The organism is Marinimicrobium sp. (genome assembly GCF_002695945.1).
GTDB lineage: Bacteria > Pseudomonadota > Gammaproteobacteria > Pseudomonadales > Cellvibrionaceae > Marinimicrobium > Marinimicrobium koreense.
Map to the genome: position 1 here is coordinate 1 of NZ_NZQP01000045.1, position 43,161 is coordinate 43,161.

General features: G+C 59.5%; 40 protein-coding genes and 6 tRNA genes. 16 read left to right on the forward strand and 30 right to left on the reverse strand.

Annotation, left to right across the window (positions count from 1 at the left end):
• Positions 1-75: 75 nt before the first annotated feature.
• From dapC to CMG77_RS16205, 5 genes are all read left to right on the forward strand, one after another.
• On the forward strand, positions 76-1,275 hold the full coding sequence (gene dapC, locus CMG77_RS10215; RefSeq protein WP_286805176.1) for a succinyldiaminopimelate transaminase: 1,200 nt from the start codon (positions 76-78) through the stop codon (positions 1,273-1,275).
• A 384-nt stretch (positions 1,276-1,659) separates the two neighbouring features.
• The gene (gene nth, locus CMG77_RS10220; RefSeq protein ID WP_286804424.1) at positions 1,660-2,331 is read left to right on the forward strand and encodes an endonuclease III; all 672 of its coding nucleotides are present in this window, start codon (positions 1,660-1,662) and stop codon (positions 2,329-2,331) included.
• A 38-nt stretch (positions 2,332-2,369) separates the two neighbouring features.
• Complete coding sequence (locus CMG77_RS10225; protein WP_286904342.1) at positions 2,370-2,759, forward strand: SirB2 family protein; 390 nt, start codon at positions 2,370-2,372, stop codon at positions 2,757-2,759.
• Positions 2,760-2,826: 67 nt separating this feature from the next.
• Positions 2,827-3,825, forward strand: a complete 999-nt coding sequence (locus tag CMG77_RS10230; protein WP_286904380.1) for a lysylphosphatidylglycerol synthase transmembrane domain-containing protein — start codon at positions 2,827-2,829, stop codon at positions 3,823-3,825.
• A 1,058-nt stretch (positions 3,826-4,883) separates the two neighbouring features.
• A complete protein-coding gene (locus tag CMG77_RS16205; RefSeq protein WP_502691851.1) occupies positions 4,884-6,056 on the forward strand; it encodes a glycosyltransferase in 1,173 nt (390 codons plus the stop codon).
• Positions 6,057-7,122: 1,066 nt separating this feature from the next.
• On the opposite strand, the gene trhO is transcribed toward CMG77_RS16205, so the two are convergent.
• From trhO to CMG77_RS10260, 4 genes are all read right to left on the reverse strand, one after another.
• A complete protein-coding gene (gene trhO, locus CMG77_RS10245; RefSeq protein ID WP_286904346.1) occupies positions 7,123-8,070 on the reverse strand; it encodes an oxygen-dependent tRNA uridine(34) hydroxylase TrhO in 948 nt (315 codons plus the stop codon).
• 107 nt (positions 8,071-8,177) lie between these two features.
• On the reverse strand, positions 8,178-8,495 hold the full coding sequence (locus CMG77_RS10250) for a BolA/IbaG family iron-sulfur metabolism protein (protein WP_286904348.1): 318 nt from the start codon (positions 8,493-8,495) through the stop codon (positions 8,178-8,180).
• A gap of 110 nt (positions 8,496-8,605) precedes the next feature.
• Positions 8,606-9,145, reverse strand: a complete 540-nt coding sequence (locus CMG77_RS16210) for a hypothetical protein (protein ID WP_502691841.1) — start codon at positions 9,143-9,145, stop codon at positions 8,606-8,608.
• 2,092 nt (positions 9,146-11,237) lie between these two features.
• A complete protein-coding gene (locus CMG77_RS10260; protein ID WP_024460614.1) occupies positions 11,238-11,609 on the reverse strand; it encodes a diacylglycerol kinase in 372 nt (123 codons plus the stop codon).
• Between the two features lie 162 nt (positions 11,610-11,771).
• On the opposite strand from CMG77_RS10260, the gene CMG77_RS10265 reads away from it, so the two are divergent.
• Positions 11,772-12,323, forward strand: a complete 552-nt coding sequence (locus CMG77_RS10265) for a phosphatase PAP2 family protein (RefSeq protein WP_286804414.1) — start codon at positions 11,772-11,774, stop codon at positions 12,321-12,323.
• Entirely contained in the window at positions 12,320-13,393 is a 1,074-nt protein-coding gene (locus CMG77_RS10270) for an MJ1255/VC2487 family glycosyltransferase (protein WP_286904351.1), read from the forward strand. The genes CMG77_RS10265 and CMG77_RS10270 overlap by 4 nt, the downstream gene beginning before the upstream one ends.
• 41 nt (positions 13,394-13,434) lie before the next feature.
• Here the strand turns inward: CMG77_RS10270 and arfB are convergent, their stop codons facing one another.
• From arfB to rpoE, 5 genes are all read right to left on the reverse strand, one after another.
• Positions 13,435-13,824, reverse strand: a complete 390-nt coding sequence (arfB, locus tag CMG77_RS10275) for an alternative ribosome rescue aminoacyl-tRNA hydrolase ArfB (RefSeq protein WP_286804427.1) — start codon at positions 13,822-13,824, stop codon at positions 13,435-13,437.
• 45 nt (positions 13,825-13,869) lie between these two features.
• Positions 13,870-14,331, reverse strand: a complete 462-nt coding sequence (locus tag CMG77_RS10280; protein WP_286904353.1) for a SoxR reducing system RseC family protein — start codon at positions 14,329-14,331, stop codon at positions 13,870-13,872.
• Complete coding sequence (locus tag CMG77_RS10285) at positions 14,328-15,275, reverse strand: MucB/RseB C-terminal domain-containing protein (protein ID WP_286904381.1); 948 nt, start codon at positions 15,273-15,275, stop codon at positions 14,328-14,330. The genes CMG77_RS10280 and CMG77_RS10285 overlap by 4 nt, the downstream gene beginning before the upstream one ends.
• 9 nt (positions 15,276-15,284) lie before the next feature.
• Positions 15,285-16,046: a sigma-E factor negative regulatory protein gene (locus CMG77_RS10290; RefSeq protein WP_502691843.1), complete on the reverse strand. Its 762-nt coding sequence runs from the start codon at positions 16,044-16,046 to the stop codon at positions 15,285-15,287.
• A 62-nt stretch (positions 16,047-16,108) separates the two neighbouring features.
• On the reverse strand, positions 16,109-16,699 hold the full coding sequence (gene rpoE, locus CMG77_RS10295) for an RNA polymerase sigma factor RpoE (protein WP_286904356.1): 591 nt from the start codon (positions 16,697-16,699) through the stop codon (positions 16,109-16,111).
• A 385-nt stretch (positions 16,700-17,084) separates the two neighbouring features.
• Here rpoE and nadB point away from each other — a divergent pair, with 385 nt between their 5' ends.
• Positions 17,085-18,707: an L-aspartate oxidase gene (gene nadB, locus CMG77_RS10300; protein ID WP_286904357.1), complete on the forward strand. Its 1,623-nt coding sequence runs from the start codon at positions 17,085-17,087 to the stop codon at positions 18,705-18,707.
• 30 nt (positions 18,708-18,737) lie between these two features.
• Here nadB and CMG77_RS10305 read toward each other — a convergent pair whose 3' ends face one another.
• On the reverse strand, positions 18,738-19,208 hold the full coding sequence (locus CMG77_RS10305) for a protein YgfX (RefSeq protein ID WP_286904358.1): 471 nt from the start codon (positions 19,206-19,208) through the stop codon (positions 18,738-18,740).
• Positions 19,174-19,422 carry an FAD assembly factor SdhE gene (locus CMG77_RS10310; protein WP_439510206.1) on the reverse strand — a complete coding sequence of 83 codons (249 nt, stop codon included), beginning with the start codon at positions 19,420-19,422 and terminating at the stop codon, positions 19,174-19,176. Before CMG77_RS10310 ends, CMG77_RS10305 begins: the two co-directional genes overlap by 35 nt.
• A gap of 239 nt (positions 19,423-19,661) precedes the next feature.
• Between CMG77_RS10310 and ygfZ the strand changes: the two genes are divergently transcribed.
• Both ygfZ and CMG77_RS10320 read left to right on the forward strand, forming a co-directional pair.
• Complete coding sequence (gene ygfZ, locus CMG77_RS10315; protein WP_286804408.1) at positions 19,662-20,588, forward strand: CAF17-like 4Fe-4S cluster assembly/insertion protein YgfZ; 927 nt, start codon at positions 19,662-19,664, stop codon at positions 20,586-20,588.
• Between the two features lie 71 nt (positions 20,589-20,659).
• The gene (locus CMG77_RS10320) at positions 20,660-21,496 is read left to right on the forward strand and encodes an HDOD domain-containing protein (protein ID WP_286904360.1); all 837 of its coding nucleotides are present in this window, start codon (positions 20,660-20,662) and stop codon (positions 21,494-21,496) included.
• A gap of 8 nt (positions 21,497-21,504) precedes the next feature.
• Here CMG77_RS10320 and CMG77_RS10325 read toward each other — a convergent pair whose 3' ends face one another.
• Entirely contained in the window at positions 21,505-22,857 is a 1,353-nt protein-coding gene (locus CMG77_RS10325; RefSeq protein ID WP_502691845.1) for a valine--pyruvate transaminase, read from the reverse strand.
• The gene (locus tag CMG77_RS10330) at positions 22,772-24,085 is read right to left on the reverse strand and encodes a YihY family inner membrane protein (RefSeq protein WP_286904363.1); all 1,314 of its coding nucleotides are present in this window, start codon (positions 24,083-24,085) and stop codon (positions 22,772-22,774) included. The genes CMG77_RS10325 and CMG77_RS10330 overlap by 86 nt, the downstream gene beginning before the upstream one ends.
• Positions 24,086-24,200: 115 nt before the next feature.
• Here CMG77_RS10330 and wrbA point away from each other — a divergent pair, with 115 nt between their 5' ends.
• The 3 genes from wrbA to sppA all read left to right on the forward strand — a co-directional run bounded on the left by wrbA (position 24,201) and on the right by sppA (position 27,171).
• Positions 24,201-24,824: an NAD(P)H:quinone oxidoreductase gene (gene wrbA, locus CMG77_RS10335; protein WP_286904364.1), complete on the forward strand. Its 624-nt coding sequence runs from the start codon at positions 24,201-24,203 to the stop codon at positions 24,822-24,824.
• A 10-nt stretch (positions 24,825-24,834) separates the two neighbouring features.
• On the forward strand, positions 24,835-25,233 hold the full coding sequence (locus CMG77_RS10340; RefSeq protein WP_502691853.1) for a DUF2069 domain-containing protein: 399 nt from the start codon (positions 24,835-24,837) through the stop codon (positions 25,231-25,233).
• A gap of 339 nt (positions 25,234-25,572) precedes the next feature.
• Positions 25,573-27,171, forward strand: a complete 1,599-nt coding sequence (gene sppA / locus CMG77_RS10345; protein WP_502691854.1) for a signal peptide peptidase SppA — start codon at positions 25,573-25,575, stop codon at positions 27,169-27,171.
• A gap of 170 nt (positions 27,172-27,341) precedes the next feature.
• On the opposite strand, the gene CMG77_RS10350 is transcribed toward sppA, so the two are convergent.
• From CMG77_RS10350 to CMG77_RS10375, 6 genes are all read right to left on the reverse strand, one after another.
• Positions 27,342-28,052 (reverse strand): UbiA family prenyltransferase, encoded by a 711-nt coding sequence (locus tag CMG77_RS10350; protein ID WP_286904369.1) that lies wholly within the window; start codon positions 28,050-28,052, stop codon positions 27,342-27,344.
• Between the two features lie 196 nt (positions 28,053-28,248).
• The gene (locus CMG77_RS10355) at positions 28,249-29,613 is read right to left on the reverse strand and encodes an alkaline phosphatase family protein (protein ID WP_286804401.1); all 1,365 of its coding nucleotides are present in this window, start codon (positions 29,611-29,613) and stop codon (positions 28,249-28,251) included.
• Positions 29,614-29,817: 204 nt separating this feature from the next.
• Entirely contained in the window at positions 29,818-30,948 is a 1,131-nt protein-coding gene (eboE, locus tag CMG77_RS10360; protein WP_286904371.1) for a metabolite traffic protein EboE, read from the reverse strand.
• Positions 30,936-32,081 carry a 3-dehydroquinate synthase gene (locus CMG77_RS10365; RefSeq protein ID WP_286904373.1) on the reverse strand — a complete coding sequence of 382 codons (1,146 nt, stop codon included), beginning with the start codon at positions 32,079-32,081 and terminating at the stop codon, positions 30,936-30,938. Before CMG77_RS10365 ends, eboE begins: the two co-directional genes overlap by 13 nt.
• A 24-nt stretch (positions 32,082-32,105) precedes the next feature.
• Positions 32,106-33,002 (reverse strand): TatD family hydrolase, encoded by an 897-nt coding sequence (locus CMG77_RS10370; protein ID WP_024460636.1) that lies wholly within the window; start codon positions 33,000-33,002, stop codon positions 32,106-32,108.
• A gap of 33 nt (positions 33,003-33,035) precedes the next feature.
• Positions 33,036-33,947, reverse strand: coding sequence for an EboA domain-containing protein (locus CMG77_RS10375; RefSeq protein WP_286904374.1), 912 nt, complete (start codon positions 33,945-33,947; stop codon positions 33,036-33,038).
• A gap of 207 nt (positions 33,948-34,154) precedes the next feature.
• On the opposite strand from CMG77_RS10375, the gene CMG77_RS10380 reads away from it, so the two are divergent.
• Positions 34,155-34,583, forward strand: a complete 429-nt coding sequence (locus CMG77_RS10380; RefSeq protein WP_286904375.1) for an FKBP-type peptidyl-prolyl cis-trans isomerase — start codon at positions 34,155-34,157, stop codon at positions 34,581-34,583.
• 44 nt (positions 34,584-34,627) lie between these two features.
• Here CMG77_RS10380 and CMG77_RS10385 read toward each other — a convergent pair whose 3' ends face one another.
• The 4 genes from CMG77_RS10385 to CMG77_RS10400 form a co-directional block, all read right to left on the reverse strand.
• On the reverse strand, positions 34,628-36,070 hold the full coding sequence (locus tag CMG77_RS10385) for a glycoside hydrolase family 28 protein (protein WP_286904377.1): 1,443 nt from the start codon (positions 36,068-36,070) through the stop codon (positions 34,628-34,630).
• 236 nt (positions 36,071-36,306) lie between these two features.
• Positions 36,307-36,383: transfer RNA gene (locus CMG77_RS10390), tRNA-Arg, on the reverse strand.
• Positions 36,384-36,770: 387 nt separating this feature from the next.
• Positions 36,771-36,858: transfer RNA gene (locus CMG77_RS10395), tRNA-Ser, on the reverse strand.
• Positions 36,859-36,928: 70 nt separating this feature from the next.
• Complete coding sequence (locus CMG77_RS10400; protein ID WP_286904379.1) at positions 36,929-37,492, reverse strand: nitroreductase family protein; 564 nt, start codon at positions 37,490-37,492, stop codon at positions 36,929-36,931.
• Between the two features lie 261 nt (positions 37,493-37,753).
• Here CMG77_RS10400 and CMG77_RS10405 point away from each other — a divergent pair, with 261 nt between their 5' ends.
• Positions 37,754-39,145, forward strand: coding sequence for an adenylate/guanylate cyclase domain-containing protein (locus tag CMG77_RS10405; RefSeq protein WP_024460641.1), 1,392 nt, complete (start codon positions 37,754-37,756; stop codon positions 39,143-39,145).
• Between the two features lie 41 nt (positions 39,146-39,186).
• Here CMG77_RS10405 and queF read toward each other — a convergent pair whose 3' ends face one another.
• The 3 genes from queF to CMG77_RS10420 are packed head-to-tail and all read right to left on the reverse strand — an operon-like array spanning position 39,187 to position 41,796.
• Positions 39,187-40,017, reverse strand: coding sequence for an NADPH-dependent 7-cyano-7-deazaguanine reductase QueF (queF, locus tag CMG77_RS10410; protein ID WP_286807202.1), 831 nt, complete (start codon positions 40,015-40,017; stop codon positions 39,187-39,189).
• Between the two features lie 20 nt (positions 40,018-40,037).
• A complete protein-coding gene (locus CMG77_RS10415; protein WP_024460643.1) occupies positions 40,038-40,811 on the reverse strand; it encodes an ABC transporter permease in 774 nt (257 codons plus the stop codon).
• Positions 40,801-41,796: an ABC transporter ATP-binding protein gene (locus tag CMG77_RS10420; RefSeq protein ID WP_123637748.1), complete on the reverse strand. Its 996-nt coding sequence runs from the start codon at positions 41,794-41,796 to the stop codon at positions 40,801-40,803. The genes CMG77_RS10415 and CMG77_RS10420 overlap by 11 nt, the downstream gene beginning before the upstream one ends.
• A 63-nt stretch (positions 41,797-41,859) precedes the next feature.
• Between CMG77_RS10420 and CMG77_RS10425 the strand changes: the two genes are divergently transcribed.
• Positions 41,860-42,276 (forward strand): PA2817 family protein, encoded by a 417-nt coding sequence (locus tag CMG77_RS10425; protein ID WP_024460645.1) that lies wholly within the window; start codon positions 41,860-41,862, stop codon positions 42,274-42,276.
• Between the two features lie 522 nt (positions 42,277-42,798).
• On the opposite strand, the gene CMG77_RS10430 is transcribed toward CMG77_RS10425, so the two are convergent.
• The 4 genes from CMG77_RS10430 to CMG77_RS10445 all read right to left on the reverse strand — a co-directional run bounded on the left by CMG77_RS10430 (position 42,799) and on the right by CMG77_RS10445 (position 43,160).
• Positions 42,799-42,874, reverse strand: a tRNA-Gly gene (locus tag CMG77_RS10430).
• Between the two features lie 14 nt (positions 42,875-42,888).
• Positions 42,889-42,964, reverse strand: a tRNA-Glu gene (locus tag CMG77_RS10435).
• A 50-nt stretch (positions 42,965-43,014) separates the two neighbouring features.
• Positions 43,015-43,090, reverse strand: a tRNA-Gly gene (locus CMG77_RS10440).
• 2 nt (positions 43,091-43,092) lie between these two features.
• Positions 43,093-43,160, reverse strand: a tRNA-Glu gene (locus tag CMG77_RS10445).
• Position 43,161: the final 1 nt, after the last annotated feature.

Sequence of the window (43,161 nt, forward strand, 5' to 3'; positions counted from 1 at the left end):
AACGGTAAACCCCGCAAACGCCGGAACCACATTGAGGCACTCAGCCTTGCAAAAGCTTAACGTGAAGATAAACCAATGAACCCAGACCTGAATCACCTGCACCCTTATCCGTTTGAAAAGCTCGCCAAGCTTAAAGCGGGCGTGGAGCCGCCGGAACATCTATCCCATATTGCACTATCCATTGGTGAGCCCAAACACCAGCCGCCGGCATTCGTGCTCGACACCCTGAGCCAGAACCTCAACCGCGTCGCCAACTACCCCGCGACCAAGGGCCTGCCGGAATTGCGTCAGTCTATTGCCCAATGGGCCGAAAAGCGCTTTGCACTGAGCACGGGGCAACTCGACCCCGAGGCGCAGGTCCTCCCCGTAAACGGCACCCGCGAAGCCCTGTTCGCTTTCGCCCAGGCCGTGGTGGACCGCACCGCCGAACAACCATTGGTGGTCAGCCCCAACCCGTTTTATCAGATCTACGAAGGCGCCGCCCTGCTTGCCGGAGCGCAACCGGCGTTTCTGAACTGTACCGCTGACAACCACTATATTCCCGACTTTGCCGCCGTCGACCCGAACATCTGGAAACACTGCCAACTCCTGTACCTCTGCTCACCGGGCAACCCGACCGGAGCGGTACTCACGCTCGAGCACTGGCGCACCCTGTTGGCACTGGCCGACGAGTATGATTTTGTAATTGCCTCGGATGAGTGTTACTCCGAACTCTACTTCGACGAACAGGCACCCCCGCTTGGATTGTTGCAGGCCTGCACAGAGCTCGGCAGTGAAGACTTCAGCCGCTGTGTGGTCTTTCACAGCCTATCCAAACGCTCCAACCTGCCGGGCTTGCGCTCTGGGTTTGTGGCCGGTGATGCGTCGATTCTCGCGGAGTTTTTGCGTTACCGGACCTACCACGGTTGCGCCATGCCGGTACCCTCACAACTGGCGAGCATCGCGGCCTGGGAAGACGAGGCGCATGTGCGGGCGAACCGAGATCTGTATCGCCAGAAGTTCGCGGCGGTGCTGGACATCCTGGACGGCTGCCTGGATGTTGCCAAACCTGAAGCGGGCTTCTATCTCTGGCCGCGCACGCCGGTGGACAGTGAGACGTTCGCCCGGGAGTTGTTTGCCCAACAGAACATTACCGTCCTCCCCGGCAATTACCTGGCCCGCGACACCAAAACCGGCAATCCGGGCGACCACTATGTCCGAATGGCATTGGTGGCATCCCTGGACGAATGCGTCGAAGCGGCACACCGGATTCGCGAGTTCATGAAACAGTACTGAGGGTCTTCGTAGGAAGTGCTGCGGGATGTCGCAGTACTAGGCTGGAACTTCGAATGGAGTGCTGCGGGAGGGGGTTCCCCTTTGGGGCACGCTGTGAATACATCCCTGTACGCTCTGCACCGGCCGTCCAGGCCGGTGACGGCCCCAAAGGGGAACCCCCTCCCTCCGCGGTGCCACCCAGATAGTTTCGGGAACTAGATAGCTCTGCAAAAATCTCTGAGTGGCAATGAGGAGGATGCGCGGGAAGCCAGTTGAAGACTCTCGGAGGCAGGGAGCCGACGAGAAGCCCCCAGGGATGGGTTCACGGCGGGTCTTCAACTGGCTTCCCGTGCAGCCTCCGGACCTCACGCTGGCAACTCACTTTTAACGAGTCCCAAATAGACCATGGATATTACAAAGAACCTGAAAAAACCCGAACGAGTCGAGTTCATTTTGAATCGGCTCCAGGAACTGTATCCCGAGCCGCCGATACCGCTCGATCACAAAGACCCCTACACCCTACTGGTCGCTGTACTGTTGTCCGCCCAATGCACCGACGAGCGGGTCAACCAGGTCACCCCACATTTGTGGCAACTCGCCGACAACCCCGCGGACATGGCCAAAATACCCGTCGAAGACATCCAGGCCGTCATCCGCCCCTGCGGACTCTCGCCTCAGAAAGCCAAAGCCATCTCCAAACTGTCCCAGATACTCATCGACGAACACAACGGCGAAGTCCCCGATGACATAGACGCCCTGGAAAAACTGCCCGGCGTCGGCCACAAAACCGCCAGCGTCGTCATGAGCCAGGTTTTTGGCGTGCCCGCATTTCCGGTCGACACCCACATCCACCGGCTCGCACAACGCTGGGGACTGACCAACGGCAAAAATGTCACCCAAACCGAAAAAGACCTAAAACGCCTGTTCCCCAAAGACCGCTGGAACGCCCTGCACCTGCAGATCATCTATTATGGACGCGAGTACTGTTCCGCGCGGCGCTGTGATGGTACGGTGTGCGAGATTTGCCGGACCTGCTATCCAGCACGTAAACATCCCAAAAAAGTACACAAACCCTGAACCACCGGCACCCAATTCCAGACTGAAGGACACACAGGATGACCGCTCTACTCAAACACCTGCACCTGCTCTTTGTGTTGCTCTCTTTTATCGGTTTCTTTATCCGCGGCATCTGGATGATGCAGGGCTCTGGCTTGCTAAAACGCAAGTGGGCTCGAGTGCTGCCCCATATCAATGACACCCTGCTACTGGTGAGCGCCGTTGCCCTGGCTGTTGTCATGGGTTACTCGCCGGGCGATCATCCCTGGCTGATGACCAAAATCATCGCTCTGTTTGTCTACATCGGTGTGGGCGTGCTGGCCTTCCGGCACCCNAAAAANNCNGTNCGGGTCGCCGCCTGGCTGATCGCGCTCGGGATTTTCCTCTACATTGTCAGCGTNGCCCTGTTCAANCACCCGCTGGGCTTTATGTTGACCCTGGGCGCCTAAGTCACCNNCCGTGGCCNACTACGCGCCCACNTCCTGGCGNCGNCTGGCACTGTTCGCCCTNCTGTTTGTGCTGCTGACCGCTGCGGGGCTNTATTCCGTNTGGGGTCAGTTTGCCGGGCGGGAACTGACCTTCGATACCCGTCTGCTGCAGCCCTGGGTGCTACTATCGCTGTTGGCATTGCTGGCCGTTTATTACCTCAGTGATGCACTGCGATTGGGGTACACCCTGCAGGCGCTGGGACACCGGGTCCCATTNCGGAGCCTTCTGTCACTCGTTTTTATCAANCTGTTTTTTTCCAATATCACACCNATGGCCACCGGAGGCGGTTTTGCGCAGATCTGGTATCTGCGCCGCGAAGGTGTNCCNNTTGGCCACGCGACCGCNGCCACGACNTTNCGCACCCTNCTGGCGGTGGCGTTTATTTTTACCCTGGCGCCCCTGTGCCTGCTGACCCTGGACGTATTCAGCGAAGGCACCCTTGGAAAAAACATAGGGTGGGCGCTGGCGGGCTTTGTGGTGTTGTACCTGGGCTTTTTTGCCCTGGTACTGTTNCGCACCCNCTGGCTGATTGGNCTGGTGAGNGTTCTGNTGCAACAGCTTCGCCGCTGGCATGGACTCAGTGATCGCCGCCACCGCCGCTGGCAGTTCCACCTGCGCCGGGAGATGTTGCGATTCGCGCGCGCGTTTCGCGAGTATGGTTCCGGTAACCACTGGGCGGTGTTCGCCTCCATCCTGTTTACGGCACTATTCCTGTTGAGCCTGTTCAGCTTTCCCGCGCTGCTTCTTTGGGGGCTGGACTACTCGGTCAGCTACGTGAACATCCTGGGGTTGCTGCTGGTGACGACCTTTATCATGTATTTTTCGCCGACCCCTGGCGCCTCAGGTATTTCTGAGGGAGTATTTGGTCACTTCTTTCGGTCCTTGATTGGTGGCCCCCACTTATTGCTGGTGACCCTTGCCTGGCGAGCACTGACCATCTACCTGGGGATGACCATCGGGCTGGTGCTGTTCAAGCGAACCCTGGCAAAAAATCTTTTACGCGACGCCCAACGGAATAAACGGTAATGAAAGCGCCACGCCTGATGAAATGGCTGTTCTATCTGAATTTGACGATCGTCGGCTTCCTGATCGGCTACAAGCTCTACCTCAACCTGGACCGCCCCGAGTACAACAGCCTGCACACGGAACAGCTACGCCTACTCAAAGATAACCTCGAATCCCGGGATGACTACCAGTTCGCGGTGGTAGGGAACATCAACAACTCGGTGGGCGTGTTTGAAAAGCGCATAANTCCCACGCTGAACCAGTCCGGCGTGAATTTCATGGTCTCCGCCGGCAATGCNGTCAGTGGCGGCGGTGAAGACAAATACCGCGCGCTCCACGGCACCCTGAGCCACCTGGACATTCCCTACCTGCTGACGTTCGGGNAANAGGAGCACGAGGACTTCGGCAGCTTCCGTTTTTACGAGCATTTCGGACCCTATTTCTANAACTTCAAGCTGGGCAACAGTCAGTTCATTTTTCTGGACAGCACCGGAAAAACCCCCTGGCGCTGGCAGATCGAGTGGCTCAAGGGGTTGCTNGGCGACGCNCAGTCAGGCCCGGTGTTCCTCTTCCTTGGGCATCCCCTCTANCCGGTCGAGCACGAGCTGCTGTTCGAGCGGGNAGACCAATACCTGCAGGACCCCACATTCAAGGATGCACTGCTTGGCCTCATTCACCAGCATGATGTCACGGCGGTGTTTTCGGCCAACCTNCCGCTCTATTCCAGNCAAACCCATCAGGACACNCACTTCATTACCACGGGCGGTGGCGGCGGNCTGGTACTGAACGATGACGTNAGCTTTTATCACTACGTCAAGGTCGCCGTNTCGGGTCGCNATGTGGANATCACCATGGANCGCCTNGATGTNGGCCANCACCCGCTGCTCTCCACGCTGGAGAGCTTATGGTTTTTCATCTACTCCCTGTTCTATGTCGGGTACGTCAACTTCATCCTCCTGGTCAGCGCTTTCACGGTAATCGCCATCAAGCTCTACCAGCGTATTGTGGTCGGTCAGGACTACTACCCGGACTTTGATCTGGACCCCACCCCTTGGCAGAANGCCCCCCTGCGGGTGGCCATGTTCACCAACAACTATCTACCGTTTATTGGCGGGGTGCCGCTGTCGATTGAACGGCTGCGCCGCGGGCTGANTGCCCTGGGAAATTCCGTACTGGTGGTGGCACCGCGGTATCGACGTCAGGACCCCGAGGAATCCGGTGTGGTTCGCGCCCACTCACTGCTGACGCTCGGTGTTCGGGGNGAGTTCAGGCTCCCCAATATTTTCCTGAANCGGATTCGCCGNGCGGTGCGGGAATTCAAGCCGGACCTCATTCATGTCCATCATCCGATATGGATGGGCTCTCTNGGGCTGTGGCTGGCCCGNCGTCTGGACATNCCTTCNGTCTACACNTANCACACNCGGCTCGAGCACTACGCCCANTTCGTNCCNCTCCCNGGNGCACTGTTCCGCAACCTGATCTCNCACGGATTGATCAANCGCTTTGCNAATCGATGCAGCGGGGTCATCGTACCCACNAACTCCGCCGAGGATTACCTGCGTATGATCGGGGTGAAAACCCCNATCTTTGTNCANCCCACCGGNATTGACTATGACCGTTTTCAGACGGTNGACGATGNGGCCTTGGCNCGNCTTCGCCAGNANTACNCTCTGGAAGGAAAGCGGGTTCTGATCAGCGTGTCCCGNNTGTCGACGGAAAAGAACATCGATTTTCTGCTGGATGCGGTGGCNCGGCTCAAAGACCAGACCNNNACGCCCTTTCANTTANTGATGATCGGCGACGGNCATGANCGNCACCGCCTGCAACAGCGAATCGAACANGANGCACTGNCNGANCATNTCACGCTGGTGGGCGCGATCGCCCCGGAGGACATGGCCACTTACTACCGCCTGGGCGATCTCTTTGTCTTCGCTTCCAAATCGGAAACCCAGGGAATGGTCATCCTGGAGGCCATGGCCGCGTCCCTGCCCGTTGTCGCGGTGCGCTCCAGCGGCATTGATGATGTGGTCCGGGAGGATGAAAACGGCTATAAAACGCCCGATAATCTNGAGGTCTGGTGNCAGCGGGNNCGCNANCTGATNGAGGANGACNNGCACCGTGANCNTCTNTCCCGGCAGGCACAATCGTTTGCACAGCANTATTCCACCGACGCATTTGCGCGCAACGTGAAAGGNATTTACAGTTGGCTGATGGCNGCCCACCATCAACATAAAAACCATTCAGAGTGGTAGAGNCNCTTTCTTTACAGCAAAAACTTATAAGTTTCCGTNATCTAGACTGATTTCTAATAACAAAGGTGGGTTGAGTGGCCTACCGTTGACGGTGTCGCCAAAATGTCNTATACAAGGCACTACGCTGTACAAAATTCATAACAAACCACTGGCGCGACTATGAAAAAACTATTTATTCTACTCAGTCTTNTGGTGTGCCTACCCAGCCAGGCCTGCGATGAAACCTGCAAGCGCGAGGCGGCCATGGAAGAGCACGGTGTCAAATTCCCCAGNTANCTCACNNCGTCCTACTGNCAGGACACCAGCGTNGCGTTTCTNTTNCGCGCGCGGGAGAGCCTGCAAAGCTANCGGGATGANAAGCTGACCACCGGCCATAAAGGAGGNATGCGCAACATCAGCAACTTCCTGAAGCAGCGCAAGCAATGGCTTGANGAGTGTGATCAGTATCTGGCCCTGACCGATCAGGGACGGGTATTCCGCGATGAAGCCACCACCCAGAATATTCTGACGGCCATCGATTCAACCACTGCGGAACTCGACCGTCTGGTCACCAGCGGAGGCGGTGTTCACGCACCCGCCAGTCAGGCGGAAATGGCGGGTGTGCGGATGGATCAGNTGTTTATGGTGGTCGACAACCACCGGACCGATCTGCAACTGCGTGGTCAACTGGTAATNCGTTAATCCCTTTTTTTNAGCGACAGCTTGGGCCGCGCGGGGCGGTCCTTGCGCTGCTCAGCAAACTGTTTGGCACTTTCTTCCGCCCGACGGGCNCGACTGTTNACGACGGTAGAGCGCTTCTGGGAGCCAGCATCCGAGCCGTTGGCGGCAGCNGCCANCGCCTCCATNCCNGANCGTAGCAGGCGCGCCTGATCGGCAAAGCTCAACCCTTGCGGATAGTTTGCCGGCGCGACGCCGGAGGGGTTGCGTACATCCCCCTCCACTTCCAGGCTGAAACCACTCGGGTGCTCCGCCCGGCCTCGGGCCAGATCCAGGGTCCANGNTTGGTAATCCAGGGATTCCATGGGTCAATCTCCGTTGNGGGAAGTGGCNNCGGCGCCCTTCCAGATCACGATTTGGTGGCGGCCCGACGCTGGCGNGCCGGCGGCGCGGCNCCAATATGGGCNTCGTTGCGCTGACGCGCCAGNTCAATCTGTTTCTGCCGCTCNGCGAANCGGGCCTTCTGGTCGTCCGTCANTTGNTGGTAACAACGCGGACAACTGACGCCTTTCATATACTCCGGCGCCTGCTTGTCTTCTTCCGTGATCGGGTGACGACAGCCGTGNCACTGNTCATAGCTGCCGGGCTCAAGGCGGTGATTGACCGCGACGCGGTTATCAAACACAAAGCACTCACCCCGCCANAGGCTCTCTTCCTCGGGGACTTCNTCCAGGTATTTGAGGATACCGCCCTGCAGGTGGTANACCTCATCAAAGCCCTGNGCTTTCATATACGCGGTGGCCTTCTCGCACCGAATGCCGCCCGTGCAGAACATGGCCACTTTCTTGTAGCGCGANGGGTCGAGGTTATCCTGCACGTANTGGGGGAATTCGCGGAATGTCTCGGTCTCCGGGTCAAGCGCCCGCTCAAAGCTCCCGATCGCATACTCGTAGTGGTTACGGGTATCGATNACGAGTACNTCNGGGTCGGANATCAGCGCNTTCCAGTCGCTCGGCGGCACGTANGTGCCCACGCTCTGGCGAGGGTCAATACCCTCCACCCCCATGGTCACGATTTCCTTTTTCAGTTTGACCTTCATNCGGTAAAACGGCTGCTCATCGCTNGGAGANTCCTTGTGCTCCAGATCCGCCAGTCGCGGGTCCGAGCGCAGGTAGTCNAGCANNCCNTCGATGCCCTCCCGGGAGCCGGCAACCGTGCCGTTGATNCCNTCATGGGCCAGCAGCAGCGTNCCTTTNAGACCCAGCGCCACGCAGCGCTCCCGCAGGGGATCACTGATCTCCTGGAAGTCNGGCAGAGANGCAAATTTATACAGGGCAGCGACAACAAAAGCACTCATGGGAAGACAATNAACCTCGGGGAACTGACAGAAAGCGCGCATTATAAACGCTTAAANTTTGAACAACCAGCTTCNNCCGGTGAATTGACGGGTCAATTCACCGGANTTCAGGACTTCGCNCCACCGCCCAGGCAGGGNGGCGAGCCCGGNACCTGATTNGCGTCGCGCCACTCCTCTGGGCTGTANGTGTGCAGCGCCAGGGCATGGACNGGNCCTCGNANCTGCTCGGCGAGCGCCCCATAAANCGCCTGATGACGCTGCACCTGNCGCTTGCCAACAAAGGCCNCAGAGACCANCACGACCTTGAAATGACTCTCCGANCCGGGGGGCACATTATGCTGGTGGCTNTCATTGAGCACCTCCAGNTGGAGGGGCTCGAAGGCCTCTGTCAAAGCACGNTTAATNGACGCTTCTACCGGTTTCATACACTACTCCACAAANTTTGTCGGCATTTTACCGATTGCCGACTACACTGTGTTAATTCANCCCTCAAAAAAACAATTGACCNCCATGNACCGNCCAGACACCATATCCATCAGGCGACGACGTCCAGCGCTCGCAANACCTCGGACGTGATGGGATAGACCGGGTAGTCACGGAAAAAATCCGCCAGATCGAAGGCCTCCAACACCCGTTCGCTNTAGTCCCGATGCCGGGCTCGCGCGGCGTCAAAGCCGCGAAACTGTAGTTGCTGCANGCANTCCGGGCACACCCGCCAGGGCCAGGGGTCCGGCTCGGGTAACCGGGTGGCCACCGNCANNCGCAGATCCGGNTGCTGNCGNCGCAACTGTTGCNGCGTCCGACAGTACGCCAGGTGGTACCCCGGCGCCGCCCAACTCTCTCCCGGCGCCTGCCCCCACACCAGAACCCGGCTGTTTTTATACGCCAGNGTNTAATCGTGCAGGCANCGTAAGGCCGACCAGCCCAGTGTCAGGCCCGTGAGGAGNTCTTCCCGTTCCCGGGCGGTGAGATGCAGCNGAGGATCAAAAAACTCGAANGCNCCCAATTGCTCCGCCCCGAGAGANGCCCGCANGCGGTTGAACGGCTCAAACTCCAGAAAGTCCGGCAGCTTCACGAGCGNTCCTCGGTNAGCAACCCTTCGATACGGGATTCCGCATCGGTGCGCANCCGGAACTCAACCCGNCGGGAGCGGATNTCGTCCTCCTGGCCGTTTCGGGTCACCACCTTGGAGGAGGACAGTCCATTGGCGGTCAGNTGCGCCTTGATCCAGGCCCGCTCCGGCTCCACGTCCGGCAGGCTGAGCAGGTAGGCCAGGGTTGTGCGGGTTCGAGCCTGGGACAGCGCCATATTGCGAATGTAGGCTTCCCGCTCCGGCAGGNTACCCCAGTCGCTGGAGGTGTGGCCTTCAATCCGCACCTCCAGAATGTCGTCCCGGTANTTGGGGGAGGTGATGATCGCCAGGTAGCGCGGGAAGAANTCGGACAATATCGCCTCAAACGCGGGACGCAGGGTGTCTTCCCCCTGGGGAAAGAGCACNTCGGTGTCGTAAAAGCGCAGGCTGAGATCCCGGTTNAGTTCGGCTCCCCAGCGCGGCAGGTCGTCTCCGAACTCTTCCTGAAGATCGTCGTACAGCTGGGTCTTCAGGCGGTCGTAGAGCACCGCCACATCNCGAATTTTACGGCTCTCGATCTCGAGCTGAACCATATAGACCACGGCAATCAANAGGAACACCATCATCAGTCCCCCCATCAGATCACTGACGGAGACCCAGTGCTCCTCGTGCTCTACATCATGGTTGGGCCGGGGTGCGAGCGGATTTTGCTGATTGGGACGCTGAGTCATGAGTGGTATCGGGGCCATTGGAATCAGTAACCGCGCCGCTGGCCTGAACCAGNGCGCGCAACTTGTCNGTCAGCGGTGAATAGTCGTTGACGAATTTCTCGGACAGTGAGGTCAATTGATAGCCAAAGGTGGTCAGCGCCTTGGTCAGTTCGCGCTCCAGTGCCTTATCAAGCTCCTCCAACTGACTGCCGGTACGNTCCACCAGGGCTTCCACCTGTTGGTGCANACCGTTCTGGGATTGNGTCAGNCTGTCGGCCAGGTTGCGATGCACTTCCGCCGAGGTATCCCTCAGGGCCCGGGAGGCTTCATCCAGCACCTGNCTCAGTTGCTGTTGGTTGCGGGTCACGCTGTCCGCCAGCTGATCCGTGAGCGCATCCACCCGNCCCTCCAGAGAGGGNAGACCCGCCGCAGCCTTTTCNGCCACCGTCGANAGCTGGGACAGATACTGATCCANCCCCTGNGCCTGCGCCTGCAGCGCTTCCATCAGCCCNCCGAGAGACTCGGANACCTGATTGAACACCTCGGAGTGGGTGACCACTTTCTCATACGCCCGGCTGGCCTTGTCGAGCAGCTCNCCNTTGGACTTCTGAGTCACCAGAAGCTCCTGCAGTTCGGTTTTGTAGTTCTGNTGCCAGAGCAGCATNTTNCCNACCGCTTCATTGAGCTTCTTGAAGTTTTCGCCGTACTGNACGTCGATCTGGGCATTGAAGTCGGTNAGCACGGTNTCCAGCGCGCGAATCAGCGCCTGAGTGTTGGCCTCGGTCATATCGGCCTGATACTGCTCCAGAGACTGCTTCAGCCCCCGGATTTCGTCCTGCTGTTGCTGGCGCAAGCCCTGCACAGCAGCGTTCAGACCACCGGCATCGGGGTCGGACAGGGATTGGTGAATATCGGANAGCAGNTTGGCCAGATCATCGACCGTGGCCGCCTCGTAACTGGACTGGCGCCGATGCTGGCGCAGCGTGGTNGTCAAATGACGGAACTTGACCANCAAGGCGCCCAACAGGCCGGCNATGGAGGTCCAGAAGGCNGTCTGAAGCCCCTCNATCAANCCCGGAACGCTGGACTGGATATCCGTCGTGTCAAATTCCAGCAGCCCCAGCGCCACCCCGATAAAGGTACCGAAAATACCCGTACTGGTGAGAATGGTCGGGGCGTGTACCGCACTTTGGGAAGAGTAGCCCGGCCCGATGAAATAGACCGTCATCAGTACGATCAATGCCATCAAAACCAGTGACAGGGTTGAGAATTCGAGCAAGAAGTCCATAGAGGCCTGAGTCTGTATGCCGTCTCGGCGTTAACGTCGGCCCCGAGTGTAGCCTATTCGCCCCACGGTCGACCACTGCCGAGCACTCCCGCTCCTCTCAGAGAAACCGCGCCGCTCCCACGCTGACCCAGATGATGGCCAGCAGGATCAGACTGACCAGCACCAGTGCCGAGCCCATATCCTTGGCGCGACCCGCAAGCACATGCATTTCATCTCCCGTGCGATCAATCGCCGCCTCAATCGCCGAGTTCGCCAACTCCGCCATGATGACCCAGAACACACTGGCCACCAGCAGCAACCGCTCCATTAGGGTCGTCCCCAGCCAGAGCGAGGCCGGTAGCAGGATAACCGCCAACAGGACCTCCTGACGGAACGCCGCCTCGAAGCGCCAGGCCGCGGCAAAGCCGTGCATGGAGTACCCAAAGGCATCAACAATCCGGCGTAAACCGGTTTTTCCGGGTTTGGGCATAAGGTGGTAACACTCCTGGATGATCGCCAATGCCGCGTACGTTAACGGATTGTTGCGGCGATGGAAATCCCGGCCGTTCACTGTCATGGAAGATTCACAATGGAGTGCTATCAATACGCTGTCGGCGGCTGAAGTCCCAAGACCCAACCAAGGCGGTGACCTATGAACAGTCTCTTTGAACGCGTGCATCGGCTGGATACTCTCGCTTTTCTGTGGCTACACGTCACCAAGCGCTTCCCTTACCGCAAATCGGTTCGCTGGATTTCGAGAACCGGGGACGGCCACCTGTATATTCTGGGCTCCCTGGCACTGGCGCTGCTCGAGCCGGAGCACGGCCAGGCGTTTATCCTGGCGGGCATACTGGCCTACGCGCTGGATATCAGTCTCTACCTTTGGCTTAAAAATGCCATCAAGCGAGACCGGCCCGCCATGAAAATTGATTTCTACGAGGCCTGGATCACTCCCTCGGACCAGTTCAGCTTCCCCTCGGGGCATACCGCCGCCGCCTTTCTGTTTGCCGCGCTGGTTACCAGCTTTTATCCGGCTTTTGCCCTGCCCTGCTATCTGTGGGCCAGCATGATTGGCGCCAGCCGGGTGTTGCTGGGTGTGCACTACCCCAGCGATATCGCCGCCGGGGCCTTGCTGGGATCCGGAGCGGCAATGACGGGGCTCTATGCCTCCTCGATAATCTGGCCAACCACAGGCGTTTTATGAAGATACTGTACGGTGTTCAGGGCACGGGTAATGGCCACACCACCCGCGCGCGAATCATGGCAAGAGCACTCAAGGAGGAGGGAGTCGAAGTAGACTGGGTCTTTTCCGGGCGGGCGCCCGAAGACTATTTCGACATGGACACTTTCGGCTCGTACCGATGCTTTCGCGGTCTGACCTTTGTCACTGAGCACGGGCGGGTAAACTATCCTCGAACCATACTCAGCAGCCACCTGCGCACCCTTTACAGGGATATCCGCTCGCTGGATGTCAGCGGCTACGATCTGCTGATCAATGATTTCGAACCGGTAACCGCCTGGGCGGCGCGCCGAGCCGGGCTGCCCAGCATCGGCATTTCCCACCAATGTGCGTTTATGCACCAGATTCCGAAGCGGGGCGAAAACCTGTTTGTACGGGCCTTCATGCGGCAGTTCGCGCCGGTAGAGCACGCCATCGGTCTGCACTGGCACCACTTCAACCAGCCGATNCTGCCACCGCTGATTGAGCCCTCGCAGTANCCCAACGAGTGCCACGCCAAAGAGTATCTGGTGTATCTGCCCTTCGNTCAGCCCGAGGACATAGTGCCTCAGCTACGCGCGTTTCCGGACACCCGCTTCTACGTCTATCAGCCGGTACCGAAACCCATCGACGAGGGCCACATCCAGATCCGGCCCTTTTCCCGGGAAGGCTTTCAGGCCGATCTGCACCGGGTCGAGGGGGTCATTTGCAGCGCGGGTTTCGAGCTGCCCAGNGAGGCCATTCAGCTGGGCAAAAAGCTGCTGGTGCAGCCCGTGGTCGGTCAGATGGAGCAACAGTCGAATGCGTTCGCCTTGAGCCAACTCGGNTATGGTGCCGTGGCNCAGGTATTGACCGAAAAGGCCATTGGCGACTGGCTGGCCATGCCGCGNGCCCGNCCNGTNGATTACCCCAACGTTGCCCAGGCGCTGGCNCGCTGGCTGCTCAATGATCGGAAACCGGCGTTNGNGCAGTTGCGGGATGAGCTCTGGCGACAGGTGCCGGANCCGGANGCCAAGGTCAATCTGGAGCGTGCNTCCGCCACCGNTCAGCCCTGAACAGGGTGTCGGTGGCGGTTCAACGGTCAGAGGTCAAAAAGTCAGAGGTCGACTTTGCCGCGATTGCGTTTGATCGCGCCGCGCTGGGTTTTTCGATCCATNCGTTTTTGCCGCGCGGCCTTGGAGGGGCGAGTGGGCCGCCGGGGCTTGGGTCGGTGGCTGGCTTTGGCAATCAGCTCCGCCAACCGCTCCAGCGCATCGGCCCGGTTTTTCTCCCAGGTTCTGAAGCGCTGGGCTTTGAGCACCAGAACACCGTCTGCNGTGATNCGCTGGTCGCGCATCTGCAGCAGACGCTCCTTGACCGCTTCGGGCAGCGAAGACGCCTGAACATCAAAACGCAGGTGCACCGCGCTGTTGACCTTGTTGACATTCTGNCCCCCCGCCCCCTGGGCGCGAATGGCCGTCAATTCGACTTCGTGCTCCGGAATCATCAGGGAAGGGGGCAAAACGCGATCTCTCTCTTGCAGGGATAGGGTTCAGGAGGGAATCAGGGTGACCGGTTGCCGATCGTCGAGCAGCACCGGCTGCAGGCGACGATCGTATCGGGTCTGATGGGCACGCCAGCGGACCAATGCGCCACCGGCCAGCAGGCCGACCAGGGCGCCAATGGCGCTCAGGCCATCGGATGCCCAGAGCTGCTGGGCCACGCCGGCACCGGCCAACATGCCAAACAGCGGTGTGAGATAGACAAACAGGGAGCCGTTGACCACAACACTTTCGGGTACCCCAATCTGGATTTCCTGATCAATGCGGTAATCCGCCGGATCCCGTCCTTCCAGAAGCACCCACAGGTAACTGGTATGTCCCATGAGCCGCGCCATCAGGCTCTGACCACAACCTTTTTCCGCCGCNCAGCTACCACAGGTGGAGCGCTGGATGGTTTCCACCCAGAGTCCATCGGTTTCAATGGCGACAATGCGGCCGGTTTCGGAAATCATGGTGTTACCTCACGGGTCCCGGACAAAGGAGTTATGCCTTGGGCCAGTTGCTCAGCGACGGCGCCGGGGATCTCGCCCACCACGGTCACTCGGTACTGCTGATTGTCCGTTGCCAGCTGCCCCATGAATGCCGACGTGGCCCCTCGATGGGCACGCCCGGCAATCTCCGAGGAGTTGGCCACCGGCTGCAGNAATACCGAAAAACTGGCCAGACCGTCGGTATACATTAACATATCAATGCCATTCGGAAGACGCTTTTCCCCGGAATAGGCAAACCCTGGGGGCAGCCAATTCAGGCTCCATCGGGTCGGCTGACCCGCCTCGGCATCCAGGCAGTCGGTGCGATCTTCAGGCCAGGATCCGACCTCTTCCCGCAGGGGTTCGACATCGGGGTTGATGTCCAGATCCACGAACTGGAAGCGCTCCAGCAACCGCTGCTGTTCATCGACCAACAGCGCCTTGAGCAGCAGCCCGGTGTCCCGGTCCACCCCCAGCAGATAGCCATAGCGAAGCTGATCCCTGGGGCGTACCTCAAGGGTATAGGTCTCTCGACCGGCCACCCGGTCGGAACCTCGGACGGTCAACTGGTAGTAGCGGTCAAGGCGAGCGACCGCTTTGGGGGACACATCGGCGTTGAGCAGGCGGTAACCGGTTGTCTGACATCCGGCCATACCATTCAGTTGTTGGGCGGTACCAGCGGGACCGTTCAGATACTCGAGCCGCTCCACGACCCGCTCACCGTCTGACCAGCGGTATACCCGGAAGCTCTCCATGGCATTGCGATGCTCATAGGTGAAAGAGCCCCGGTAATTCAGGTTCTGCCCGGCACGAGCCATGCTCTGGAGCAGGCTCAGCGGATCTGGACTGTCTGCTTGAGCTGGACGGTCTGCCTGAGCCGCCCAGCCTGCGGATAGCAACACCAGGCTTGCCAGCAGTCGCCCCATCACGGCGCTTTACTCCTCGTCTTGATTGGTCACCCGAGCAAAAGGCAGAACACCCTGATTGCTGTTGCGCGCGGCGTGATCACTGTGGGCCTGCATCAACTGGTTCAGGTAGGCGCGGATTTCCTCGGCGGGGATCTGACCGGATTCGGCGCGCACCGGCACAAAAATGACTTCTCTGGAGGGGCGCTGCACCGGGTCATAGCCGCTTTCCGCGCTGGCGGTACGGGCCATGGGCAGGGACGGTGCCTGATAACCCGCAGGCAGAGACACCGGCTCGGAACGGCCGATATCGCTNTCGGCNCTGCNGCTCTCGGCAGGNGAGGTGCCGGCNATNGTGTTGTCNGCNTCCATACCCGGGTACTGCTGGACCCCGATCAATACCGCCCCGGCCACCGAGGCGGCNACCGCGACCTGTCCGACGCGCTGCCACCAATGACGGTGTCCGGCCGCCGGCGCCGCCTCGTCGGCNAGCGCNTCACTGATCCGGTCCGCAAAGCCCGANGGCGCCATGACTTCCAGCTCACGTCGCATTACCGAGCCCGCCAGCTGGTAACGGGACCAGCGTGCGTTCAACTCCGAATCCGCTGAGTCGTCAGCGCCGGCTTTCAGTAAACGACGTACTTCCAGCGGAGACGCTTCACCATCGACCAGTGCCGACAGTGACTCATTCAGGGAGTGATTGCTCTGTTCAGTCATCGCGCATGTACCTTCATCAAGCGATATCAATAGTGGCTGAAGCACTGCTGAATGCTTCCAACCCCGGGCCTTCATTGGGTGAGACTGGGCTCTCCCCCAAAGGTTCAGCCGAAANCCAAAAAAATCTTAACAAACATTTACGACTCTGCCACCAGCGGTTCGATGCACCGATCGATGGCTTCGCGAGCCCGGAATATCCGGGATCTCACGGTACCAACCGGACAATCCATGATATGAGCGATGTCCTCATAGCTCAGCCCCTCCATCTCCCGCAGTGTCACCGCGGTGCGCAGATCTTCCGGCAGGTCCCGTATNGCCTTGTCCACCACGGCCTGGAGCTCATCGCGCATCAGGCTGCGCTCCGGNCTCTCGATATCCTTCAGAGCCTCGCTGCCGGTATAAAACTCGGCATCGTCCACTTCNACATCGCTGGCCGGGGGGCGCCGATTGCGCGCCACCAGGTGGTTCTTCGCNGTGTTGATGGCAATCCGGTACAACCAGGTGTAAAAGGCGCTGTCGCCCCGGAACTTGGCCAGAGCCCGATAGGCCTTGATGAACGCCTCTTGAGCCACATCCTGCACTTCCGCCTGATCGCGGATATAGCGCCCGATAATGGCATAAATTTTGTGCTGGTACTTGATGACCAACAGATCGAAGGCGCGCTTATCGCCCTTCTGTACTCGCTCGACCAGCTGTTGATCGGTGTCCTGCGCGGCGTGCGCTGTCATCCCATAACCCCCAAGCGACCCGGAGCCCACAACCGGACTCCAGTGTCATTCATCTGTTGTTGTTTGCCACTTCTGTGGTTTGCCTCTGTCAGCCCGCAACTGCGANCACGCCTCGTTGCTATGGTAGGNGGCCACCCGGTCACTACCGGTGCCCCACTGACCAAAGGCCCGACAAAAAGTTCATAAGTGCTGCGTCTCATATTACCCAATGATCTCTAAGACACTGGCCACGAGCCTTGCTATTATACGGGTTTATACCATCTACCTCTAACGTTACGGTCGGCCCAGGCCGCATCCGTACCGCAGAACGATGATCCCGGAGCGCGCCCGACGACGTAAATGGCCCTACCGGGCATCGCCCCTTGGCAGGACAGGTACACACTGAATGAGCAACCACTTTAGCAGCGATATTCTCGTTATCGGATCCGGTGCCGCCGGTCTGACACTGGCATTGCAACTGGCCCGGCACGGAAGGGTTCATGTGCTGAGTAAAAATGCCGTCAACGAGGGCTCGACCTGGTTTGCCCAAGGCGGCATTGCAGCGGTTCTGGACGACGACGATTCCATCGAAGCCCATGTCAGCGATACACTCAATGCCGGCGGAGNCCTCTGCCATGAAGACGCGGTCCGGTTTACCGTTGAGCGCAGCAAGGGGGCCATTCGCTGGCTGATTGATCAGGGCGTCAACTTTACCCGGGAAGGCAGCAACGGCGGTTACCACCTGACCCAGGAGGGCGGCCACAGCCACCGGCGCATNATTCACAGTGCCGACGCCACCGGTGAAGCCGTGCACAGCACCCTGATCGACCGGGTGCGCGCCGANCCCAATATCGAACTGTTTGAGGACCATGTCGCCCTCAACCTGATCACCCAGGCCGACAAAGGCTCACCCAANCTGCGCTGCACCGGCGCCTANGCGNTCAACCGGCGCGACGANCANGTGCATGTGTTTCAGTCCCGCGTGGTGGTACTGGCCACCGGGGGNGCCAGNAAGGTCTANCTGTACACNAGCAACCCCGACAGCGCCAGTGGTGACGGCATTGCCATGGCCTGGCGGGCGGGCTGCCGGGTCGCCAACATGGAGTTCAACCAGTTTCNCCCGACATGCCTCTACCACCCCCGNGCCAAAACCTTTCTGATTACCGAAGCGCTGCGTGGTGAAGGCGCCTATCTGCGCCTGCCCAGTGGCGAACGCTTCATGACCCGGTTCGACGAGCGCGCCGAACTGGCGCCGCGCGACATTGTGGCCCGGGCCATCGACCATGAAATGAAGCGCCTCGGCTGCGACTGCCTCTATCTGGATATCAGCCACAAGCCGGCCGAGTTCATCAGCGAACATTTCCCGACGGTCAAAGCCCGCTGTCTGGAATTCGGTATCGACATCACCAAAGAGCCGATCCCCGTGGTACCGGCGGCCCACTACACCTGCGGGGGAATCATGGTGGATCACCACGGGCAGACCGACCTGCTCAACCTCTACGCGATCGGGGAGACATCGTTTACCGGCCTGCACGGTGCCAACCGCATGGCGAGCAACTCACTGCTGGAGTGCATTGTGTACGCCCAGTCCGCCGCAGAGCACATCGGTGAGAACCTGCCCCGGATCGACGCCCCCGAAGTCTCCCCCGCCTGGGACGAATCCCGGGTCACCAACTCCGACGAGGATGTGATCATCTCCCACAACTGGGACGAGTTGCGCCGTTTCATGTGGGACTACGTGGGCATCGTGCGCACCCAGAAACGCCTGCAGCGGGCGACCCACCGCATCAAACTGCTCCAGCGGGAAATCGCCGAGTACTACAGTAACTACAAGGTCAGCAGCGATCTGATTGAATTGCGCAACCTGGCCATGGTCGCCGAGCTGATCATCCGCTCGGCCAGCGCTCGCCGGGAGAGCCGCGGGCTGCACTTTTCCCTCGACTATCCGGAGCGCTCACCCATTGCGCGGGACACCATTCTGGTGCCGATGAATTACGCCGGCCAAAATGTGATTGTGAACAAAGAATAGTGTGATCGGAGGGACGCTGACCGCTCGCGATCAGCGTCCCTCATGCCAACGCCCCATCCGCAACCACACCCGAAGGCGCCGACGGTCGTCAGCACTGGCACTGTCCGGCAGAATCACCAGGGTGTGCACTCGCAGCCAGTTGCCTTCACGAAAACGCACCACCTGAAGCCAGGGCCATATCAGCCATTCACCGCAGGGGACCACCGTAACCACCCCGGATGCTCCCTCAAGCGTCCAGGCACCGGCTTCATAGGCCAAAACCGTCGGTTCAGAACGTCGGCCGGTACGCCACCACTCACAGACCAGCAGCGCATTGAACAGGCACAGGACCATCAGCCACCCTATGGAGACACCGGAATGCCCCACAAAAGCGAGCCAGGGCAGTACCGCCAGAGCGAGTAACAGACACCGGTGCAGGCGCCGCAACCAGCGCGACGGCTGCAGGCGGATGGGCGCCAACCGGCGGTTAGCGGGCGTTGATTCCGGTATTGGCCCGGACAATGTCGACAATCCTTTTCAGTTCAGTGTCCTCGGGATCCTGGCGGTGCAGAAACCAGGCGAACATCTCCTGATCCTCGGACTCGAGCAACTTCCAGTAGCGCTCTTTGTCCGCCTGCTCAAGGCCGGGATACACGTTTTCCAGAAAGGGCAGCAGGATCAGATCCAGCTCCAGCATACCGCGGCGACTGCCCCAGAATAGACGGTTGCGTTCCACAGACATCTCCCGTTAGCAACAAGGGCCGCAGTATATCATCGCACCGGAACTCTATGAACGACGCAAGGCCGGAGATTGCCCGCCCTGGCCCGGACCTCGAAGCGTGACTCGCACTCGGGCGCTTGCCGGGCTTGGAGCCACCGACGTATCGTTCTATCATGCGCCCTCGGTGATCGGCTCTATCGCCCAGTAGCGCAGGCCAATCACGTTCGAATCGCAACCACGGGAGCGCTCTACCCATGCAGACGGCAACCTCCACCGACTGGCTGACTCTGTCCGACTGGACCCTGATGGCCGTCACCGGTCCCCAGGCCAAGGCCTTTCTCCAGGGGCAGGTCACCTGTGACATTCGGGAGTTGACGCCGGGCGAAAGCCGACTGGGGGCGCACTGCGACCCGAAAGGCCGGATGCAGGTGAGCTTTCGCGCCCTGGCCACCGGTGAAGAGCAGGTGCTGCTGCGCCTACCGCGCTCCATGGTGGAGGCCACCACCGCCTCTCTGGGAAAATACATTGTCTTTTCCAAGGCCGAGCTGTCCGACGAAACCGGCCATTACCGGTTACGCGGCCTGTGCGGCCCCGATGCCCGTGAACAGCTGGCCGGGGCCTTGATTGAGCCAGCTCCTGAGCCGGGCCAGTGGGTGGCGCACGACGGGGGCTTTATTGTCACGCTCGACGAGCAGCGCTACGAGTGCTGGCTGACCGTGGCGCAGGCCGAAATCCTCGACCGACACTTCGGCCAGCCGACGGCCGGTGATACCCAGTGGCGGCTGCTGGATATCCGCGCGGGCCTGGGTGAGGTGCTGCCGCAGACGCAGGGACTGTTCACCCCGCAACTGTTGAATTTTACCCAGATCGGCGGCGTCAGCTTCCGCAAAGGTTGCTTCACCGGCCAGGAAATCGTCGCGCGACTGCACTACAAAGGGAAACTCAAGCAACGCATGCGGCGGTTGAGCGCTGCCTGCAGCGATCCCGACGCCCTACTGCCGGGAACGCTACTGCACAATGGCGACGGGAAGAAAGTCGGTGAGCTGGTTACGGCCGCCCCGAGCGGGCCCGGCACCTGTGAGTGCCTTGCCGTGGTCGAAGACAGCGCTCTGGAGGGAGAAATCCAGATCGACCACACTTTCCCGGCCGAACCGCTATCATTACCCTATACTGTCGAATAAACTCCAATGGTTGGCCGCCCGAGAAAGCTGGCGGCCCATGAAAANCCTGAAGACCGGAAACAGGAAGCCCCATGAGTCATGTTGTTGAGCGCGTCCGAGACGAAATCATCAGTGCCATCAAAAACGATCAACTGGTCCTGCCCACCCTGCCCGAAGTCGCCCTCCAGGTNCGGGAAGTGGCNGACGACCCGGACGCCAGNCTGGATCAACTGGCCAAGGTNATCGGCAACGACGCCGCCCTGANCGCCCGCATCATCCGGGTGGCAAACAGCCCCCTGCTCAGGGCCAACCGCCACATCGAAGATCTGAAAACCGCCCTGAGCCGACTGGGCATGGAATATACNTGCAACCTGGCCACNGGTCTGGCCATGGAGCAGATGTTCCAGGCCACCTCGGATCTGGTGGACAGCCGGTTGCGGGATGTGTGGATGCGCTCAAGCGAAGTGGCCGGTATCTGCCATGTGCTGTGCCGGCACTACACCAAGCTACAGCCNGACAAGGCGACCNTGGCGGGCCTGATTCATAAGATCGGCGTTCTGCCCATCCTGACCTACGCCGAGGAGCATCCCTCCNTGTTGACCGACAGCCTCACCCTGGACCGGGTGATCGACGANCTGCAGGGCCCGCTGGGAGACATGATCCTGAAAGCCTGGGAATTCCCCGACGAGCTGATTCACGTGCCCAGCCGGCACATGAAATTCGNCCGCAAGGCCGACACCGCCGACTACGCCGACCTGGTCACGGTTGCNCTNCTNCAGAGCCATATGGGCGACGGCTCCGCCCTGGGCGAGATGGACTACCANAGCGTCACCGCGTTCGAGCGACTCGGTATGGACCCNGACATGCAGTCAGCCGAAGCNGAAGACCTGAGCGACGAAATGGCGGCCGCCATGATGGCGCTGCAATAAGNCGCCGATCAGGCGCCGTCACTATAGAGGCGGCGCACCTCATCGCCCAGTATTTTGGCTCCTTCGGCAACCCGCTCCGGGGCCTGACAGTAAGTCACGCGTAGACATTCCTGCCGATGCCCCCACGGCTCCTCCAGCCCCGGAAAGAANTGCTCACCGGGCACCACCAGCACACCCCGTGCCTTGAGGCGCTCGTACAATGCCATGCTGGAAATGGGTAGCCCTTCAAACCAGAGCCACAAAAAGAACGCACCCTCGGGGCGATGAATACGAACCGGCAGGCCGGTCAGCTCGCGCTGAAATACCGCCAGAGCCGACTGCATCCGCTGGTGATAGAACGGCCGAATGACCTCGGGCCCCAACCGAAAGAGCTCACCCCTTACCAGCAGCTGTTGCGCCAACGCCGGCCCCAGGTTGCCGCTGGCAAGGCTCAATACCGTATTGGCCCGGGCAAAGGCCTGAATGATCTCCGGTCGGGCAACGACAATGCCCGTGCGCGCCCCGGGCAACCCCAGCTTGGACAGGCTCAGCACCAGTATGGTGTTGTCATTCCAGAAGGGGCGCGTGGACGGGTAAACAATGTCGGGAAAAGGCGCCCCGTACGCCACATCCAGAATCAGCGGCAGATCGCGCTCCCGGGCCAGGGCATCAAGGTGATTCAGCTCATCTTCGGTCACCAGGTTCCCGGTCGGGTTGGTCGGCCGTGACAGGCACAGGGCGCCAAGATCCTCCTCCAGGGTCAATCGCTCAAAGTCGATGTGATACTTGAACAGTCCCTCGGGTAGCAATTCGATGGCAGGCCGGTTCGCACGAAACAGCGACGGGGCCAGGCCGACATCCGCATAGCCCAGATACTCGGGCACCAGGGGCAACTGCACCTTACGGTAGACGCCGTCACTCCCCTCCCCGGCCAACAGATTGAACAACACGAAGAACGCCGACTGGCTGCCATTGGCCACCGCGAGGTTCTCTCGGGTGACCGACCAACCGCAGGTGCGACGCAACTCCCCGGCCAGTGAATCCAGAAATTCCGGATCACCCTGTGGGGGCTGATAAACACCGAGCATCGGGCGTCGAACGCCGGGATCGTCCATTACCCCCTGGAGAGCGCTGCTCAGCGATGCCTCCACCTCGGGGATCGATGCGGGATTACCACCGCCCATGAAAATCATCTCGGGATTGACCCTGAGCGCTTCGCCCAGGTCATCCATCAAGGTGACAATACCGGCATCACCCGCCACTTTTTCACCAAATCGGGACAGCTTCATAAGTCGCTCAGATTCCACTCGCACGAGACGCAGGATGCTCGGAAAGACGGGCCTCCCGGTTCTTATCGGCGGCCTCTTTCTCCATAGCCGCATCGAATAGTTCCGCGAAGGTCATATCCAGCTGCTCCCCGGAAAACCCCTCTATGCGTTTCAGGCGCTCGTGCAACTCCGGGTACCAGGGCAACTTATCCAGGTCGAGACAGGGGTCAGGCAGAACTTTGGGCAGCCTCAACAGCGGGCCCAGCTCCCGGATGCGGCGGCGATGCAGATCCCGGCAGAGGACGAAATCCCCCTGATTGGTCACCGCGATCCAGTGCTCTCTCTGCAGAGCCATACGAATTCGCTGCCACTGGTCTGAAGCCAGGCCAAGCTGCAGCAGTTCACTGTCTTCCAGCCCCCGGCCGTCGAGACTGCGGCGATAGAAATGCCACAACACCACCATGGCCGCCACCAGATCCGGGTAACCCCGGTCACGCAGCGCGATCTGGTAAACGCCGATGGTATGGACCAGCACGGCGCCGGCCAAAATCACAATCCAGGTCAGGTTTACCCACAGCAGAAACAGCGGAACAATGGCAAAGGCACCGTAAATCGAGCTGAGTGCGGAATTGGCGACAATAACGCCAAACACCGCCTTGAGCAGCTCAAAAACCAGTCCGGTCACAACCCCGCCGATCAACGCATGGCGGATGGGTACCCGACAGTTGGGCACCGCGGCAAACAGCAGGGTGAAGGTCGCCGAGGTCAGCAACCAGGGAGTGAACTCAAAGATCCAGGTGATCAACCCAAGCGCCTCATAGCCATCCATAAACAGCCGCAAGGAGGCCAGGTAGGTGCTCATGGCCAGACCGACGCCGAGCAGCAGTGGTCCGAGGCTCAGCACCGCCCAGTAGAGCAGAAATTTGGAAATGCCCCGGCGGCCGCGCACAATGCCCCACACCGAATTGAAGTTTTTCTCGATATTGGCCAGCATGAAATAGGCGGAGGCCACCAGAAACACGACCCCCACAATGGTCAAACGGCGTGCCTGTTGCGAGAATTCGCGCAGATGACCGAGCAACTCCTGGCCGGTTTCAGGTACCATATTGGCAAAGATCAGATCCTGGACTTGTTCGCCCAACCCCTGGAAGGCCGGAATGGCGGAGAACATGGAGTAGGTCACCGTCATCAGGGGCACCAGGGCAAACAGGGTGACGTACGTCAGTTGCGCGGCACTTTTCTGGCAGTCGGTGTCTTTCAGTTGCTGGCCGATCATCTGCAAAAACTGCCATGTCAGGCGCAGATAGTGGCGACGATTTTCCGCGTTGAACAAGTCCCGCATAATCGGCATTTCCTGTTGTAAAACCTGGGCGCGAAGACCAGGTACCGTATTGAAGGGAGCGTATGATCACACTGTACCACAACCCCCATCGTCTCAAGCCCGGACAGGTCCCCCTATGCCCTACGTTCTGATTCTCTACTACAGCCGAACCGGTTCGGTCGCCGCCATGGCACAACAACTGGCGCGAGGCGTGAGACGCGTACAAGGTATTGAAGCCCGGTTGCGCACGGTACCGCCGGTCTCTGCCGACACNCAGGCGAGCGAGCCGGCCGTGCCCNCCGANGGNGCNCCCTANGCGACGCTGGACGACCTGCGCCACTGCGCCGGNTTATTGCTNGGNAGCCCGACGCGTTTTGGCAATATGGCCGCACCGCTCAAATACTTTCTGGATAGCACCAGTGGCCTTTGGGTCAATGGGGACCTGATTGACAAGCCCGCTGCGGTGTTCACNTCCACCTCGACCCTGCATGGCGGTCAGGAAAGCACGCTGCTGTCGATGATGCTACCGCTGCTGCATCATGGCATGGTATTGATGGGCCAGCCNTACAGCGAGCCGGCNCTCACCCACACCCGCAGTGGCGGCACGCCGTACGGTCCGTCCCACTGGGCCGAGGGCGCCGAAGCAACCACCCTGAGCGAACACGAAACCANNCTGTGTCAGACCCTCGGGCANCGCATGGCGCAATGGGCGCTGCGCGGCCCCCGAGCTGACGACACCCNGACCGCAAGCGGAGATTGATTGTATGGGAATGGCTCCCAAGCCCCCGGAAAATACCGAACAGGCGCAACNCATCAAGCGTAAACTGTCGATTGCCCGCGCCCTGGTGCTGGCCACCTACTCGGGACTGCTCCTGATGTTCACCCTCCTGACGCTGTTCAAGGCCGAGCCCAACTGGCCGCTATGGATTGTGCAGGTGGTTCCGCTNCTGATCTTTGCGCCGGGGCTGAAGCGTGGCTATCATCGNACNTACAGCTGGCTGTGCTTTGTGGTACTGCTGTATTTTACCTGGGCCGTGACCAACACNCTCTCGCCACTGGCCTACTGGCGCGACTACCTGGCAGTGGCNCTGACCGTGATACTGTTNTCCAGNGCCATGATGGCCAGCCGCTGGCGCCAACAATGGTGGCTCTGGGAAAATCGCCACTGACNGCNCNTTGATAACCACAACCGCTCNNACNNCANGATCGAAAGGACCGACACCGTGANCTACGACGACCAGACTCCNCCNCCCGCCCGCAANCGCCGCGGGTTCATTCGCCGGTTTTTCGGCTTCATCGGACGAAGCATCAGTTGGTTGCGGGTGGNATTGGGCAANCTNNTTTTTCTNCTGNTNNTGCTGTTNNTNGTNCTCGCTTTNCTNCCCAANGAGCCCCTGGTNTTGCCGGACGAATTTGCCCTGACTCTGGCGCCGACCGGTTATCTGGTGGATGAGGAAAGCTACGTTGATCCCGTAAACATGCTTCTCAGCGGCAGTGATGACGCCCCTATGGAAACGCCGATTCGNCCACTGATTCAGGCCATCGATGCCGGGCGCACGGATCCGAGAGTCAGCGGCCTGGTGTTGGAGCTGGACGGACTTCTGGGCGGCGGAATCAGCAAGCTCGAAGAAGTCGGCGCCGCCCTGCAGCGGTTCAAGGACAGTGACAAGCCAATCATCGCCCTGGGCAGCCTGTACACCCAGGAGCAGTACTACCTGGCNAGCTACGCCGATGAGATATACCTGGATCCGATGGGCTCGGTACTGCTAACCGGCTACGCCAACTACCGCAACTATTTCAAAAGNGCCATGGACAAGCTGTCCGTGAACTTCCACGTCTTCCGGGTCGGCAAATACAAAGACTTTATCGAGCCCTATACCCGGGATGACATGTCGCCCGAGTCCCGGGAGCACAACAGCGAGTGGCTAAACCAACTCTGGGGCGTGTACACCAGCCGGGTGGAAGCACTGCGCCAATTACCCAGCGGCGCCGTCAATGACTACATCCGCAACATGGATGTTCAACTGGCCTCGGTGGGCGGTGACAGCGCGCAACTGGCCCTGGAGTCTCAACTGATCGACGGGATTCTGAGCCACCGAGAGCGTCAGCAATTGCTGACCGAACGCTTCGGTCACAGCGACTACGGCGATCATTACAACGGCGTAGGCCACCGGACGTTTTTGGCCGATGTCCGCCGCCAGTCCCCCAGTCCCGCGAACGACCGCGTCGGTCTGATCGTCGCCTCCGGCACCATCTCCACTGGCGAACAACCCGAAGGCAGTATTGGCAGCGACAGCTTTCTGCANCGGCTGCAGCAGGTNCANGATGACCCGAACATCAAAGCNCTNGTNATCCGCATCGACAGCGGTGGTGGCAGTGCCTACGCCTCAGAAGTCATTCGCTCCGAAATCGCCGCGCTGCGGGCGGAGGGTATGCCGGTATTGGTCTCCATGGGCAGCATGGCCGCCTCCGGGGGCTACTGGATGGCCGCGGGCGCCGACGAAATCTGGGCGACGCCCACCACGCTGACCGGCTCCATCGGCGTGTTCGGAGCATTGCCGACTTTTGAGGACAGTCTCGAGAAAATCGGCATTCATGTCGACGGTGTGGGCACCACGCCCCTGGCCGGTTCCATGCGCCTGGATCGCACGCTCACACCNCAGGCCAACCGGATCATCCAGCAGACGGTGAATCACATCTACCAGCAATTTATCGACCTGGTCGCCGAGGCCCGGGGGCTGACCCNCGANCGGGTGGATCAGTTGGGTCAGGGCCGCGTCTGGACAGGGGCCACCGCTCAGGAATTGGGGCTGGTNGACCGNCTGGGCAGCCTGGAAGANACCCTCGCCGCCGCCGCAGAGCACGCTGAGCTGGACGACTACGANGTACGTCANATCACCCGCCCNCTGGCNCCCTACGANCAGTTTCTCAAGCAGCTCAGCGGCAGCGCCGTCAGCGCCTGGGTNCCGCAGGTATCTGGACCGNAGTGGTTGACGCCGAAGNTGAAGAGCCAGCTCGCGCCGCTGCTGGAACCTCTGCGGATGTTGAGNGAACTTGATGATCCGCGCGCGGTTTACGCACGCTGTGTGGAGTGTCTGGCGCCTTAGCGGTATAGCGTTGAGTAACGGCGGATGCGGCTTTCAGCCTTATCCGCCCTACGCANCCCGCGGTGNCAAACCTGCCATTACACGTACGCAACCCACCTGCGGTCCGTAGGGCGGATAAGCCGAAGGCGCATCCGCCGTCACCCCAATCCCAAACTCACCAATAACTCGCCCTAATCCCCTCGAACATACCGTTGACTCAACCGGGTCAACAACGTGGCTGCCACACCAATCGCCAACCACACGGGGNCCACCACAATNGCGAGAAACACCCCNTCNATAATCCCCATGNNCGCNATCATCCAGGGAATCACNGGAAAACCAAANCCGTNTCGACGNCTGTTCTCCCANCGNGCCACCACNGTNACCGCCAGGGTATAAACCGTCTGAATACCGCCCGCCAACCACACCAGCGCGGGCACCTCCCCCACCAGGGCCATCGCGGTCACCGCGTAAACCCCAAGCCGGGTCAACGCCATCAGAAACACCGTACTCCAATGCTTCTTATGCAACGCATCGTACAGAACAATCACCGACAATAGAGCCAACCCCGCCAAGGGCGCCCGATCGTCCGGCGCAAAAAACAGAAACACAAACCCCGTGGCAAACAGCCCCAACGCGATACTCAACACCTGCCGCGGTCGAACCCGCCCCGAAGGAATGGGACGATAGGGCTGATGCTGGGTATCCCAATCCCGATCACAATAATCGTTCAGCGTCATACCACCGGCATAAAAACAGGAAACGGCAAAGATCAACAAACCGATGGTGTAACTACCACCAACGGTAGCACTGACCAACACGGCAGTCGTCAGGATGTTCATCCACACCGTCGGCAGGTTACTGACCCGCCCCAGGGCTAACAGGGTTTTTACAGAAGGCATAACATTCTCAAATCGGTAGATAGATTAACGTTGGCAGCGAGGCCGTGCGTGGGGGATCCCGTTTGTAGCCCCGCCGTGAACCCATCCATGGGGGCTTCTCGTCGACATCCATGTCTCCGAGAGTCTACAAACGGTATCCCCCACGCACGGCCGGCCAGTCACTTCGCCAAGATCACCTTTAAAGGTAATTAGCTGACTAATCAAACAGATGTTTCAACATAAGATCACAGACATCCGTCGCCGGCACGCGTCCGTCGGGAATCAATTGCGGCTCCGTACTCATCAACAAAGGCAGCGACTCCGGCGAACCATCACTCACCCCATGGGAACCTTTCACCAACTCCGGCGCAACGGCAATCACATCCATCACATAACGAAAGCCCAGTTTCTTCTGAGCCACCCGACGCGCCGCCTTCAATTTCGGAAACCGAAGCTTCGGGTCAAAAAACAACTCGCAGGGATCAAACCCCGGCTTGCGGTGAATTTCCACCTGATGGGCGTAATCCGGCTGGCGCTCATCGTCCAACCAGAAATAATAAGTAAACCAGCTATCGGCATTGGCCAGCAGCACCAGCTCACCGCTGCGCTCATGATCCAGCCCCAGTTCGGCCTGTTCGGTTTTATCCAGAACCCGATCAATGCCTTCCACCCCTTCAAAGACCCGACGAACCGCCGGAATATCATCGGGGTTGTGCACATAGACATGGGCAATCTGGTGGTCCGCAACCGCGAAGGCGCGGCTGCTGAAGTAATCCAGATACTCTTTACCCAAATCCACCTTCACCGACACCATGCCCGCCTCATGGAGTAGTCGATTCGGGTGCACAGCGCGGTTGACGTTCTGAATACCGTACTCGGACAACACCATCACGCGACAACCGCGCTGTTCGAAGAAGTCGAGCAGATCCCCCACCAGGGTATCGATTTCCTTCAGGTCCTGTGCAATATCGCCGTCGGGCCCCTCTTTCTGCAACACATAATCCAGATGGGGCAGATAAACGAGCTGCAGGCTGGGTTGCTTCTCTTCTTCAATATACTTCGCCGCGTCCGCAATCCACTGGCTGGATTTGATGCTGGTCATCGGGCCCCAGAAGTTGAACAACGGGAAGTTACCGAATTTTTCACTCAGGGTGTGGCGCAGCTCCAGCGGGCAGGTATAGCAGTCCGGCTCTTTGCGGCCATCGGCGAGGTANAGNGGGCGCGGNGTNAGGGTCCAGTCGGCATCGGTGGCCATGGCGTACCACCAGAAGGTGTTGCTGCAGGTAAAGCTCGGGTCGCGTTCTTTCGCCAGGTGCCACACTTTGGGACTCTGTACCAGCTTATTACTTTGCCGCCANAGCCAGACTTCGTTCATGTCCCGAAAATACCAACCATTAGCCACAATGCCATGATCTTTCGGTGACTTACCAGTGGTGTAAGTGGCTTGGGCAGTACAGGTAACGGCGGGAATTACCGGTTCGATATCGGTAGCCTGATCCCGAAGTCTATTCAGGTTCGGGGTATGTTCGCCCAATAATTTTCTCGTGAGACCTACGACGTTAAGGACAACGGTTCTGTGCATTTCTATACTCGTATTTTCGGCTTGGTGAGGAGCGAGCCATCCGTAGGGCGGNTCAAGACCCGCCGTAAACCCATCCCTGGGGGCTTCTCGTCGACATCCATGTCTCCGAGAGTCTTGAACCGCCCTACGGATGCCTCGCTTGCACGTTTCTAGCGTAATTCTTTAAAGATCTTGAACAGACTCCGGACCGATTGCGTCGAGCGTTCAGTCACAATCCAGTAGTTGGTTTACCCACATTAGCTCTCGAGCGATACTCTCCCCCACCGAATCCGTCTTAAGGTGTTCGGGCAAAACGCCAAAGCTGTAGGTTTCCACTTCCCGGGGAATATCAGTTGCCAGTTTGGGCAGCAGTGTTTTCAGAAAGTCCTGGGTGGTGCCGCAGTCGCCCAGGTGTTCGAGGAAGATCGGTACGTGGAAATGGACCCGGCACTCGGTTGGCGTCAGACCGGCGTCCATGGCTGCTTCGAATTCGGGTAAGTCTGGGAAGGCGTGTAGCGTTCCATCGTTGGTTCGGGCCATGGCCTGGTGTAAGTAGACCGGCTCATTGAAGCCTTTGAGGTGCTCGACTTCTTCCGGAGTGTCGGCCTGTAGGGCGCTCGAGACCTGGACTTTGGCGATGGGGATTTCGGCTTCGGCCAGGCGTTGCAGGCAGGTGGCCGGGTCTTCGAATTCGACGGCCTGGTGGCAGCAGTCGAAGCACACGCCGAGGTGGGCGTTTTCGGCCAGGCTCAGACGCGGGCGCAGGCGTTGGAAGAAATCCAGCAGTTCGTCGGTGGTTTCAAGTACGCAGGCCGGTTCGGGTTCGATGGCGAGCATCAGGTGTACGCCGGTGCTTCGCTTCAGGTTGGCGAAGTGGGCGAGCACGTCCTGGATGTGGCCGAGTACGGTGTTCCAGTCTTCCGGTGCGAAGCCCTGTTTGAAGGCGACCGGTACCGTGGATATCGACAGCTGTCGGGCGTCCGGTTGCAGTTGTACGGCGATATCGCCGAGCTGACAGGTGTAGCGCACGCGCTCNTGGTCGCGCCAGTCCGGCAGGTAGACGTTTTCTTTGACCCGCTCGTTGTGGAAGGCGCCGTAGGGAAAGCCGTTGATGGTCAGCAGATAGGCGTTGTGTTCGCGACACCACTGCTGAAATTCCGCAACGGCCTGGGCGTCCACTTNCGNCGCCGCTTGCCCGGCAATGCGCAGNCCCAGAGGAAAGGGGCGCTGGGCGCTGTCGCCCAGTCGCTCCATCACTTCCAGNCCGTGGCTGTTGAGGTTGTGCATCACATCGGCCCAGCCTTCGCCGGGGTGNATGTTGCTGCAATAGGTGAGCGGTGCGTTCAGCTTGGCCATTGGTTCTCCAGCAATTGCTGACGGCACTGGTGCATGGTGTCCAGATCAATGTGGTCCACTTCTTCCGCTTCGCCNGCCGNGNTNAGCAGNGTNATNCACAGCTCGCCGCCCAGNTGNTCNCGNAANCCCTGCAGGGCCGCATCNATATCCAGTGCTTCNAGNGCNGGNTGACGCAGGGTNAAGCCGACGCCTTCGAGCGTGTCGCGAATGGCCAACAGGGTGTGCGTATCGATGGTACCCATGGCGTGGGAGTACAGCGAGTCCAGGGCAATGCCGATGGCCACCGCTTCGCCATGGCGCAGCTCGGAGTTGGAGAGTTCTTCCATCCGGTGGGCGCCCCAGTGGCCGAAATCCAGCGGCCGGGCACTACCCTGCTCAAAGGGATCGCCACTGGTGCGGATATGGTTCAGNTGCAGCTCGGCGCAGCGGGCGATCATATGCTCCATGGCCTTGGGTTCAAACTCCCCCAGACGATGGCGCGCTTCGTGTAGCCAGTGGAAGAACTCGCCATCACGAATCAGCGCGACTTTTACCGCCTCGGCGATGCCGCAGCGGCTGTCCCGCTCGGACAGGCTGCTCAGCAGGTCATAGTCGTTGATCACAGCGTAGGGTGCGGCAAAGGTACCCAGGTAATTTTTCCGGCCCCGGTAGTTGATCGCATTTTTCACGCCGATGCCGGCATCGTTCTGGGCCAGGACCGTGGTGGGCATACGAATCAACCGGATGCCGCGATGCGCGGTGGCCGCCGCATAGCCCATGGCATCGATCACGGCACCGCCGCCAATCACCAATGCAAAGCTGTGCCGGTCGATCCGGTCGATTTGGGTACGCTGATAGAACTCATCCACTTCCACCGGGTCGTTCTTACAAATTTCGCCGCCGCGCACCATCAGAGGCGGCTCAATCAGCTCGATCCGGTCCGCATGAGCCTCGGCGTAAGCGCGCATGCGCTCTACCAGATCCGGGTGCCCCTTGAGCACCTGGTCATCGATCACGGGCAGAACCCGGTGACGTTTTTTACCCGCAAACGCGAGCACCTTGAGCAACACATCGCTCTCGGGGTTGAAGGTGTCCCGGTTGAAGTACACCGGGAACTCGTGCGTCATGGTAAACGCTTGGTGAATCTGCCACATGAGTTGCTACCGCTTCTTCTGCAATCAGTTGGGCACCGGCTCATCGACGCGGGGTTGTTGACCGCGCAGCACAGTGTTGTCGTTATAGGATTGGCGCTGGTCGATCACCGCCGGCCGGGAGAGCTCGTCGATGTCGATCTGACCGGACTGGGCGTAGGCGTCCAGGGCGTTCTGCCAACAGGTCAGCTCAATGGCTTTCTCTTCGATACCGCGCTCGCGCATCAGGTTGGCGGTCTTCGGTACCGACAGCGGATCGCTCACGCCCCAGTCGGCGGAGCTGTCGACAATGATGCGTTCCGGCCCGTATTTGCGGACCACTTCCACCATCCGCTCAGAGCCCATCTTGGTATTGGGATAAATGGTAAAGGCCGCCCAGGCGCCGCTGTTCAGCACATCGTCCACGGTCTCTTCGTTGTTGTGGTCGATCACCAGCTTTTCCATGGGTACGCCGATCTCCCGCGCCACATCAATGGAACGGATGATGCCGTTTTTCTTGTCCCGGTGGGGGGAGTGCACCATTACCACCATGTCGTGCTCGACGGCGAATTCCAGTTGGCGCTGATAGATGTACTCTTCGGCCGGGGTGATTTCGTCGTAGCCGATTTCCCCGATCGCCACGACCCCTTCTTTCAGGGCAAAGTTGGGCAGAATCTCCAGCGCCTCACGGGCCAGACCTTCGTTGTTGGCCTCTTTGGAGTTGATGCCGATGGTGCAGTAATGAGCAATGCCGAACTGGGAGGCGCGGAAGCGTTCCCACCCCACCAGGCTGGCGAAGTAATCGATGAAGCTGCCCACGTTGGTGCGCGGCTGGCCCATCCAGAAGGCCGGCTCAATGACCGCGCGAATGCCTGCGGCGGCCATGTTCTGGTAATCGTCGGTGGTGCGACTGCTCATATGAATATGCGGGTCAAAGTACTGCATAAGCACGCCTCTGTTATTCGGGTACGTTATTGATCAAGCGGAAGGCAGCTCGGCGAACAGGGGCGCAAACTGCGCCTGTTCGGAGCGCCCTGCGGTCGCGTTTTGCCAGTAGGGTAACACTTTCGGGTCCGCCGGCTCGACCGACGCCAGCCACTGCGTCTGCCCGGCACGGGCAGCGCCCATCAGCATCGCCTGCTGTTCAGNCGTNGTNGCCTCGGGCCAATGCTGCTCCAGAAGCTGGCGGACCCGCTCNGGGTGATGAGGGCCCAGGCAGAGCCAGAGNCCCAGGTGGTANTGGCGCCCGGCGCTGTGGCGCTCTTCGGCCCAGTCCAGCGCCATCCGGGTCAGCTCCGGNGTGAGCCGCTGATCCAGCCCGGACACNCGGTACAGCGGGCAATCCAGAAACAGCGCCTTGATCACCAACTGGTGCCAGGCGGTATCNTCNAAGTGGGTGACCGGNTANGGCGAGTCCAGGGNAACGGCTTCAAANACCGTCAACATATTGGTACGGCAGGCTTCGGCCGCCCGCCAGGTAAACCGCTCGCCGNGNGGCAGCAGAGGCAGGCTGCGGTAGAGCGCACAGGTCTCCCCCTCGTCGGCAAAGCGGAACAGCGCCTCGAACTCCTCGGCAAANCTCGCCTGCTCCAGGTCGGNGCGCGCCAGAATCAGGTTGATGCGCAGCAGCTCGAGCCGNTTCCAGGCCCGNGGGCTCCAGCCTGGCAGNGCGCCTTCAGCGGCGGCCAGCTCCGTGTCGGTCAATCCCAGNGGCTGGCGTTTGGCGTGCCGGCTGGCCATGGCCAGGAGGTTGGCAAAGGTCTGACCCTGGGCACCGTCGGNCACCTGGCCCTGCGCTTTGGCCCAGAAAGCCCGGCCGGACTCGGTCAGATGCTCATCCAACAACGCCTGCAATAATTGATGTACTGAATNCTCCGATGCCACTGCCACTACCTATAAATCATATAATTAGACGCTGGATTATACGCAAACGGTCAAGGGTAATCGAGTCACCCCAAGAAGGTAACCCCAGAATCGTAAGGAATCGTTTAACCCGCCCGGTCGCCCCACCCCATGCGGGCAACCAGACGCCCACAATTGCAATTCAGGGCATTTTCGGCAAAGCTTGCGCCTTTTAACAACCCGAACGACACGCCTATGCCCTCCAAAAAGCTCAACAAAGGCTCCTCCGGCCAGAACCGCAAAGCCAGTGAACAGTATATGGACAAGTTTCGTCAGAAGCCCGGCGTCCAGGAAACCGATTCCGGACTGCTCTACCGGGAGGTGGAGCCCGGCCAGGGCNTGNCGCCCACCATGGACGATAAGGTGGTGGTCAACCAGCGCATTCAACTGGTCAACGGCAAGGTGATTGGCGACACCTATCAGGAGGGAATGCCCGATACCTTCTGGATGAAGGAAGCCATCGCNGGTATTCAGGANGGGTTACAACTGATGCAGGAAGGCGCTCGCTACGAGTTCGTGGTNCCNCCGGAGCTGGCCTGGGGCAAGAAGGGGGTGGGCAACAAAATCGGGCCCAATGCGGTGCTGATCTTCGACCTGCGCCTGATGGAAGTGGCTTTTGGTTAGCGTGTTACTCCAGCGCGGCTTTACACCGCGCCGGAGCCCACACCTCAAAGCTCGATTGGTTCGCCGTTAAGGCTTACTGACTCGGTCTCAATGGAGGAGACATTTTCCAGAATACCCAACTTATCGGCATGCTTGATGGTGACATCGTGTAACGTCACCCCGCTGATGGGTGCGCGCTCAAAGCCGCGCAAATGGAACACCCGCTCGGCATTCTCCACCACCATGTTGCTGACATGAAGGTCTTTCACCTCTGGCAGGTAATCCCCGGCATCCCCTTCCTCGTAATAGAAGTTGATCACGAAGACATCCTTCACCTGCCCGATCACGATATCCCGAATGGCGATATTCTCGATCAGCCCGCCACGCACCGAATTGGTCTTGATGCGCACCGCGCGGTCCAGCACCGGGCTGTCCATATGACAGCGACGGGCAAACACATTGCGCGCACCACCCGAGATTTCACTGCCAATCACCACCCCACCGTGACCGGCGCGCATCTGGCAGTCCTGAATCACAATATTCTGGATCGGTGTGGCCAGACGGCGGCCATCGGCGTTTCTGCCCGACTTGAGCGCGATGCAGTCATCCCCGGTATCGAACAGGCATTTTTCGATCAACACGCGGTTGCAGGACTCGGGGTCGCAACCGTCGGAGTTCGGGCCGTGACTGACGCATTGCACACCGCGCACAATCACGTCTTCAGACAGCACGGGGTTGAGCAGCCAGAAGGGGGAGTTGCGGATGGTCACCCCTTCAATCAGGACGCGCTTGCAGCGGTAAGGCTGAACAAAGGGCGGACGCAGGTAGTTGTCCTCGAACACACGATCCTCGACCGGAACCCCCTGCTCGGCCATCTCAAACAGCGGCGTGCGGGTGTGCTTCTGATCCTCTACCGGATCAATGGGCCACTGNGCTCGACTCCAGCGNCCCTTCCANGGCCACCAGACCGTATTGGAGCCATTGCCCTCCAGCACCCCTTNNCCNGTCACCGCNATNTTTTCCTGNTCGTAGGCGTAAATCAGCGGAGAGTACCCCATCAGCTCCACNCCTTCCCANCGGGTCATCACNTAGGGCTTGTAGCGTTCCGGGTCCGTNTAGAAAGACAGCACGGCACCTNTCTGCAAGTGCAGNTTGACGTTGGATTTNAGGTGCACCGGCCCGGTGTTGAACTGCCCCGCCGGAATCACCACCCGGCCACCGCCAGCGGCGGCACAGGCCTCAATGGCTTTGGCAATCGGGCCNGTATTATCGGTTTCCCCATCGCCCTTGCCACCGAACTCTGTGACCGGAAAATCCCGGTTCGGGAANTCNGTTCGNGCGATATTGTCGATNATGTCGTCGGCCTGCTTCCAGAGCGCCTCATCGCGCCCAGCGTAGGCNGGGGNAGTTGGAGNGGTNGTGCTGCATCCGGCCACCGGCATTAAACCCANGGCACAGGAAGACAGACCCAGCGCCTTCAGGCTGCCGCGTTTCTGTAGATCGATCATGTTTTCTATCCCGTCGGTTGATTGACTTTAANAAGTAGTTGTTATGACTCATCCGTGATCAAAGCCCTGCTCGTGTCGGCAGAGCCAAGGGGAATANTGAGACAAAGTGNNGGGAGTTTCAAGAAGTGNGCAAACGGGAGGATTGCCTGGCGATCTGTCGAACCAGAGGGAGGTTCTTACCTTCCGAACACGCATAAAAAAACCCCGCTTCTTGCGAAGCGGGGTTTTTCTGTATGTGGCGCACTCGGGAGGATTCGAACCTCCGACCGCTCGGTTCGTAGCCGAGTACTCTATCCAGCTGAGCTACGAGTGCGTCGTCAACGGGGGCGAATATTAGAGATCTNAAGGCGGTTCGTCAAGTGTTTGATTGAAAAAGTTTTTTTGGAGATGGGTTTCGGCGGATGCGCTTCGCTCCGATGCGTCGGACCGATCCGCCCTACGGCCGAGCACAGCGGTATAAACCTGCGTAGGGCGGATAAGCCGCAGGCGCATCCGCCGTTGCAGTTGGGTGGGATACCAAAAGCTCGGGGAGTTGCTTTACGGGAGGGATAGACCGGGNCACANCCATGTGCCCCGCCCTTCGGGCGCCTGCGGCGGTCCCAATCGCTCCAGGCGATTGGTCGAACCGGAGGGTTCGAACCAAGACATCCCTCACCGCCATATACGAAAAAACCCGGCGNTTGCCGGGTTNTTTCGTATATGGCGGTGAGGGAGGGATTCGAACCCTCGAACGGTTTCCCGTTACACACTTTCCAGGCGTGCGCCTTCAGCCACTCGGCCACCTCACCGTAAAACTCTTTGAACGACCTGCCGTTCAGAGGGTGCGTAATGTACACAAGTGGCGTACTAAACGCAACGCTATTGGCCCGGCCAGGGGTGAAAAAATGTCTCTGGATTCACTGACTTGGGAGGCTGGGGCGGTTTGGCGGGGGTTCCCAGGTAGAGGAAGCCCACNATCTGCTCCAGCTCGCCGACNCCCAGCCCTTCTTTCACCACCGGATGGTAGGTCATGGCCCCGGTCCGCCAGAAGGCCCCNACCCCCTGGGCGAAGGCGGCATTGAGCATGTTCTGTACGGCGGCGCCGGCCGAGATCAGTTGCTCGACGTGCGGCACCTTGGGGTTCTGCCGGCAGGCGGCAATGGCGACCAGAATCAACGGCGCGCGGCGTGGTTTGGCGCGCAGGGATTGTTGATCGGGTTCCGGGGTGTCGGGCGTGTCCTTGAGCATCGCCTGCACGAACAGGTCTCCCAGTCGATCCAGCCCTTCATCTTCAATTACCAGAAAGCGCCAGGGCTGCATCAGGCCGTGATCGGCGGCGCGCAGGGCGGCGCGGTAGATGGCGTCGCGCTGTACATCGGTGGGCGCCGGTTCGGTCAATTTGGGCGAGGAAACCCGTTGGTGCAATACGTCTAGTGCGTGCATAGGAGCCTGTGGTCGAATCAATGGGGCGGGAATGATAACACGACTTCATCGGTTGATTTAAGCGCCATTTAGGCGCGGTTAACCGCTGTTCGTGGACTTTTCGCGTAAAAAAACGTCTAATAGGACCCTCAGGGAGTGACACGCGACTCCAGGACCGACCTTGCCGATTGAAAACCATCCGGCGCCCTCACGCTCCCCAGAGACGCTATTTAGCGAGCGTATTGCGTCGAGCAGGACAGCATACAAGGTTTCCCGATAACAATGACTAAGAACTCAGCGCACAAAAAGCCCGAAGAGGCTCAAGCGGAATCGCCGCTTCACCAATACTATTTTCGATCACTGATCTGCTTTGCCGCCGCCGGCACCCTGGCGTCCTACATTGAATGGTCGGCCATCCAGCCCGTGTATATTGGCACCATTGTTTTTCTGCTGCTGTACACCTACCTGACCTACCACTTCACCCACACGCTGGATCGCGAAAAACTCAGCCGCGTAACCCGCTATTTGTCCTGGGCCGATGCGGCGCTGATCGGGCTGGTCCTCAGCCTGACCAACTTCAGCCTGCTGCCGCTGGCGCTGTTTCTGACCATGATCCAGTTCAACGCCCTTCTCACCGGCGGACTGAGGCGCTGGGGTGAAGATAACGTGGCCTTTGCCGTCGGTATCCTGCTCAGTTTCCTGGTACACAAACCGCAATGGGTGTTCAGTAGCAGCATTGAAATCAGCGCGGCGAGCCTGATCGGTATCATCACCTACTTTCTGGTGTACGCCCTGTATATGCATCAGAGAATGCGCCGCCTGATCATGAACCAGATGAAACTGGAGAATGAGCAGAAATGGCACAAGATCCGCTCGTATAAACTGTCCCGATACCTGCCGCCTCCGGTGTGGCGGGCGATCAATCAGGGCAAGGATCATATGCTACAGGCGGAGCGCAAGCGCATTACCGTGTTCTTCTCGGACATCAAGAACTTCAGCCAACTGTCCGAAGAAATGGAAGCCGAGGCGCTTACGGAGCTGCTCAATCACTACCTGACCGAGATGTCGAAAATCATCACCCACTTTGGCGGCACCATCGACAAGTTTATGGGTGACGGCATTATGGTCATGTTTGGTGATAGCAACAGCAAGGGCGTCAAACAGGACTGCATGAATTGTGTGTCCATGGCCATCGCCATGAAAAAGCGCATGAAGTCCCTGCAGCAGGAGTGGTACAACCAGGGCATCAAAAAGCCCCTGCAGATCCGGATGGGCATGAACACCGGCTATTGCACGGTGGGTACCTTCGGTACCTCAAGCCATCTGGACTACACCGTGCTGGGCACTCACGTGAACCTGGCCAGCCGCCTGGAGTCCGCAGCCCAGCCCGATGAAATTCTGATTTCCCACGAGACCTGGTCGCTGGTCAAAGACGCCGTCATGTGTCAGGACAAGGGCGAAATCACGGTGAAGGGGTTCAGCCAGCCGGTGAAGGTGTACCAGGTGGCCGGGTTCCGTAAGGACCTGGGTAAAAATCAGAGTTTCTTTGAGGATCGCGCCGAAGGCTTCTCCATGTACCTGGATCTGGAGAAGGTGCGCAATTACGAGAAAGCCAAGGTGATCAAGGCGTTGCAGACCGCCGCCGAAAAGCTCAAGGATAAAGTCATCGTATAACCTTGCTCCGGCGGGCCCGGTCCCGCCGGAGCACCACCAGCCTACTGTCGCACCAGACGCTCAAAATCGGGCGCCGACCCCTGCGCTGAGCTGCGCCAGGGGTTGATATCCAACCCGCCGCGACGCGTGTAGCGCGCGAAAACCGTCAGAAACTCCGGCTGACAGCGCGCTTGCAGATCGACAAACATCCGCTCAACGCAGTGCTCGTGAAAGTCCTGATGTTCACGAAACGATACCACGTACTTCAGCAAACCCTCTCGTTCGATTTTTGATCCGCGATAATGAATTTCCACCGTGGCCCAATCCGGTTGACCGGTTACCGGGCAATTGCTCTTCAACAGATGACTGTGCAGCCGCTCTTCAACCAACTCCTCCCCAGTGGCAAGCAACTCGGGCGCCGGGTGGTAGTGCTCGATGGTAACCGGCAGCGCGTCGATACACTCCCCGCCCGCCTCGGCAATCGGCAGTTGAGCGTCCGCCACCGGCTCAAGCTGAACGCTGACGTCTGCACCGGCGGCCGCGCTCAAGTCCTGGATCATCTGCGCCCGCACCTGCTCCTGTCCGACAAAGCGGCTTTGATTGTAGGAGTTCAGATACAGCTTGAATGATTTGGACTCAATCAGGTTCGGACTGGTGCACGGCAATCGAAATTGCGCGATGGCGACGATGGGCTTGCCGCGCTCATCCAGCCAGGAGACTTCATAGCCGGTCCAGAGGTCGGTGCCGTAAAACGGCAGCGCCGACTCACTCAACCCCAGGGACGCCCGAGTCTCGGCCCGGGCGATGGGAAACAACAACCCGGGGTCATAACTCGATGCGTAGGCTGTCTGCTGCCCGAGCGGTCCATGACTGTTGGATGTGTGCTCACTCATAACGCCCCTACCCTGAAAAGTTACGCGCGCAGACGCTTGCCGGTTTTAAGCAGGTGCATGCCAATGGCAAACAGCACCATGACGCACACCACCAGGCCACTGAACGCCACGCCAATATTGACGTCCGACACGCCCAACATGCCATAGCGGAAGGCGTTGACCATATACAGAATCGGGTTCAGCTGGGCCACGCCCTGCCAGAAGTCCGAGAGCAGATCGATCGAGAAAAAGACCCCGCCCAGATAGGTCAGCGGCGTCAGCACAAAGGTCGGCACGATGGAGATATCATCAAAGGTGTTGGCGAACACCGCATTGATGAAACCGGCCAGGGCGAACAGCACCGCCGTGAGCACCACGATGGACACGGTGATGACCCAGCTGTAGATCGGCAGGTCGGTAAAAAACAGTGACAGGATGGTCACCATGACCCCGATCGCCAACCCACGGGCCACGCCACCGAGCACATAGCCCAACAGAATGACGTAGTTCGGTGTGGGCGAGACCAGCACCTCTTCAATACTGCGCTGAAACTTGGCACTGAAAAAAGACGAGCTGACATTCGAGTAAGAGTTGGTCAGCACCGCCATCATGATCAGTCCGGGCACCACAAACTGGATGTAGTCGAAGCCACCCATCTCACCGATACGGCTGCCAATCAGCTTGCCGAAAATCACAAAGTACAGTGCCATGGTGATGGCCGGGGGCAACAGGGTCTGAACCCAGATGCGGGTGAAGCGTTTGATTTCCTTACGCAGAATGGTGGTAAACGCGATCCATTGTTCTTTAAACTCCACGACGATCACCTCCGGTCGCTGGTTCGCTGGCTGTGTTCTCTTCGGTTTCTTCAGTGACGGACTCCGCCGGCTCCCCATTGCCGGTCATGGCGACGAAGAGTTCCTCCAGGCGGTTGGCCTTGTTGCGCATACTGACAATATCGAGCCCCTGGGCGGTCAGCGCGTCAAACACCCGGTTCAACGACTGACCTTTTTCCAGATCCACCTCAAAGCTGTGCTCATCCAGCAGCCGGGTTTCGAAGCCCTCGATATGTGGCGCTTCCCATACCGAATTGGCGCAATCGAAAATGAACACCTCGCGGTTGAGCTCTTTCAACAGGCTGCGAATGGTGGTGTTCTTGACGATTTTGCCCTGATCGATAATGGCCACATGGCGGCACAGGCTTTCCGCCTCTTCCAAGTAGTGGGTGGTCAGGATGATGGTGGTGCCCTGAGCGTTGATTTCCCGCAGGAACTCCCACATGGAACGGCGCAGCTCGATATCCACCCCGGCGGTGGGCTCGTCGAGAATCAGCAGCTTGGGCTCGTGCACCAGCGCCCGGGCAATCATCAACCGGCGCTTCATGCCGCCGGAGAGCATGCGGGCGGGGGTATTGCGCTTGTCCCACAGGCCGAGTTTCTTCAGGTACTTTTCCGTCTGCACCATGGCGACCGACCGGGGCAGGCCGTAAAAGCCGCCCTGTTGCAGCACGATATCCTGAACTTTTTCAAACTGGCTGAAATTGAATTCCTGGGGCACGATGCCCACTTCTTTTTTGGCCCGGGAGAAGTGGGTATCAATATTATGGCCAAAAATTTCCACCTCGCCGCCGGTCTTGCGGACCAGTGAACAGAGAATCCCAATAGTGGTGGACTTGCCGGCGCCGTTGGGCCCCAGCAGCGCGAAAAAGTCGCCGGGCTGGACCTCCATGGAAATGCCCTTCAGGGCATGGAAGCCGCTCCCGTAGACTTTGGAGAGATTTCTAATCGAAAGTGCAGCTGTCATAATGTCGGATTCACTCATTCATTTGGGGGCGGCGATGACTCAGCGCCGCCCGGGGAGTTTAGCGTGTCGACTCAGCTCAACCATTACGCGGAAACACAGCATCGAGACTACCATTTGCGCCTGTTGCGCGATTTTATCCAGCAGGCTCAGCAGCAGCCCCCGTTTATTGAGGAAGACTGCCCCGAGGATGACCTGGAATTTCTGGCCCGCCTGGAAGCGCTCCCCAGAGCCCACCAGGACGAGGATTTCCTGTACCGAGGGCAACAGGTCCTGAGCCGGGTGGTGGCCGCCTACGGCCACCTGGTGCCCCTGCTCCACCGAGACCTGCTCTGGTACTTCGGCGGCGACTGCCTGCATTACATGCCGGATGAAGAGATCGCCAAGTACCAGCTTCTGGACGAACGCCGCCACGAAGCCATTGCCGAGGGCCGGGAGTTCTCCTATGAGCACGAACGGGCCAAGGTGTTTGGCCTGCATTAGTCGGCCAGGGTGCCAGCGGGCACGGGAAGCCGCGTAGTTTAGCAGATTCGGATGTAACCGTCTTTTTAACGAGGGCGGTCGCCCGGCGGTTTGTGTCGGGTTACGCGCTGGGCGCTAACCCGACCTACGGGGTCTACGGGATCAACCCGACACACGGGGTAGCAACTCAGTGACGGCGGGTGCGGCCTTTGGCCTTACCCGCCCTACGCAAACCGTGAACGCCGCGGAATTTGGCGCCATGTAGGGCACGCCGGTGGAATTTGGCACATTGGAGCGGGACCAAAGCGCCGGGAGCGCTTTGGCACGGCGAAGCCGCCCGCAGGGGCCGTCCGCAGGACAACATAATGCGCCGAGTGACAAACCGGCAGGAAGCCGGTTTGCACAGCCGAAGGCTGCCCGAAGGGGCTGTCCGCAGGACAGCACAATGTGGCTCGTGAAACGAGACTCGTTTCCCGGGCGGATTCCTGTGCCCAACGGCCAGACACAAAAAAAGCCGACCGAAGTCAGCTTTCTTTGAAGATTTGGAGCGGGAAACGAGACTCGAACTCGCGACCCCAACCTTGGCAAGGTTGTGCTCTACCAACTGAGCTATTCCCGCCACATTGCGTAAAATGGCGTCCCCTAGGGGACTCGAACCCCTGTTACCGCCGTGAAAGGGCGGTGTCCTAGGCCTCTAGACGAAGGGGACTAAAACTGGTTTTAGTGCAGGCTGACGCCAAACGCTTACACTGTATAAACTGGAGCGGGAAACGAGACTCGAACTCGCGACCCCAACCTTGGCAAGGTTGTGCTCTACCAACTGAGCTATTCCCGCAATGGCGTCCCCTAGGGGACTCGAACCCCTGTTACCGCCGTGAAAGGGCGGTGTCCTAGGCCTCTAGACGA

Excerpts from the sequence above, each read along its gene's own strand:
- dapC (WP_286805176.1), top strand. The coding sequence starts at position 76 with ATGAACCCAGACCTGAATCACCTGCACCCTTATCCGTTTGAAAAGCTC.
- nth (WP_286804424.1), top strand. The coding sequence starts at position 1,660 with ATGGATATTACAAAGAACCTGAAAAAACCCGAACGAGTCGAGTTCATT.
- CMG77_RS10260 (WP_024460614.1), bottom strand. The coding sequence starts at position 11,609 with ATGCCCAAACCCGGAAAAACCGGTTTACGCCGGATTGTTGATGCCTTT.
- CMG77_RS10265 (WP_286804414.1), top strand. The coding sequence starts at position 11,772 with ATGAACAGTCTCTTTGAACGCGTGCATCGGCTGGATACTCTCGCTTTT.
- ygfZ (WP_286804408.1), top strand. The coding sequence starts at position 19,662 with ATGCAGACGGCAACCTCCACCGACTGGCTGACTCTGTCCGACTGGACC.
- CMG77_RS10330 (WP_286904363.1), bottom strand. The coding sequence starts at position 24,085 with ATGCGGGACTTGTTCAACGCGGAAAATCGTCGCCACTATCTGCGCCTG.
- CMG77_RS10370 (WP_024460636.1), bottom strand. The coding sequence starts at position 33,002 with ATGCAGTACTTTGACCCGCATATTCATATGAGCAGTCGCACCACCGAC.
- CMG77_RS10405 (WP_024460641.1), top strand. The coding sequence starts at position 37,754 with ATGACTAAGAACTCAGCGCACAAAAAGCCCGAAGAGGCTCAAGCGGAA.
- queF (WP_286807202.1), bottom strand. The coding sequence starts at position 40,017 with ATGAGTGAGCACACATCCAACAGTCATGGACCGCTCGGGCAGCAGACA.
- CMG77_RS10420 (WP_123637748.1), bottom strand. The coding sequence starts at position 41,796 with ATGACAGCTGCACTTTCGATTAGAAATCTCTCCAAAGTCTACGGGAGC.